Annotated in this window: 50 protein-coding genes and 1 pseudogene (1 of these 51 running past the window's edge); 24 read left to right on the forward strand and 27 right to left on the reverse strand. The window is 38.6% G+C overall.

The annotated features are described in order from the left end of the window. Nucleotides 1-60 precede the first annotated feature (60 nt). From QM524_RS20975 to QM524_RS21065, 19 genes are all read right to left on the reverse strand, one after another. Entirely contained in the window at nt 61-252 is a 192-nt protein-coding gene (locus QM524_RS20975; protein WP_166551966.1) for a cold-shock protein, read from the reverse strand. Between the two features lie 71 nt (nt 253-323). Continuing rightward, entirely contained in the window at nt 324-1,973 is a 1,650-nt protein-coding gene (locus QM524_RS20980; protein WP_283346072.1) for a glycoside hydrolase family 28 protein, read from the reverse strand. Nucleotides 1,974-2,280: 307 nt separating this feature from the next. Further along, entirely contained in the window at nt 2,281-3,801 is a 1,521-nt protein-coding gene (locus QM524_RS20985) for a SulP family inorganic anion transporter (protein WP_283346073.1), read from the reverse strand. A 507-nt stretch (nt 3,802-4,308) separates the two neighbouring features. Further along, a complete protein-coding gene (locus QM524_RS20990; RefSeq protein WP_283346074.1) occupies nt 4,309-4,737 on the reverse strand; it encodes a MarR family winged helix-turn-helix transcriptional regulator in 429 nt (142 codons plus the stop codon). A gap of 1 nt (nt 4,738) precedes the next feature. Next, nucleotides 4,739-5,218, reverse strand: coding sequence for a glutathione peroxidase (locus QM524_RS20995; RefSeq protein ID WP_283346075.1), 480 nt, complete (start codon nt 5,216-5,218; stop codon nt 4,739-4,741). 162 nt (nt 5,219-5,380) lie between these two features. Continuing rightward, complete coding sequence (locus tag QM524_RS21000) at nt 5,381-5,680, reverse strand: AtuA-related protein (protein WP_283346076.1); 300 nt, start codon at nt 5,678-5,680, stop codon at nt 5,381-5,383. Continuing rightward, nucleotides 5,677-7,023, reverse strand: coding sequence for an acyclic terpene utilization AtuA family protein (locus QM524_RS21005; RefSeq protein WP_283346077.1), 1,347 nt, complete (start codon nt 7,021-7,023; stop codon nt 5,677-5,679). Before QM524_RS21005 ends, QM524_RS21000 begins: the two co-directional genes overlap by 4 nt. 3 nt (nt 7,024-7,026) lie before the next feature. Continuing rightward, complete coding sequence (locus tag QM524_RS21010) at nt 7,027-8,322, reverse strand: CitMHS family transporter (RefSeq protein WP_283346078.1); 1,296 nt, start codon at nt 8,320-8,322, stop codon at nt 7,027-7,029. 17 nt (nt 8,323-8,339) lie between these two features. Beyond that, nucleotides 8,340-9,368, reverse strand: coding sequence for an alpha/beta hydrolase (locus QM524_RS21015; RefSeq protein WP_283346079.1), 1,029 nt, complete (start codon nt 9,366-9,368; stop codon nt 8,340-8,342). Between the two features lie 593 nt (nt 9,369-9,961). Beyond that, complete coding sequence (locus QM524_RS21020) at nt 9,962-11,299, reverse strand: DUF3237 family protein (protein ID WP_283346080.1); 1,338 nt, start codon at nt 11,297-11,299, stop codon at nt 9,962-9,964. 16 nt (nt 11,300-11,315) lie between these two features. Then, nucleotides 11,316-12,083: a 3-hydroxyacyl-CoA dehydrogenase gene (locus tag QM524_RS21025; RefSeq protein WP_283346081.1), complete on the reverse strand. Its 768-nt coding sequence runs from the start codon at nt 12,081-12,083 to the stop codon at nt 11,316-11,318. A 256-nt stretch (nt 12,084-12,339) separates the two neighbouring features. Then, on the reverse strand, nt 12,340-14,139 hold the full coding sequence (locus QM524_RS21030) for a feruloyl-CoA synthase (protein WP_283346082.1): 1,800 nt from the start codon (nt 14,137-14,139) through the stop codon (nt 12,340-12,342). 95 nt (nt 14,140-14,234) lie between these two features. After that, nucleotides 14,235-15,020: a crotonase/enoyl-CoA hydratase family protein gene (locus tag QM524_RS21035; protein WP_283346083.1), complete on the reverse strand. Its 786-nt coding sequence runs from the start codon at nt 15,018-15,020 to the stop codon at nt 14,235-14,237. A 191-nt stretch (nt 15,021-15,211) separates the two neighbouring features. Next, complete coding sequence (locus QM524_RS21040; protein ID WP_283346084.1) at nt 15,212-16,504, reverse strand: MFS transporter; 1,293 nt, start codon at nt 16,502-16,504, stop codon at nt 15,212-15,214. Between the two features lie 87 nt (nt 16,505-16,591). Then, a complete protein-coding gene (locus QM524_RS21045) occupies nt 16,592-17,464 on the reverse strand; it encodes an amidohydrolase family protein (RefSeq protein ID WP_205690921.1) in 873 nt (290 codons plus the stop codon). A gap of 16 nt (nt 17,465-17,480) precedes the next feature. Continuing rightward, nucleotides 17,481-18,602 carry an alpha/beta hydrolase family protein gene (locus QM524_RS21050; protein WP_283346085.1) on the reverse strand — a complete coding sequence of 374 codons (1,122 nt, stop codon included), beginning with the start codon at nt 18,600-18,602 and terminating at the stop codon, nt 17,481-17,483. A gap of 48 nt (nt 18,603-18,650) precedes the next feature. Next, nucleotides 18,651-19,757, reverse strand: coding sequence for a 5-methyltetrahydropteroyltriglutamate--homocysteine S-methyltransferase (locus QM524_RS21055; RefSeq protein WP_283346086.1), 1,107 nt, complete (start codon nt 19,755-19,757; stop codon nt 18,651-18,653). 164 nt (nt 19,758-19,921) lie between these two features. Next, entirely contained in the window at nt 19,922-20,830 is a 909-nt protein-coding gene (locus QM524_RS21060) for a helix-turn-helix domain-containing protein (protein WP_283346087.1), read from the reverse strand. A gap of 83 nt (nt 20,831-20,913) precedes the next feature. Next, entirely contained in the window at nt 20,914-21,804 is an 891-nt protein-coding gene (locus tag QM524_RS21065) for a helix-turn-helix domain-containing protein (protein ID WP_283346088.1), read from the reverse strand. 216 nt (nt 21,805-22,020) lie between these two features. Here QM524_RS21065 and QM524_RS21070 point away from each other — a divergent pair, with 216 nt between their 5' ends. The 7 genes from QM524_RS21070 to pcaB all read left to right on the forward strand — a co-directional run bounded on the left by QM524_RS21070 (nt 22,021) and on the right by pcaB (nt 29,687). Further along, nucleotides 22,021-23,199, forward strand: coding sequence for a 4-hydroxybenzoate 3-monooxygenase (locus QM524_RS21070; protein ID WP_283346089.1), 1,179 nt, complete (start codon nt 22,021-22,023; stop codon nt 23,197-23,199). Nucleotides 23,200-23,218: 19 nt separating this feature from the next. Continuing rightward, a complete protein-coding gene (pcaDC, locus tag QM524_RS21075) occupies nt 23,219-24,391 on the forward strand; it encodes a bifunctional 3-oxoadipate enol-lactonase/4-carboxymuconolactone decarboxylase PcaDC (RefSeq protein ID WP_283346090.1) in 1,173 nt (390 codons plus the stop codon). Nucleotides 24,392-24,415: 24 nt separating this feature from the next. Beyond that, complete coding sequence (gene pcaH, locus QM524_RS21080) at nt 24,416-25,114, forward strand: protocatechuate 3,4-dioxygenase subunit beta (RefSeq protein WP_283346091.1); 699 nt, start codon at nt 24,416-24,418, stop codon at nt 25,112-25,114. Beyond that, the gene (pcaG, locus tag QM524_RS21085; protein ID WP_283346092.1) at nt 25,111-25,674 is read left to right on the forward strand and encodes a protocatechuate 3,4-dioxygenase subunit alpha; all 564 of its coding nucleotides are present in this window, start codon (nt 25,111-25,113) and stop codon (nt 25,672-25,674) included. The genes pcaH and pcaG overlap by 4 nt, the downstream gene beginning before the upstream one ends. Nucleotides 25,675-25,793: 119 nt before the next feature. Then, complete coding sequence (locus QM524_RS21090) at nt 25,794-27,140, forward strand: 3-oxoacid CoA-transferase (protein ID WP_283346093.1); 1,347 nt, start codon at nt 25,794-25,796, stop codon at nt 27,138-27,140. After that, nucleotides 27,137-28,351, forward strand: coding sequence for a 3-oxoadipyl-CoA thiolase (gene pcaF, locus QM524_RS21095; RefSeq protein WP_283346094.1), 1,215 nt, complete (start codon nt 27,137-27,139; stop codon nt 28,349-28,351). Before QM524_RS21090 ends, pcaF begins: the two co-directional genes overlap by 4 nt. 16 nt (nt 28,352-28,367) lie before the next feature. Then, nucleotides 28,368-29,687 (forward strand): 3-carboxy-cis,cis-muconate cycloisomerase, encoded by a 1,320-nt coding sequence (gene pcaB / locus QM524_RS21100; protein WP_283346095.1) that lies wholly within the window; start codon nt 28,368-28,370, stop codon nt 29,685-29,687. A gap of 66 nt (nt 29,688-29,753) precedes the next feature. On the opposite strand, the gene QM524_RS21105 is transcribed toward pcaB, so the two are convergent. From QM524_RS21105 to QM524_RS21115, 3 genes are all read right to left on the reverse strand, one after another. After that, the gene (locus QM524_RS21105; protein ID WP_283346096.1) at nt 29,754-30,260 is read right to left on the reverse strand and encodes an SgcJ/EcaC family oxidoreductase; all 507 of its coding nucleotides are present in this window, start codon (nt 30,258-30,260) and stop codon (nt 29,754-29,756) included. A gap of 81 nt (nt 30,261-30,341) precedes the next feature. Beyond that, complete coding sequence (locus QM524_RS21110) at nt 30,342-31,166, reverse strand: helix-turn-helix domain-containing protein (RefSeq protein ID WP_283346097.1); 825 nt, start codon at nt 31,164-31,166, stop codon at nt 30,342-30,344. 51 nt (nt 31,167-31,217) lie between these two features. After that, nucleotides 31,218-32,096: a helix-turn-helix domain-containing protein gene (locus QM524_RS21115; RefSeq protein ID WP_283346098.1), complete on the reverse strand. Its 879-nt coding sequence runs from the start codon at nt 32,094-32,096 to the stop codon at nt 31,218-31,220. A gap of 107 nt (nt 32,097-32,203) precedes the next feature. Here QM524_RS21115 and QM524_RS21120 point away from each other — a divergent pair, with 107 nt between their 5' ends. From QM524_RS21120 to QM524_RS21170, 11 genes are all read left to right on the forward strand, one after another. Next, nucleotides 32,204-33,157 (forward strand): VOC family protein, encoded by a 954-nt coding sequence (locus QM524_RS21120; protein WP_283346099.1) that lies wholly within the window; start codon nt 32,204-32,206, stop codon nt 33,155-33,157. A 74-nt stretch (nt 33,158-33,231) separates the two neighbouring features. Next, entirely contained in the window at nt 33,232-33,951 is a 720-nt protein-coding gene (locus QM524_RS21125; RefSeq protein ID WP_283346100.1) for a PIG-L deacetylase family protein, read from the forward strand. A 3-nt stretch (nt 33,952-33,954) separates the two neighbouring features. After that, nucleotides 33,955-34,572, forward strand: a complete 618-nt coding sequence (locus QM524_RS21130; protein WP_283346101.1) for a 4-carboxy-4-hydroxy-2-oxoadipate aldolase/oxaloacetate decarboxylase — start codon at nt 33,955-33,957, stop codon at nt 34,570-34,572. Between the two features lie 148 nt (nt 34,573-34,720). Further along, nucleotides 34,721-35,494 (forward strand): DUF1932 domain-containing protein, encoded by a 774-nt coding sequence (locus QM524_RS21135; protein WP_283346102.1) that lies wholly within the window; start codon nt 34,721-34,723, stop codon nt 35,492-35,494. Continuing rightward, nucleotides 35,485-36,561: a 4-oxalomesaconate tautomerase gene (locus QM524_RS21140; protein WP_283346103.1), complete on the forward strand. Its 1,077-nt coding sequence runs from the start codon at nt 35,485-35,487 to the stop codon at nt 36,559-36,561. Before QM524_RS21135 ends, QM524_RS21140 begins: the two co-directional genes overlap by 10 nt. A gap of 187 nt (nt 36,562-36,748) precedes the next feature. Next, nucleotides 36,749-38,374 carry a sulfatase family protein gene (locus QM524_RS21145; protein WP_283346104.1) on the forward strand — a complete coding sequence of 542 codons (1,626 nt, stop codon included), beginning with the start codon at nt 36,749-36,751 and terminating at the stop codon, nt 38,372-38,374. 262 nt (nt 38,375-38,636) lie between these two features. Then, the gene (locus QM524_RS21150) at nt 38,637-39,308 is read left to right on the forward strand and encodes an RNA polymerase sigma-70 factor (RefSeq protein ID WP_283346105.1); all 672 of its coding nucleotides are present in this window, start codon (nt 38,637-38,639) and stop codon (nt 39,306-39,308) included. A 31-nt stretch (nt 39,309-39,339) separates the two neighbouring features. Next, on the forward strand, nt 39,340-40,335 hold the full coding sequence (locus tag QM524_RS21155) for a FecR family protein (RefSeq protein WP_283346106.1): 996 nt from the start codon (nt 39,340-39,342) through the stop codon (nt 40,333-40,335). 31 nt (nt 40,336-40,366) lie between these two features. Continuing rightward, the gene (locus QM524_RS21160) at nt 40,367-43,897 is read left to right on the forward strand and encodes a SusC/RagA family TonB-linked outer membrane protein (protein ID WP_283346107.1); all 3,531 of its coding nucleotides are present in this window, start codon (nt 40,367-40,369) and stop codon (nt 43,895-43,897) included. 30 nt (nt 43,898-43,927) lie between these two features. After that, entirely contained in the window at nt 43,928-45,553 is a 1,626-nt protein-coding gene (locus QM524_RS21165; protein WP_283346108.1) for a RagB/SusD family nutrient uptake outer membrane protein, read from the forward strand. A 129-nt stretch (nt 45,554-45,682) separates the two neighbouring features. Beyond that, nucleotides 45,683-47,602 carry a heparinase II/III domain-containing protein gene (locus QM524_RS21170; RefSeq protein WP_283346109.1) on the forward strand — a complete coding sequence of 640 codons (1,920 nt, stop codon included), beginning with the start codon at nt 45,683-45,685 and terminating at the stop codon, nt 47,600-47,602. Between the two features lie 81 nt (nt 47,603-47,683). Here the strand turns inward: QM524_RS21170 and QM524_RS21175 are convergent, their stop codons facing one another. Continuing rightward, nucleotides 47,684-47,806 carry a hypothetical protein gene (locus QM524_RS21175; RefSeq protein ID WP_283346110.1) on the reverse strand — a complete coding sequence of 41 codons (123 nt, stop codon included), beginning with the start codon at nt 47,804-47,806 and terminating at the stop codon, nt 47,684-47,686. 75 nt (nt 47,807-47,881) lie between these two features. Between QM524_RS21175 and QM524_RS21180 the strand changes: the two genes are divergently transcribed. Next, complete coding sequence (locus QM524_RS21180; protein WP_283346111.1) at nt 47,882-49,045, forward strand: glycoside hydrolase family 88 protein; 1,164 nt, start codon at nt 47,882-47,884, stop codon at nt 49,043-49,045. Nucleotides 49,046-49,228: 183 nt separating this feature from the next. Here the strand turns inward: QM524_RS21180 and QM524_RS21185 are convergent, their stop codons facing one another. Beyond that, nucleotides 49,229-50,638, reverse strand: coding sequence for a TlpA family protein disulfide reductase (locus QM524_RS21185; RefSeq protein ID WP_283346112.1), 1,410 nt, complete (start codon nt 50,636-50,638; stop codon nt 49,229-49,231). Nucleotides 50,639-50,769: 131 nt separating this feature from the next. Further along, nucleotides 50,770-51,669, reverse strand: coding sequence for an NAD(P)/FAD-dependent oxidoreductase (locus QM524_RS21190; protein WP_283346113.1), 900 nt, complete (start codon nt 51,667-51,669; stop codon nt 50,770-50,772). Between the two features lie 279 nt (nt 51,670-51,948). Between QM524_RS21190 and QM524_RS21195 the strand changes: the two genes are divergently transcribed. Further along, nucleotides 51,949-52,431 carry a Fur family transcriptional regulator gene (locus tag QM524_RS21195; protein WP_283346114.1) on the forward strand — a complete coding sequence of 161 codons (483 nt, stop codon included), beginning with the start codon at nt 51,949-51,951 and terminating at the stop codon, nt 52,429-52,431. Nucleotides 52,432-52,550: 119 nt separating this feature from the next. Here the strand turns inward: QM524_RS21195 and QM524_RS21200 are convergent. Together QM524_RS21200 and QM524_RS21205 are read right to left on the reverse strand one after the other, a co-directional pair. Next, nucleotides 52,551-53,363 (reverse strand): annotated as a pseudogene (locus tag QM524_RS21200) (FG-GAP repeat domain-containing protein); the annotation flags it as partial. Between the two features lie 381 nt (nt 53,364-53,744). After that, nucleotides 53,745-54,200 carry a YHS domain-containing (seleno)protein gene (locus QM524_RS21205; protein ID WP_166577563.1) on the reverse strand — a complete coding sequence of 152 codons (456 nt, stop codon included), beginning with the start codon at nt 54,198-54,200 and terminating at the stop codon, nt 53,745-53,747. 421 nt (nt 54,201-54,621) lie between these two features. Here QM524_RS21205 and QM524_RS21210 point away from each other — a divergent pair, with 421 nt between their 5' ends. The 4 genes from QM524_RS21210 to QM524_RS21225 all read left to right on the forward strand — a co-directional run. After that, nucleotides 54,622-55,185 (forward strand): Crp/Fnr family transcriptional regulator, encoded by a 564-nt coding sequence (locus QM524_RS21210; protein WP_283346115.1) that lies wholly within the window; start codon nt 54,622-54,624, stop codon nt 55,183-55,185. A gap of 307 nt (nt 55,186-55,492) precedes the next feature. Then, a complete protein-coding gene (locus QM524_RS21215) occupies nt 55,493-55,894 on the forward strand; it encodes a hypothetical protein (RefSeq protein WP_283346116.1) in 402 nt (133 codons plus the stop codon). A gap of 13 nt (nt 55,895-55,907) precedes the next feature. After that, nucleotides 55,908-56,942, forward strand: coding sequence for an efflux RND transporter periplasmic adaptor subunit (locus tag QM524_RS21220; protein WP_283346117.1), 1,035 nt, complete (start codon nt 55,908-55,910; stop codon nt 56,940-56,942). Between the two features lie 7 nt (nt 56,943-56,949). Next, nucleotides 56,950-57,671 carry the 5' end (the start) of an efflux RND transporter permease subunit gene (locus QM524_RS21225; protein ID WP_283346118.1) on the forward strand. It continues 2,365 nt past the right edge of the window, so only the first 722 of its 3,087 coding nucleotides appear in the window; the start codon lies at nt 56,950-56,952; the stop codon falls past the right edge of the window.

Below are 57,671 nucleotides of genomic sequence, written 5' to 3' on the forward strand. Positions count from 1 at the left end.
AAAAAAAAAGCACACCTCGAAAGGCGTGCTTAAAAGAAATGATCAGTTATATCTTATATATTAAGCCAACTTTACATTAACGGCATTTAATCCTCTTTTACCTTGAGCTACGTCAAAAACAACTTTGTCATCTTGACGAACTGAATCTACTAATCCTGAAATGTGGACAAAGATATCCTCTCCACCATTTTCTGGAGAAATGAAGCCAAAACCTTTTGACTCATTGAAAAATTTTACTGTTCCTGTTTGCATTTGTTTTAATTTTTGACAAATAACGGAACAATTGTTGAGTATTCCTAATGTCTTGGATAAAAATTGCCGAATTAAGGCATTATCGAAAGAACAGACTCTACAGCACCGTCTTTCCATTCTACTTTTTGGTTAGCTTGCTCCAATTTTGTTTTTGAAACAGCAATGTTTTTGGTACGCTCACCACTAATTGTAAAGAATCTTTTGGCACCTTTGTTTACCTCAATATTCTCGAAAGTTACTTTCTGACTATTTTCTATTGAAATAACTGGTTCAGTTTTTTCAGAAAGTAATGCTACGTTTTTACAAGTGATTCCACTAGCATCTATCAGTATAGCTCCCTCTTCTGCTTGCAAAGTCGCGTTTTCGATAGCAATATTTTGAATAGGCATTTCTGGTAATCCACGCACAAAGATGCCCTTTTTAGCTCCATGACAAACAATATTCTCAAATTTCATATTTCTGAAAATAGGAGTTCCTTCATTGACAATCGGACGTTCATCTCTTGGAGAATCTGTGGCGAACTTTACAAAATAGTACATATCAAAGAAAATAGCTTCCTGAGCAATATCTTTCATATAAATATTTTTAGCATAAATATTTTCAACAACTCCCCCACGACCGCGAACAGACTTGAAACGTAGCCCTTTGTCGGTACCCATAAACGTACAGTCATACACAAAGAGGTTGCGAGCGCCACCACTCATTTCGCTTCCGATTACAAAACCTCCGTGACCATTATATACAACGTTGTTACGGATAATCCCATTTTCGGTAGGCATACCACGTTTACGACCTTCTTCATCTTTTCCTGATTTAATACAAATCGCGTCATCACCTACGTCCAACGTACAACCTTCAATTAGGAAGTTTTTACAAGATTCGATATCCATTCCATCTCCGTTTTGAGCATATTCAGGATTTTTGACTACGACATTTCTAATCGTCAAATTTTCAGTCATCAAGGGGTGTAAGCACCAAGCTGGCGAGTTTTGAAAAGTAACACCATCTATTAAAACCTTTTTACATTGTGTCAAAACCAACAAATTAGGACGAAGAAAATCTTTCATATCGGCAAAATCGGCAGGTTTTTTACCATCTGTGAGTAGCATACTTTTGCCTTCAACACTAGCCTTCAAAAATTGTTCGCTTGGATACCAGGCCTTGCCGTCGGCTCTAACAACACCCCCCGAAGCTACTTTCTCTTTCCATTGCCCTTCTGTCAATTGAGCTTTATTAACGGCACGCCACACATCTCCGTTTCCGTCGATAATGCCTTTGCCTGTGATAGCAATATTTTCAACGCCTGTTGCCGAAATTGGAGATTGGTTACGAGCAGCTTTTTTACCTTCATAAGAACCCTCTACGAGCGCATATTGGCTTTTATCACCTGTAAAAAGTACGATAGCTGATTTTTGAACATGTAAGTTAACATTGCTTTTCAACTCAATAGGTCCTGTTAGCCAGATGCCCTTGGGAACCAATACAACGCCACCACCTTTTTTGCTTATCGTATTTATAGCGTTATTGATGGTCTCGGTATTGAGTGTAACACCGTCTGGTTTAGCACCTAATTTCTGAATATTGAGGGTATCTTTTTTGAAACTTGGTTGAGTAATTTTCGGCAAATTATCCCAACTATAAGATGGAGTTTTTTGCGCTAAACTGGTAAGAGGAGTAGCTACAACTAAGGCTGCAGCCCAACGAAGAAAATGAGTTTTCATAAACCGTCTAAATGATTAAATGTCATAGTTCAATCTTGGTTTTATACAGAATATCTATCCAAGAAAGTCCCTAAATGAAAAGGGTTTAAAGGCAATTGAGCTAAAATCATTGCTTTTCACTTCGAAATTGGACTTCAATATTGAACTTAACAAATAAAAAACTGTCTTTTTTAGTGCAATCGTTACCGGCAACGTTGCCAGTTTTATCGATTTTCAAAGAAGGCTTTTCAATTAAATACAGAAGTCCAAGAAGAGGAAGATTCTTTCTTCTTGGACCTCTGCGACTGTTTACGTTGGTAATTTATACTTATTCCATAACGGGATAGGTAGGGTCATCAATGATATTCACATCAATTACTTGATTGGCATTTTGAAGTAGCTTTCTACAGTCAGTACTTAAATGACGTAAACGAACCGTTTTGTTTAATTTTAAATATTTTTCTGTCAATTTATTAACGGCTTCTATGGCACTCATATCGGCAATACGGCTTTCTTTAAAGTCTATGATCACCTCTTGCGGGTCATTTTGAATATCAAACTTTTCCATAAATGCTGTAGTTGAACCGAAGAATAGTGGTCCGTAAATTTCATAATATTTAACTCCATTTTCATCCATAAACTTTCGTGCACGGATGCGTTTGGCGCTTTCCCAAGCAAAGACTAATGCTGAAATAATCACGCCTATAAGTACTGCTAATGCCAAATTGTGAAGCCAAATAGTAATCAATGCGACTAAAACTCCTACAACAATATCCGCTTTAGGCATTTTGTTGATAATTTTCAAACTCATCCATTCAAACGTACCCATCGCCACCATCATCATTACACCTGTTAAGGCTGCCATAGGCAATGCTTCAATGATTGGAGAGGCAAAAAGAATTATTGACAGAATCGTAAAAGCCGCCACGATACCCGAAAGTCTGGCACGTGCGCCAGCTGAAATATTTACTAACGTTTGAGCAATCATCGGACAGCCCCCCATGCCAAAAAAAAAGCCGTTGAGGATATTAGCGGCGCCTTGAGCTAGAGACTCTCGATTTCCGTCTCCCCTAGTTTCAGTGATTTCATCGACCACGTTGAGCGTAAGAAGTCCCTCTGTTAGACCTACGCCACCCATTACCAAACCATAAGGGAATATAATTTGTAATGTCTCAAAAGTAAGTGGCACTTGTGGAATATGAAAAGGTGGTAAACCACCACTTACCGATGCAATATCTTTTACGGTTTTAGTATCTATTTTAAAGAAAAATACAATAAAGCCAACAACTATTATTGCGACTAGCGAAGATGGAACAGCTTTGGTAATTCGAGGAAAGCCCATCACAATGATTATAGTAAGAGCTACTAATCCTAACATTGTATAGAGATTTGAACCTGACAACCATACCAAATGTCCATCAACCACAGTTTTGAATTGTTCCAACTGAGCCATAAAAATAATGACAGCCAAGCCATTCACAAATCCATACATAACGGGTTGTGGAACCAGTCTAATAAATTTCCCCAAACGAAATACACCTACTAATAATTGAAAAATTCCGCCAAGGATAATAGCAGCGAAAACATAATCGAGTCCATGAGAATTCATCAGAGCGATGAGTACAACCACAGTTGCCCCTGCTCCTCCTGAAATAAGGCCTGGCCTACCTCCAAAAATAGAAGTTACAAGACCCATAATGAAGGCACCATATAAACCAACCAAAGGTGGAAGCTTTGCCAAGATAGCAAAAGAAAGAGATTCTGGAATCATGGTCATCGCAACCGTCAATCCTGCCAGAATTTCTGTTTTATAGTCTACCTTTTGTTTAAAATTGAATAACTGAATCATTGCTAGAGAATAGTCTATCATCAGCCAAAGGGCGATGATGTTTTAATGAGTGTACTAGAAAAATGTACCTTAATAACGAAACAAATCAAGGAAGGAAAATTGGGTCAAGAAATGACTCAAGGTGGAGTAAGAAGGTTATCGTATGTAATCATTTTATCAATCATAATGTAAAAGTACAAACAAGCTCATTAAATCAGTCAGTGCTATTTGAATAATACAATTTATTCATGAGAAAATTTTTGAGAATCTATCTCGTCGAAGGGATTCAGATTTTTGTCCTCGTTGGAGATACCCCGACAAATGCTTAGACACATTTTGGAATGAGAATCGAGGAAATTTTAACCCTCCATTTCGGGTACAGTTTTCAAATATTATTTTCAGAAGAAATATCCTTCAAATATAGGTGTATTCTTCTATACCGATTTTCAAAATACCATTTAAGTAAAATAAATAACTTAATGGTACAAAAATAGCCGATTCTTGAGAGAATCGGCTGTAGGTATTTTGTTAATCCTGTATGAGCTTATATAATAAGGTATGTAGTTGAATGGCTTCATCTCTGGTTAAAGATATTTGTTGCATTAACCTAGAAGGTACTTGTTCAGCTTGTGTCTTGAGTTTTTCACCTGTTTCAGTCAAGGAGATACAGATACTACGCTCGTCTTGTTTAGATCGTGTTCTGGTCAACAAGCCTAATTCTTCCATCCGCTTCAGTAAAGGAGTTAATGTATTAGACTGCAAAAATAATTTTTGAGCAATGTCTGAAAGACTCAAATTATTTTTTTCCCATAGAACCAACATAACCAAGTATTGAGGGTAAGTAAGATTCAATTCTTGGAGAATTGGTTGATAGCACTGTGTTGTAAGTCGAGAAGCTGTATATAATGGAAAGCAAAGCTGTCTTTCGAGCTTCAATACTTCTGATTCTTCTGACATATTACAAAGCCTTACGAATATCGTCCTCAATCGCTTCAGGTTTGGTAACTGGGGCATAACGCTTAATTACCTTACCATTTTTATCAACTAAGAATTTAGTAAAGTTCCATTTAATACTGCTCCCTAGCAATCCTCCTTTTTTACTTTTTAGATATTTAAAAACAGGATGGGTACCGTCTCCGTTTACATCGCATTTTGCCATTAACTGAAAAGTAACACCATGATTCATTTGGCAAACTTGCTCGATGGTATCATTAGTTTCTGGCTCTTGTCCCGCAAATTGATTACATGGGAATCCCAAAACTACCAAACCTTGGTCTTTGTATTTTTGATGTAAATGTTCTAATCCTTCAAATTGTGGCGTAAGTCCACACTTAGTTGCGGTATTGACTATTAGTACAGCCTTACCTGCAAACTCCGACATTGAGACTTCTTTGCCAGCAGGTGTCTTAGCTGACAAGTCATAAAATTTCTGCTCCATTATTTTGATTTTTTACAATTATATCGTGTACGATGTAAATGTAAGATAGATTTTTTCATTTTACAAAAAAAACCATCAAATCTTACTAGAATAGTAGATTTGATGGTTTTAAGAAAGGATTCGGATTTAAGTGGAGTATTTAGAAAACTACTGTATATGTAATTAGACTTCCATTTCAAGAAGTGCATAGCTCAACGTTTTACCATGGGTATCTATCGCCAAAGAGGTGGTAACTCCACCCAATAATGCTTGTTGACAAACAAATAGTAATGCTGAAATATTGGGTAATTCATATCGAATAATCTCTCCTTCTACGATACCTTGTAAATGTTCTTGTACTTTCTGAGCTGTAATTTGACTGCAAAGTAGCTCATAATCAGACTCTTTGAAAGGAATCAGTGATAGCGTAAGAGTATTTCCTTTGTCACCTGCTCTGCTGTGGGCTATTTCGTAAAGTTTCATGCGCTTAAAATGTCTACGTCTGCTTTTAATAAATTTCTGTCAATCAGAATAGAAACGATGCCTATTACTTCATTCACATTTTTTCGAACACCCCCACCTGCCGCAGGACCATTGGTATAAAGCGCTTCAACTTCTTCTCCAATCAATGAGGCTTCGTCGGCGGTTGAGGCTTTTCCTGATACTCTCAATCTTACTTCGGGTAAATAGGACTCCTCTACTTTCATTTTAGTACTAAACTCTTCTCGAAAAATAGCATTTAAGCCAATGTAATCTATTCTAAATGCTTCGAATTGAGGCTTTAATCTTTGGGATAAAATCTCCCCCGCCAATTTGGCACGTCCAACTGCGTTGAATCCAGCATAAGAAATTTCACCTTCGCCAAGATAAAATGCTTTATAGCCAACACTTGCTTTGTAAGTTGATGGTCTAGTTTTTCCCGTACCGCCTGTTACCCAAACTTGGTTTTCGCCAATTTCTTCTAATTTGACTGTTGTAAAATCAGCAATTACATCGGGAGTATAATATTCATGCGGGTTGATGACCTCGTACAAAAGCTGTTCTTTGGCAGTTTGCAGCGTAATTTTACCTCCAGTGCCCTTTACTTTACTAATAATAGCAGAACCATCGGCATAAATATCGGCAAAAGGGTGTCCCAAAGTTGCCAGTCCTTCTATTGGTTTCATGATGGGTTCAGCAAAATACCCTCCAGTAATATGTCCCGCACATTCGAGCAGGTGTCCAATCACTGTACCTTTTCCCAACAAATCAAAATCATCTATTTGCCAGTCAAATTCATGAATCATGGGTGCTAAAAACAATGAAGGATCAGACACCCTTCCTGTGACAATAATTTGCGCATCAGCGGTTAAAGCCTCCAAAATTCCTTCAACACCCATATAGGCATTGATAGAAATTACTTCATAACCATTCAGCTCTTGTCCATTTTCCAAAACGGTAAAATTATTTGAGCTATTTTTTACCCATTGTGTTGCATCATCACCCGTCACGGCTGCAACCTTGATGGATAAATTCAATTCTTTGGCTATCTCAATGACTTTGTGGGCGGCAGCTAGTGGATTTGCCGCTCCCATATTAGTAATGAGTTTTATTTGATTTTTGACTAATAATGGCAATAATGATTTGATTCGCTTCTCTAAAAGCGGGTCGTAACCTTTAGAAGCGTCTTGTAATTTTCTTTTTTGAGCTAAGGCTATCGTTCTTTCGGCTAGACATTCTAGCACAAGATAATCCAATTCGCCTTGATCAGCTAATACAAGCGCTGGCTCAATCCGATCACCAGAAAAACCTGCTCCGCATCCTATTCTTATTTTATCTTTTTTCATTTGCTAAATATGTATCGAACCTGTCAATAAAGCCATAATCGTCATCACGAGGGTAGTACCCCAAGCCCATTTGAAGGTAAACTTTTGATGTTCTCCCAAATCTACTTCTGTTAAACCAATCAATAAAAAAGTAGATGCTGTCAAAGGACTAATCGGAAAACCAACCGTCATTTGTCCAAGCAAAGCAGCGCGCCCTATTTCTAATGAATCTAAGTGAAATTGTGTTGCAGTTTGACTCAAAATAGGCACTACACCAAAGTAATAGGCATCTGGCGTGAAGAGAATACTTGCAGGCAAACTTGTAATCGATGTAAGTAAAGGCAAAAGATTGGCATGATGCTGAGGAATCAAAGATACCAATTCGTTGGCCATAGCGTCAATCATTTTGGTACCTGTAAGAATCCCTGAAAAGATTCCCGCCACAAATATCATACTCGATACCAGAAAAATATTCATACCGTGACCACGCAATACTTTTTGTTGGTCGTTCAGTCTAGGATAGTTGATTAACAGCGCCAACATACTTGCCAGTAGAAACAACACAGGCGCAGGAATGAGCCCTTTGATGAGTATCACAATTAAACTAATCGTCAAGATAGCATTGAGGATAATGAGTTTGGGACGACGTAAATTTCTCTCATGTTCAGAAAGATTTTCTTGATGATTATAGGCAAAATCTACTACTCCCAATCGTTTTCTTTCCTTCATTCCTAGAAAATATGCCACAAATAAAACCCATGCTAGCCCTGCTAATATTGCAGGAATATTAGGGTTGAAAATATGTACTGCATCCGATTTGAGTGTAGAAATAGCTCGTGCCGAAGTGCCAGACCAAGGTACAAGATGCATCGGCCCCACACTCAACGCAACAATACAAGGCAATATTAAGCGATTGATTTTTAGCTGTTTGTAAATGGGTAAAAAAGCCGAAAGCACAATCATAAAAGTGGCGGTACCATCGCCATCTAGATGCACAATCATGGTCAATATGGCTGTTCCGAGAATAACTTTGAGCGGATCGCCTTTTACATACTTGATGATAAAAGCAACTACTGGGTCAAAAAGTCCAGCATCGAGCATCGTGGCAAAATACAGTACCGCAAAGGTTAACAATATGCCTGTTGGTGCTACTTGCTTCATGCCTGCAAGCATCATTTCTCCTAATTCCTTTGGAGAAAATCCTGCAATAATCCCTGCCAAAAGCGGTACGATTACCAAAGCAGTAATCACAGAAAGACGTTTGGTAATGATTAAAAATAAAAAAATAGCAATGGTCGAAAATCCTAATAGTGCGAGCATTTTATCGAGCGTATATGTTATTCAAAAACCAGATAATCATTAAAAAATGGAAGCAAATCATTCAAAACTCTGCCATCATTTGTCCAAATTTTGTTCACATGGTTTCCAATATACTCTTCTGCAAAATGCTCAATACCAAGGTTTTCCAATTTTTGACTAAATGCGCCGCACTGAATCGGAAAGCGCTGTGCATCGTTTCTTCCCCAATCCAATTTGATAGCTTTGAGTTTACGAAGATTATCCGCGTATTTATCTGCCATCAATACAGGAAAATTAGCATTCCATTTGTCTACCACTGCCTGATTTACTTGCAGACTGTCGCCTTGATAGGTAAAAGGCATATCACAATAAAAAGGTGGGTTAGCTGGATTTGGAGACCATGCTCGTCCTACGGCAACCAATACTTTTGGATAGTAGGATTTTCTTAATTCTTCGACTGTTTTTATTTTAGAAAGTTCCTTAAATGAGTCGCTATTAGCACCAAATTCTTTGACCATCATCAACAACCCTGGACTCATGGCGTATACCGAACTAAATACTTCTGGGTACAACATTCCGATTTTGATAGCGCCATAACCTCCCATCGAATGTCCGCCAATACCTCTGCTATTGCGGTTGGCAATGGTTCTGTATTTGCGGTCGATGTTGGTAACCAATTCTTTAGCTTCAAATTCTGACCAGTTTCCTGTCAGGGCTGAATTACTATAAAAACTGCCCTCAAAAAGGGTATATTGACTGGCAATAACCAAAATAAAAGGGCGGATTTTGGCTTGAGCTATACTCTTATCCAAAATCGCTTTCATGCCTGTTGTGATACTATCATTGCCCATGAAGCCATGTAAATAGTACACCACAGGAAATCTTTTTTGGGTGCTTTCGTAATTAGGAGGAAGATATACCGAGATTTTACGGTTAGGGTTTTCTCCACCTGTATTTTGTAAAGTTTTAGCATTAATCACAAAGCTTTCAACTTTTCCCTGAGCGCTTTGTGCATTTACATTGCTGAAAAACAGACAAGTAATGAAGAGTAAAAGAATTCTTTTCATAAATTAAAATGTGCTTTTTGGATAGATATATTTTAAAAAAGGGCTGAGCTAAGTATCAATGCTGAATTGTGAGTGGTGAATTATGAATATAAAATACTAATAATCAAAAAACTACATTCAAAACTCGTAACTCAGCACTCATACTTAGAGCATGTTTAAATTTTGAAGCTGTTTAAACTTTTCAAAAAACATATTTTATTGATTCTTCATCTTACTTTTTAACTAGGAGTTCTCGTCTTAAAACAAAAAGTAACCGCGGCGGCGGCCGCAAAAAATTCAAGAATTTATAATCGGAGTGGCGTTCCACCTCGCTTCGCTCAAACAGTATAAATTCATTGCTGACGCAAGCAATTTTAAGAAAGTTTAAACAGCTTCTTTATGAGTCACTAAAAATATTTTTTTCATTTATTTTTATGAAATCCTATTGTTTGAGCCGCAGGCGAGTTTAGGATTTCTTGACTTTCTTTTGTTACTTTTCTTGTGTCAAGACAAGAAAAGTAAGCAGTGGCGAATGGAAATTTTATTCTTTTTATAAATGCCAAATAAAATCAATTATACTCTAAACATGTACTTTGTGCCTATTTACTTTAATTCTATTTCACCGCCCAAATCTGAATCAAAACATGGTCGGGTTTACGAATACCTTTACATAAAAATAAACTATTATTTACCCATTCATATCTTCCTTTGGGTGCTTCTAGTGTCGGAATCGTTCTAAAATAATATTGTGAAGGATCTACATTCTCGCCTTTGGCAATTTTGGCTGCGATTTCAGGAGAGGCCACTCTCAATCCATTGTTTTTCACATAAATAATAACCCCATCATCTGTTTTGATTTGGTAATTAGCATCTAATTCTGCCACGCCATCGCTTCTTACGATTTGCCAATCAGCACCACCCGACAATACTTGTCCTTTGATACTTGGTCCTTCGAAGGTACCTCCTACAATTGGGATAATGCGTCGTAATCCATGTGGGGTCTGACCTACCGTGAGAGCTTCGCTTAGTAAAACTTTTATTTCACAGAAAAAAGCTAAGCCTGGCGCTGGCGGTTCGGGAGTGGTCAAACCGTGCAACTGTAGCCAATCTCCAAAGCGTTCTATCCATGTGTCAGTAGGAATATTTTTCTTACTCATACCGAATCCATGACCTCCTTTTTCGTAAATATGTAACTCAGCGGGTTGTTTGGCTTGCGTCCATTTGCTATAAATAGAAGAACTATGCAAAGTAAAACCTAGCTGGTCATCCGAAGCGGCCGCCACAAAAATTGGCGTCGGTTGAGTTGGAACTTTATTGCCTAAAATAGCTTTTTCGTAGGCATAAATAGGGGCAACAAAATTGGGTCTTTCAGCATCGTTGGCTGTATAAACTACCGACATAGTTAATGTTCCTCCTGCTGAGAATCCCATCATGCCAACTTTGCTTGGATTGATATGAAATTTCTCTGCATTCTGACGAATATACTGAATTGCCTTACGTCCATCTTGTGTTGCTAAAGGAATTACAGCCGCATTTTCTTGGTCGAGCGCCTTCATATTACTCATTTTACCCATCAACTCAGTGATAGGATTTTCTGTAAAAGAGCGTGCTACTCGGTATTTCAAGACGAATGCCGCAATACCTCTTTCATTCAACCATTTGGCTACGTCAACCCCTTCATTATCTATCGACAAAGTATGAAAAGCTCCCCCTGGCGCAACTACGATAGCTGTACCATTTGCTTTGCTTGGATTTGGTAAATAGGCTGTAATCGTTGGATCAACAATATTATAGGCAGTTCGACCACCCCAATTAGCATTGGTTAACTCTGACTCCTGCCAAGTCCAGCTTTCTGAACCTGGGGCTTTGCCTTCGTACAATCGGATAACTTCTTGTGCATGAGCTGTATATCCGAGCATTAGACCTAAGATACAGGTAACTATTTTTTTCATAGTAAAAGGTTTTGTATTATTTCATTCCCATTCTAATAGCACCATCCAAGCGGATTACCTCGCCATTGAGCATGGTGTTTTCAATGATTTGTTGTACCAATTTCGCAAATTCTTCAGGTTTTCCTAGTCTTGGAGGAAAAGGAATTTGCTGAGCCAAAGATGCTTGTGCTTCGCTAGACAAATTTGCGAGTAGAGGTGTTTCAAAAATTCCTGGAGCAATCGTCATCACTCGTATACCCATGCGAGCGAATTCACGAGCGATAGGTAGCGTCATCGCTACCACTCCACCTTTAGATGCTGAATAGGCCGCCTGTCCGACTTGCCCATCAAAGGCTGCGACCGAAGCGGTATTGATTACGATTCCTCTTTCGCCTTGTCCGTTGGGCGTATTGTGCTGCATGACATTTGCCCCCAAACGAAGTACATTGAATACCCCAACCAAATTGACTTGTATGACTTTCTGGAAAAAACCTAAATCGTGTGGACCATCTTTACCCACAACTCTTTTGGCGGGTCCAATTCCCGCACAATTGATGACGCCGTTGATTTTTCCAAAATGAGAAAGGGCTTGTTCAATCGCTTGTGACACCTGCGTTTCATCCACAATATCAGCTTTACAAAAAAGCGCAGAATCGCCTAAACTTACTTGTGCAAGTTGCCCAGCTTGTTCATTTATGTCTAATAAAATAACTTTTCCGCCTTGTGAAACAATGTTTTGTGCCGTGGCCAAGCCCAACCCAGAGGCGCCACCAGAAATGAGAAATATGTTTGATTCTATATTCATCTTAAAAAAGAAAAACCCTCAATACGTCAATACAAGGGGATTTTTAGGGAAATAAATTTGAGCAAAATGCTCGTATGAATGGTTTTTTGGATAATAATTTTATTGAAATAAACTTCTACTGACGATTGAGGGATATTGGTTGTAGCTTTCGGCTTTCAGGTATCAGCTTTCGGCAGGGGGGCTTTAGGTAAAAGCATGTCTGTCATTTTAACACTCTTTGCCTTGTGCCTGTTGCCTGTGCCCTAATACTCAAAACCTAACTATGAAATAACTGATGTACCAAATCTTGCCGATTTGTCAAAACTGCACGTTGGTTAAGCGAACCTTTGTCGGTTATCTCGCCTTTGTCAATCGATGGAGGCTCGTGGGCAATAATCACTTTGCCGATACTAGTCGAACTACCTGTGGCGTGAGCGTTAAATTCTTTCAACCAAGTATCTATAAATGTTTTTACTGACAAATGTTCATATAATTCTGATGCGCAAATAGTCGTTGTGTGTCCAGTCAACTTGTAACAGGCATCGGTATTGAGAAAAAGTATTAGACCAATATAGTCTTGGTCGAGCCCTGCAATAACCACATCTTGAATAATGGGTGATCCAGAGGAAATGATTTTGGTTTTCATCACGCCCACGTTGACCCATGTACCCGTTGAAAGTTTAAAATCTTCGGCAATTCTGCCGTCAAAAATCAATCCTTTATCAGGATTATTTTCGTCCAAAAACTTTACAGCATCACCTGTTTTATAAAAACCATCTTCATCAAAAGCTTGTACCGTTGCCTCTGGATTTCGCCAGTATCCTTTTGTCACATTGGCACCTCTATATCTAGCCTCAGACTTATCTCCCAAAGGCACTAATTTTACCTCTAGCCCTGCTACTGGCACGCCTAACAAGCCCGAAAAAGCACCTCCCCAATTCGCAAAAAGAGCCGAAGGACCTGATTCTGTACAACCTAAACCTGTTATAATAGGCACTTTTACACCGATAGTCCGAATAGCGAGTTCTTCCAACTTATTCCAAATAGGCTGTGCCAAACTAGCGCCAGCATAAAATATAATTTGAAGATTTTTGAAAAAAGTATTTCTTAATGATTCTTCCTTTTCCAAATATTGAATCAACATTTCAAAACCCTTTGGAACATTAAAATAGGCCGTAGGAGATATTTCTCGAAGATTTTTTACCGTTTCTTCAATGCCTTTACTACTAGGTTTTCCGTCGTCTATGTAGAGTGTACCGCCATTATGAAGCGCCAAACCAAAATTGTGATTACCGCCAAAAGTATGGTTCCAAGGAAGCCAATCAATAAAAACAGGAGCTTGCTCCTGCATAAAAGGAAAACTCTGTGTAATCTGTTGGAGATTAGCACACCACATTTGTTGGGTATTGATAACACCTTTGGGTAAACCCGTTGAGCCAGAGGTAAATAGTATTTTAGCAACGGTATCACCTGTCACTTTTTGGTGAGCATGCGATACTGCATCAGTAATAGTTGAGTACCGCCAAGAGGATATATTAGGAAATTTTTCACCCTGTGATACCAATATCTCAATCTCAGGAAAGGTATTTTCAATATATCGAATTGCTCTTTCAAAAACTTGTTCAGACTGTACAAAAACCAGTTTTGGTGTCATTTTTTCTAAACAATGACGAAGTTTAGAAAAGTCTTCCGACACCAAGGAATACGCAGGCGAAATTGGTGAATATGGAATACCGATATGTACTGAAGCTAACGCCAAAAGCGCATGTTCAAGGCTATTTTCGGAGAGAATAACCACTGTATCATTTTTCTCAAAACCCATATTCAACAAATGCTGTGCTATTGAACACATTTGCTGATAGGTGTCTGCATAGCTTAGTTCTTGCCAAATTCCCTCTTGGTTACGCTGGGCAATAAAAGTTTTTTCAGGTTGTTGAAGCGACCACTCCCAGAGCCTATCCGTAATAGTTTTGGGAAAAGGTTTTAATTCGCTATTTAACCGAAATAAAATACTCCCATCAGGATTGTGGGTCTTGATGGTTTGGGTGGGGCCAAAAGCTACATTCTTGAACTCCATAACTTGAAAGAGATAAAAATTTTATTCGAAAATGCACCATCCAATATAGCCACTGAACTTTAGTGCATCGCCTATTTTATAATTAGGTCTTTTACTTATTCTCCCACTTTTTTGGCTCGTCCTTCCAAAAAGTCTTTTAATCTCTGTTTGGCTTCAGGAGCACTTTGAGCAATGGCAGCCATCATACTTTCCAACAAAAGCCCTTCTGTTTGACCGCTATCTACTATTCTTGGAAGCACGTGGGTAAGAGCATAATTGGTCATTCCTGCGTTGGACGCTATTTTTTGAGCCAATTCTTTCCCTTTTTCCAAGCCTTGCCCTTCCTCAACTAGGTACTGTGCTAGTCCTATTCGCTCGCCTTCTTCGGCTTGATACACACGCCCTGTCAGCATCATATCAGTCATACGTGCCATACCGATTAATTTTGGTAATCGAACGGCAGCGCCACCACCCACAAATATTCCTCTTTGACCTTCGGGTAGGGCATAAAAAGTGCTTTTCTCAGCCACCCGAATATGACAAGCTGCTGCCAACTCTAAGCCACCACCAACTACAGCACCGTGCAAGACTGCCACTACAGGAACAGCACCATACTGTACCTTTTCAAGTACACGATGCCACATTCTTGAATGAAAAATACCTTGTACCGCATCCCGCTCCTTTAGTTCGGACAAGTCCAAACCAGCAGAAAAATGCTTGCCAATTCCATAAATAATGGCACAACGAATATGAGAAGGAATATTTTCGAAAACCGTTTCAATGCCCAAAATGAGTTCATCATTAAACGCATTGCGTTTATCTGGACGATTAAGCCCTATCCATAAAATATCACCTTCCTCTCGTATCTGTAAGGTTTCAGGGACTGATTTTGTTACCTTCATCAATTATAAGAATCTCTTGTTGTTGCTGTGATAGTTAAGATTTTTGGCTCAAGAATTACCTTATTTGATATACTTTTTAAGGGTTAGGTAATCGTTCAAAATAGTATTTAATCAGAGTTGCGTCTTAAGATGTTGTGAATTATAAATTTCCATTCGCAATTCACAATTCATCATTCAGCACTGATACTGCTTCAACTAACCTTATCAGTAGACAGATACCAAGTCATAAGTCCTGCAAGAGCAGTTGGAATCGCAAAAATCAGAAAATTGGTACTCATAGATAATCCTAATCCAATTAAAACACCACCAACGGCTGGGCCAATAATACCTCCTAGTCGACCAATACCAATTGACCAACCAACGCCTGTAGTTCGGAATTCGGTTGGGTATATACGTGCCGAAACGGCATACAAACCTACAAAGCCTCCTTGTATACCAAACCCAAGTAGTCCGAATACCAAAAGTATCCAATCTGTTCCAACAAAGACCTTGAAAATGGCCATCAAAATCGCTGTTAGCAACAATATGGTTCCTATCGTTTTTTTCAATCCATATTTACTTGAAAAATATCCTTGCGTAATGATTCCTACAAATGCCCCTAGGTTAAAAACAGTTCCAGCATAAATGGCAAGTTCAATAGATAGTCCTGCGGTAGATGCCAATTTCGGTATCCAACTGGTCAAGAAATAGAGTGTGGCAAAGGATAAAAACAAAGCTATCCATAATTGAAAAGTTGAAATTCTAAATTCTTGACTCAATAATAATTTAATTGGTACTTTCTGATGAACCTGTGGTTTTTCGGGTAATGTTGAGATGGGTTCTCTTCCCATTTTCACGAGTAAATCATTAGCTTTTTCCAAAGACCCAAGGGGCTGAGACTTCAAATAGAATTCTAAAGATTCTGCCAGAAAGAAGTAAACTACTGGTACAGAAGCTAATGTACAACATCCCGCCAATTGAAAAATCGAATGCCAACCATAAGTAGGAATAATTTTGGCCGCTACAATTCCTGATAAAACGGCACCAATCGGATATCCTGAAAGGGCAAAACTTACCCAAAAATCTTTGGTATTAGCGGGGGCATATTCAGAAGTCAATGCAGCGGTGCTTGCCAGCATACAACCAATACCTAAACCATTGATAAAACGAAAAAATATTAATTGATTAACAGATTCTGCAAAAGAGGTGATAAAAATCGTCAACCCCATCAATAAAGCACTGATAATCATCATTTTTTTACGTCCAAATTTATCCGCATAAGGTGCAATCATCAAAGCACCAACCGACATTCCCACCAACCCTGAACTGAATACCAACCCCAAAGCTTCGGCTCCGATACTCCAGGCCTTGGTAATGGCTGGTGCAGCATACGAAATCACCATCACATCCATACCATCAAGCATATTCATCAGAAAACAAACCAATATGCTGCTGTACTGCAAAGAAGTCATCTTCACAGGTTGATTCATCGTTACGTGGGACATAAATTATTGATTTAGTTAAGAATTGCGAATGAGTGAATTGTGAATTATTCCACTTTAAAAAATTCACAATTCACTCATTCGCAATTCTCAATTCTTTTGGAGCTTAAGCATCTTAATGGCATTTTCTTTCAGAATCAAAGGTTTTACTTGTTCCTTAAAACCTGCTTCGTCAAAGTCTTTAATCCATCTTTCCGGCGTAATCAGCGGGAAGTCCGTTCCGAATAACATCCTGTCTTTCAGCAAAGTATTGGCATATTGAACCAGTTGTGGCGGGAAATACTTGGGCGACCAACCACTTAAATCAATATACACATTGGGTTTGTGCATCGCTACAGACAAGGCTTCATCTTGCCAAGGCCAGCTCGGATGCGCAATAATTATCGGACAATCTGGAAAATCAATGGCTACATCATCTAAATGAATCGGATTTGAGTACTCTAACCGAAGTCCGCCACCACCACGAACACCACTCCCAAATCCAGAATGTCCTGAGTGAAAAAGCATGGGCAGTTGATACTCAGCAATGACTTCATAGAGATGATATGCCATTTTATCTTGCGGATAAAATCCCTGTACTGTCGGATGAAACTTAAAGCCTTTCACCCCATAATTTTCAATCAAATCTCTAGCTTCCCTTGCTCCCATACGCCCTTTGTGAGGGTCGATACTCGCAAAGGCAATCATGACATCATCGTTTTTTAGGGCACCTTCGGCGACTTCGATATTGGGAATTCGACGCTTGCCAACATTAAATTCAGAATCTACCGTAAACATCACAAAAGCCATATTTCTTTCACGATAATAATCCGCCGTTTCTTGAATCGTGGGGCGTTTATCGGATTTGAAATATTTAGCAAAAGCTTCATCAAACTCACTCCGATAATCATCGTGAGGTTGACAACACGATACTTCGGCATGCGTATGCACATCAATAGCAACAACTTTCTGAATATCAATCATATCTTTCTACAAGTGTTTATTTCATCCAAATATCTCCAGCAGGTTTTTGCCCCGATTTTACCCAGTTTCTTAGTTCATCAAACGCATTACCCGTTTGTTGAGCTGTAAATACACAATGCCCTTGTCCAGTGGTATATCGCACTTTGAAAAACTGGTCTTTCTGTTGATGATGCACCATATTTTCAAAATTTACCACTCCATAAGTCGGAGGAATCAATTGATCATAAACGGTATGCAGCAAGAAAACGGGTTTGTTGATATTACCAGTTCTATCATATTTTTCGAAAATAATATTCGGATTTACAGTTGCCTCCAAACGTTCAGCTTTGTGATTGACCAAGTCATTATCAGGAAATCCACTGTACACGGTGTTCATATTATCAAAAGGATTTCCACCTGATTTTTGGGCTAAATCTCTGAGCACATTTTCGTTAAAGAATAGTGAAAAAGGCAAGTCGTCCAATTTCAAATCAAAACGCTTGGCAAAAGCCATTGCCAAGACAGAGTCTTTACTCATCATTGCTTTTCGGATTGCCATGGCTTTGGCAACCATCGCGCGACCACCCTCACTTGGATTAGGCTTTTTGTTTAAATCAAAAATTTCTTTGAGTGATGGTACAATGCCAGGGAACAGCCCGTTGAAGGTCGCATACATGTCAAATTCTTTGCGACACTGTAAATAGGGTCTACTTGACAAAGGACAAAGCGGTAAACCTCCGTGATAGTTTTCGCCAAAATTTTCGATAGTAGCTACTGTAATACCACCGCCCATCGAATGCCCAACCATAAAAGTAGAGTCGGGTTTTCCGTATTGCTTAACAAAATACTGTCGTAAACTCTCGGTATCATCTACTCCTTGCGGAAGTGCAAAACCTTGGTATTGGTAATCAGACGCAGCCACAGCAAAGCCTCTTGACAAAAATGGGCTCATACGACTAATAAATTCAGGATTCTGGCTTTGAAGCGGTTTTGTACCCATAAATTCATACCCGTGTGCATACATCACTAATTTGCCTTTCCAGTTAGGAGGAAAAAGAATGCGGTATCTAGCGCCATTAAGTTGTCCAGAATCAATCTTTGCGACTTGCGCCACCAAACTGTGTGCGAGCAATAGCAAAAGAAATATTTTTTTAAACATAACCGTTTAGGATTCTTCTATTCAGAAATTGTTGAATTACGCTACGTTTTAGGCTTCTCCCCAAACTTTGATGGCAGTATTTACGACCAATTCAATCTTACGCCATTGGTCATCGTGGGTTAGGTCATTGCCGTGGTGTGTTGAAGAAAAACCGCATTGTGGACTCACACAAAGGTTTTCGAGTGGCATATATTGCGCTGCTTCGTCAATGCGTTTACACAAATCATCGATATTTTCTAGCTCTTTTACTTTTGAAGAAATAATACCCAAAACCACATGCTTGTTTTTAGGTACAAATCTTAAAGGAGCAAAATCGCCGCTTCTTTCATCATCGTATTCCAAGAAGTAGGCGTCCACATTGATTTCGTTGAAGAGAATTTCTGCTACAGGTTCGTAGCCACCTTCAGCAAACCAAGTGCTTCGGTAATTTCCACGGCAAAGGTGAATACCAACGGTCAAATCACTTGGACGATTGTCAATCACTGAGTTGATAAGAGCTGCGTAAGTGCGTGGCAACTCATTTGGGTCTTCGCCTCTTTCGGCTGCAGCAGCGCGCATTTTGGGGTCGCACAGATACGCCAAATTGGTATCGTCTAATTGTAAATAACGTAATCCCGCAGCGTACAAATGATCTATTTCTTGTTTGTAAGCTTGTGATAAATCATGAAAAAACTCATCCATATCTGGGTAAGCCTGAATGTCAATCGATTTGCGACCACCACGAAAGTGAATCATGGTTGGCGATGGAATGCTTACTTTGGGAGTTTGGGTAACGATAGATTTTAGATAATTAAAATCTGCGACTTGAATATCTTTTTGGTGTTGGAGTTTTCCTGTAACACTTAAAACAGGAGGTTTGAAGCCATCTTCCGCCACTTTAGCATTTGGATTGGCGTCCATACCTCCTGTTACTGTCACCCCCGCAAGCTCTTTCAAAAAGTCTAAATGGAAATAATCTCTGCGAAATTCGCCATCAGTAATAGCTTTCATACCTGTCGATTCAAGCTTTTTGACGGTTTCCAGAATAGCAGCATCTTCGATAGCCCGTAATTCTTCAGCTGGAAGATTGCCTAATTTCCACTTATGACGATTTGTTTTTACAGATGCAGTGCGAAGCAAACTTCCCACATGGTCAGCTCTAAAAGGAGGTTTCATAGTTAATGAGTATTAAAATTGGATTGAAGGGGTATTTTAGTATTTTTTCAAATGACGTTACCGCCTTTTGATTATTTAAAGTATTGTACTCAAGGGTGATACAAAATTGTAGCGTTTGAAAGAGAATAAATAGGCTATTTCAAAGTAATATTATGCAAAAACAATCAATTAGAATTATTTCTATATTGTTTTGGAGTTAAAAGTGTTTTTGCTTTAAAAAAACGACTAAAGTCGCTTGGGTCAACTTTTCCCAAACGAAAGGCAATTTCTCCGATACTCAAATCTGTTTGACTCAGTAAGACTTTTGCTTCCAAAATTCTCATTTCCTCTAGTAATTCATGTGCTGATTTTCCTGTAGTTATTTTAACAGATTTGTGTAAATGGTTGGGGGATACAGATAAATATTCGGCAAATTCCTGAACCGATTTTTTCTTATAAATCAAACTTGACAAAGCATCTTTGTAGCGTTGAGTCAGGTGAGTAGCAGCATTTTGAAGAGATTTTGGCTGACTTTTTTCTTGTAATTTTAATTCAGTCAGAAGGGTGGTTAAATACAAAGGTAAAAGTTCAAATCGCTCGGGTTGATTCTTTTTATATTCTTGTAAAATCAACTCAAATAGCTCAATAACTTGCTTATTTTCAATTAATTCAAACACAGGATTTCCTGTAAATTGAAAGAAGGGAAGTTCTTTAAAAACAGGAAGATTAAATCGTTTTTGTTGAAATATTTCGGGTAGAAAATGAAGATAATACCCTTCGGCATCCTCGCTGACAAACTCTATCGAAGTGATCTGGTCGGCAGGTAAGGCAAACAATGTATTCGGTCCTATTTCGTATTGCGTCAGCCCTTTACTTCGTAGCACTTTTCCTTTCGTCAAAAAAATCATAAAATATACCAATCGACGATGTGGCTGTAGAGGCAATTGCAGGTGAGTCTTATAATGTTCAACTCGCTCAATGTGGAATTGATTATAGACTTTAGATACTACAGGCTTCCATGTCCCAAACAAATATTCATCAAATTGGGAGGGATTTAATACTGGAATCTTAGCAATAGCCTGTTTTTGCGCCATTTTACAATGTTTATAAGTAAAATTTTTAGGTAAAATCAATCATTACAAATTACTTTCTCAAAGTAAAACCATATTAATGAGAATCAGAAATAGAGATTTCTACTTTTCTCCTTAAAGTCTTTCGGAGATATTCCTACCACTTTTTTAAAGAGCCTTGAAAAATAGGCTGGATCATCAAAATTGACCTGATATGCCACTTCTGCAATACTCAAATTGGTGTACAAAAGATATTTTTTAGCTTCTTCTACAAAAAAATCATGCACACACTGAATAGCAGATTTGTCTGTCACACTACGACAAACCCGATTGAGATGTACAATCGTAATTTTCTGTTCTTCAGCATATTGCGTAATACTTTTTTGAGGACTGTAGGATTCTTTAATACTTTTGACAAAGTTTCGATAAATCGATAAACTACGTTGGTTACTCACAAATTTTTGTTCATTTTGAGCGCTAGCCAATCGGAAAATTTCGATACAAATCATGCCTAAAGTAGTTTGTATCGAAAAGTTTTTTTCTAGATAGGTACTGTTTTCTTCTTCTCTAATTCTCTCTATTAGCTTTTTGATTTTCTGAAAGTTATCAGATGTTTTTTCTAATAAAAAACAAGTCATTTCTTGAAAAGACAAGCTAATCGAAGGGGCAGTTTGCAATAACCTATCCCAATAAGACGAAGATACTGTAAGCACTATCCCCGATAAACCAGCCACAAACTCGAAACCATGCAAGGTGTTTGGCGGAATGATAACCAAGGTCATTCCCTGCGTTTGCCAAGTATGATGCGCACTCATAATTTTAGCCTCGCCGTCCTCCAGACAAAATATTTGCCATAAATCGGTATGGATATGCGATTCTATTTGCCAGTTATGTAGTTGACTCCGAGCCTCCAAAGGTTCGCAATGCACAAAGTCAGGCAACCAACGTCGTTGCGCATCGCCATAAAGGCCCGAATAATTAATAATCCTATTTTTCATTCAACAAGTGCTTTAGTCATTCCTAGAGATATAACCTTTTCAAGGTAAATTATTTATATTTTTAGTTCACAAGGTAATAGCAATGTTTATTTTGTCCAAATAATACCGCATTTCGTCCAAAAATTAACCTCTAAATCTCCTCTATCTTTGCTTCATCAACGAAATTCTAGTCAGTCTTTGATTCATATTTAACGAAAAATCTATCATAAACTCACGATGAAGCACTCAACCAAAGTCGGTATCATTGGAGCAGGCCCTGCTGGACTTACGCTTGCCTTATTACTACAAAGAAAAGGAATCGATTGTACCATTCTTGAAAACCGCAGCCGCCAATATGTAGAATCACGTGTTCGAGCAGGTTTGTTGGAACAAAATACGGTTGATTTAATTCGTGAACTAGGTGCTTCAGAACGTCTTGATAAAGAGGGACTTGAGCATCATGGAGTTTATTTGAGCTTCAATGGTGTTCGTCAACGTGTTCCTTTTAAAGAATTAACAGGAGGAAGATGCATCACGATTTATGGGCAACAAGAGGTAGTCAAAGATTTGATTCAAGCCAATTTAGATAGAGGAATTGAAATTGTTTTTGAGGCTCATGCTAAGCATATCGAAGGTATCGAAACCGACAATCCAAGTATTTTTTACCAACATAATGGCGAAGAACATGAGTTGACTTGCGACTTTGTAGCGGGTTGTGATGGCTATCATGGTATTGGTCGTCAGCATTTGCCCAAAGAGACTTACAACGAATTTAGAATCGAATATCCTTTTAGTTGGCTAGGTATTTTGGCCAATGTTGCACCATCGTCAGACGAACTTATTTATGCTTATCATGAAAGAGGTTTTGCATTGCATAGCCTTCGTTCTGAGACAGTTAGCCGCTTATATATTCAAGTAGATAACGATGATACCGTAGATAATTGGTCAGATGAAAAAATCTGGGAAGAGCTATCTATCCGCTTGGGCACAGAGGGCTGGAACTTACAAAGTGGCCCCATTTTCGAAAAAAGTATTACGCCCATGCGTAGCTTCATGATTGATAACATGCAACACGGACGCTTGTTTTTGGCGGGCGATGCCGCTCATATCGTACCACCTACAGGCGGGAAAGGCTTGAATTTGGCCGTTGCTGATATTCGTTTTCTTGCTTCTGCTTTAACTAATTGGTACGAAAATCAAGATGATAGCCTTCTTCAAAGCTATTCGCAGGACTGTTTGAGAAGAATTTGGCGTGCACAGGATTTTTCGAACTTTATGACTTATCTATTTCATAAGCAAGCGCCCCACGGTTCGTTTGAAAATTTACTCCAAAAATCAAAATTTGATTATATCGGTATCTCCAAGGCCCAAGCAACTACCATTGCCGAAAACTATGTAGGTCTGAAAGAAATTTGAAATAACCTCCTATATCTTAATGGCTAACTTTATTAATATCAATGGTTTAAATATTCATTACAAATGGATTAACCATCAGAAAGAAACCACTTTTGTTTTTATCAATTCTCTCGGTACCGACTTCAGAATCTGGGATAAAGTCGTTGAGGGCTTGGTCGATGTCGCCAATGTACTGTGTTATGACAAACGTGGGCATGGACTATCGCAAACGGCAGCTATTACGCATGGTATGCAAAGTTATTACGAAGACCTAGTTGGTTTGCTTGATGCGCTAAAAATACAACAATGTATTCCAGTTGGTTTATCTGTAGGCGGTCGAGTAGCAATGCTTTTTGCAGAACGCCACCCTGAACGAGTGCAAAAGTTGATTCTTTGTGATACAGCTCATAAAATAGGAACTTCCACCAGCTGGAATCAGCGAATCGAACAGGTAAATACCGTGGGACTGGCAGGTATTTCGGATGCCGTAATGGAAAAATGGTTTCCCGAAAGCTTTCGCAATACACAAGTATCCGAGCTTATTGGGTATCGAACAATGCTTGAGAGATGTTGCCCAAAAGGCTATATCCAATGTTGTGAGGCCATTCGAGATGCAGATTTAACAGAAAATGTTCAAAAAATCCAAGCAGAAACCTTGTGTGTGGTTGGCTCCGAAGACCTTTCGACTACTCCAGAATTAGTAAAATCATTAGTCGATTTGATGCCTCACGCCTCACTTGAAGAAATGGAAGGATCGGGACATATTCCTTGTGTAGACGCTCCTGAAAAATTGCTTTCACTCATCTATGCTTTTGCTTTTGCACCAAGTACCGAATCACTTTATGAGCTTGGAATAAAAACCCGTCGAGCCGTTTTGGGCAATGCTCATGTAGACAGAGCAGAAGCTAATAAAAGTAGTTTTGATGCTGATTTTCAGTCATATATAACCCAAAGTGCTTGGGGATTGGTTTGGTCAAGACCTGAACTTAGCAAACGAGAGCGTAGTATGATTACTATTGCCATTTTAGCCTCATTAGGTCACGAAGAAGAACTGGCTATGCATATCAGAGCAACTCAAAATACAGGAGCAAGCGTGTCAGATGTCAAAGAAGTACTCCTGCATTTAGGAATTTATGCAGGTGTTCCTTGCTCGAATAGTGCCTATAAGGTAGCTAAGAAAGTTTACCAAGAACTTGAACAAAAAGGATTTTAGTCAAAACCTTCAATCATTTAACACATGAATCAGCATCCAAGAGATTGGGAAGTACATCCTCCCTATTTATATCCCGATTATAAATCAACCGTTTTTAGAGCACCCTCAAAGCCTTTAATTCCGATGAAGCATACGCTTTCGGAGTCGACAGGTCCTGTTTATGGGCAAGAAAGTATTGGGAAATATGACAATGACCTTACCAAAAACGGCATTCGGAACGGTGAGCCGCTCGGAGAACGTATCGTAGTTTCGGGAAGAATCTTAGACATCGATGGTCGACCTATCAAAAATACTTTAGTAGAAATTTGGCAAGCCAACGCCGCCGGTCGATATATTCATAAAGTGGATCAGCACAATGCTCCCCTCGACCCAAATTTTTTTGGTGGCGGGCGCTGTGTGACCGATGAGAACGGTCGTTATACTTTTATGACTATCAAACCTGGGGCATATCCTTGGGGCAATCACCCAAATGCGTGGCGACCTAACCATATTCATTTTTCTTTGTTTGGGTCAAATATTACGAATCGTTTGGTCACTCAAATGTATTTCCCCGGCGACCCGTTGTTGCAATATGACCCTATTTATCAGGGAGTTCCAGAAAAAGCTAGACATCTTTTGGTATCACAATTTGACTTATCTCTTACCCAGCCAGATTTTGCCTTGGGATATAATTTTGACATCGTATTAAGAGGACAAAACGCTACTCCATTCGAAAATCAATGATACAGACTCCTTCTCAGACAGTAGGTCCATATTTTGCGTATGGACTCAGTCCAGAACAATATTTATACAATCACACCAGTGTTGCCACTGGCAATTTGCGTACCCCAAACACAAAGGGGGAACCCATTACTATCAAAGGAAAAGTTCTTGACGGACAAGGTCAAGCAATACCTGATGCTATGATTGAAATTTGGCAGGCAGATGCCAAAGGTCAATATAACCCTACAGATTCAGATTTTAAAGGTTTCGGACGATTTGGAACGGGAACTGATCCAGAAGCGCAGTTTATTTTTCAGACTATCAAACCCGCTTCGGTTGACGGACAAGCGCCTCATATTACCGTAGTGGTTTTCATGCGTGGTCTGTTGACTCACGCTTACACAAGGCTATATTTTTCGGATGAAATAGCTGAAAATCAAAAGGATATTATTCTAAATACTGTTCCTGAAGAAAGAAGAGATACACTCATTGCTCAACGACAAGAAACTCCAGAAGGTATTGTCTATCAATGGGATATCTTCATGCAAGGCGAACAGGAAACAGTATTTTTTGACGTATAAAAAAATTCTCATGAAGTAAGTATTTGTTGTAAATCGACCCGAACAGACAAAGATTTTGATATAGAGGTTTGTTTCAGGTCGAAATACTTCATGGTTACTTTCTAAATCACTTAAAAATCATGAAACAAGTACCACAAATTACGGTAGAAGAAGCCGCAGCATTGGTCAAAGATGGCGATGTTTTGTTGGGTGGGGGCTTTGGTATGACAGGCAATCCTGTTCATTTGCTTCATGCGCTTGCTAAAACTCAAACCAAAAATCTCACATTCATCGGTAATAACGTTGGCGAACCCAACCTTGGAGGGGGCAAACTATTGCTAAATGGTCAAATCAGTAAAATGATTGGTTCATTTTTTACCAGTAATCCCGATGCCGTAAAAGCTGCACAATCAGGTGAGGTAGAGTATGAACTTCTGCCACAAGGTACTTTAGCTGAAGCCATTCGTGCTGGGGGCGCTGGAATAGGCGGTTTTTATACCCCAACTTCAGTAGGCACACTCATTGCCAAAGGAAGAGATACCAAAATGATTAATGGTCAAGAACAAGTTTTCATCGAAGGTATTCGTGGAAATGTAGCCTTCATCAGAGCTTGGAAAGCCGATACTGCGGGAAATTTAACCTACAGAATGACAGAGCAAAACTTCAATCGTGCGATGGCGACTGCAGCCGATTTGGTGATTGCTGAGGTGGAAGAAATCGTTCCTGTAGGTGAAATAGACCCCAATTTTATTCATACACCAGGATGTTTTGTTGATTATTTGGTCGAAGCTAAGGTTACGCCAGAAGATTTGGGCTCATCGGCATCCGTCAATAGAGGTAAGAAAGTGAGCGAATCACGTATGCAAATGGCTAAGCGAGCTTTTGCCGAACTGAAAAATGGCGATGTTGTCAACCTAGGGATTGGTATTCCGACCCTTGTCGCGGATTTAATCAAACCTGAAGATGGTATTATTCTTCATACCGAAAATGGAATGCTAGGGGTCGGCCCAGCACCTGAAGATGGCGGTGGAGCAATGGATTATCCTGTCAACGCTGGAAAAATTCCTGTTACGGCTCTCAAAGGAAGTAGCTATTTTGATAGTGCAGATTCCTTTGCCATGATTCGTGGTGGACATGTTGATGTGGCTATTATGGGTGGTTTGGAAGTAGATGAAAAAGGCAATCTAGCCAACTGGGCAGTGCCAGGGAAGCCGCTTTTGGGAGTAGGTGGTGCAATGGACTTGGCTTCAGGAGCCAAAAAATTGATTGTCACACTCACTCATGCCGACCCAGACGGAACTTCAAAAGTCGTTCCAACTTGTACCCTTCCACTTACAGCCGAAGGCGTGGTCGATTTGGTTATTACCGATTTAGCGGTTTTTGCTTATCCAGAAGGAAAACTTACGCTTATTGAGCTTATGCCGAATGTTACTATCGAAGAAGTAAGAGCTAAAACTGCAGCACAATTTATCGAAAAACTCTCATGAAAACAGCCTATATTATTGACGCCGTACGCACTCCCATCGGAAGTTTTGGCGGAAGTCTTTCAAGTGTTCGTGCCGACGATCTGGCAGCGCTAGTCATCAAAGAGCTAGTAGCTCGTAATCCACAAATACCCGTCGAAAGCATTGGCGATGTGATTTTGGGTTGTCACAACCAAGCAGGAGAAGACAACCGAAATGTCGCTCGTATGGCGTTGCTTCTGGCAGGATTACCCTATACCATCGCTGGCGAAACAGTCAATAGACTTTGTGCTTCGGGGATGTCGGCGGTCATTAATGCCAGTCGTGCGATTCAAACAGGCGATGCTGAAATTATGATTGCGGGGGGCATGGAACACATGACTCGTGGTCCTTGGGTCATTTCCAAAACTTCAAAACCTTTTGGCAATGACGCCCAAATGTTTGATTCTAGCTTTGGTTGGCGGTTTGTTAATCCACTGATGTACAAAATGTATGGCACTGATGCCATGGGCGTTACCGCCGAAAATCTAGTCGAGCTATATGGTATCAGTCGTGAAGACCAAGATTTATTTGCTTTTCGCTCACAACAAAAAGCAACACAAGCACAGTCAAATGGTCGATTGGCGGAAGAGATTATTGCGGTAAGTATTAGTCCTAAAAAGGAGGAATTTGTTTCATTTGAAAAAGATGAGTTTGTCAAACCACAAACTTCTTTGGAAAAACTGGCACAATTACGACCTGCCTTCAAAAAAGAAGGTGGTAGTGTAACCGCTGGTAATGCCTCTGGCTTGAACGATGGCGCAGCCGCTATGTATTTAGCCTCTGAAGAAGCTGTTGTAAAATATGGTTTAAAACCTTTGGCAAAAGTTGTATCTTCGGCAGTCGTTGGTGTTGAGCCTAGAATTATGGGTATTGGTCCAGTTCCAGCAACCCAGAAAGCCTTAGAAAGAGCAGGTTTGACCCTTGACCAAATCGATATCATTGAGCTTAACGAAGCATTCGCTGCTCAATCTTTGGCTTGTACAAGAGCCTTAGGTTTAGCCGATGACGACCCTCGAATCAATCCTAATGGTGGTGCTATTGCCTTGGGGCACCCACTTGGTATGTCAGGTACTCGATTAATTCAAACGGCTAGTCTTGAATTACATAAGCAAAACAAACGCTACGCCCTTTGTACGATGTGCGTGGGTGTTGGTCAAGGATATGCTGTAATTATTGAGAAGGTATCATTTTAGCTAAAATCAATCGCTCATGAATGATTTATTTCAAACCTTATTTTACGACAATCGGATAAGTGAACTATATACTTCTGAAAAAAGTATTCAGTATCTCCTTGATTTTGAAGCTCATTTAGCAAAAGCTCAGGCAGAATGCCAGTTTATTCCTAGTCAATTTTCAGAAATCATAGCGCATAGTTGTAAGGTTGAAAAAATAGTTATATCTCAAATAGCTATACAGGTAGGTTTGGGAGGAAATATTGCTATTCCTTTGGTAAAGCAGCTAACGGCCGTTGTAAAGGCTGAAAATGCTGATGCATCAAAATTTGTTCATTTTGGTGCTACCAGTCAAGATGTGATTGATACTGCCATGATGTTGCAGTGCAAAGAGGCTATTCATTTGATGCTTCCTTTATTGACCCAAAGTATAGAGCAATTGAAGGTTTTGGCATTAGCGCATCAAGGCACTTTTTTGATAGGTCGTTCTTTTATGCAACAAGCTCGCCCAATCAGTTTTGATTACAAAGTAGCCATTTGGATAGATAGTCTTCAAAGAGCTAAACAACGATTGGAATCTTTGAAATACTATCTTCAATTGGGTGGTGCAGTCGGAACTTTGGCGAGTATGCCACAAAAAGGATTAGCTATTGCACAGCGTATGGCATCCAATATGGGTCTCGAATATCATCCCATTTCATGGCATACCCAGCGGGATTTTGTCGTAGAAATAGCCTCAGCTTTAGGTATTCTTTCGGGGAGTTTAGGAAAAATCGCCAAAGATATTAGTCTGTTGATGCAAACTGAAATAGCCGAAGTATTTGAACCAGCAGGCAAAGGTAAAGGCGGGTCGTCGACCATGCCACACAAGCGAAATCCTGTTTCGTCTATTGCTATTTTAGCCAATGCACAGCGTGTTCCTAATTTGATTGCAACACTGTTGAGTGCTCAAGTACAAGACCACGAGCGAGCGACTGGCACATGGCATTCTGAATGGGAAACGCTGGCACAAGTGGTACAATTAACCGCTGGAAGTGTACGGCAAATGAGTATGTTGACAAATGGTTTAGAAGTCAATCCTGACAAAATGTTAGCTAATTTGGAGATAACACAAGGATTGATTTATGCCGAAAACCTCTCTTTTGCTTTGGCTGAAACTATAGGTAAAAGTGAAGCTCATGAAATGGTAGAAGAACTCTGTAAAGAAGCGACAGCACAAGGAAAACACTTGAAAAAATTAGCTTTAGAAAATGCCAAAATCAGGTCATTTCTTTCAGAAGCACATATTCAGGAGTTATTTTCTCCAGAAAATTCTATTGGTTTTGCACATGAAATGGCTGCTCATTTCATTCAATAATTCAGGTTTTTAGTTTTCTACTAGCTAGCAAATAGACTTGCTAGCTAGTAGATTTTTATCAGTCATTTATTCTTTGGGCATTCGATTGACTGGATTACTTTTCTGTGCAGCTTCTTCAATCACCAAATTTTCGGTAGCCGTCAAAAGCCATTTTTCTGCTTTTTTTACAAATACCATCATCGCAATATTTTCAGCTTCGTCATGATGATTGCCACTTGGCGTTGTATATTCTCCCATGTGCCAATACAATCGAACTATCGCTACATCCTTGGTAATGAATCTAGTATGAACAGATGTTTTGGTTAGTTTAGTATTCCTGAACATAACCTTGTGAAAGACATTATGCGCATAAATCACCTCCTTCCGATTTTTCCACCACATACCTACTACATTGACCCAATCCGAATCTTCGGTAGCATAATTGACCATATTCTCGAAGTTGTGGTTTTCCCAATCTTTAAAAAATAAATCTATTTGTCCTTCAATAATCGCTTTGTCTTGTTCTTGATTTTGTGCCAGACAAGTAAATGTTGAAAATCCCCATGTTGCCAAGATAAAAAGTAGATATTTCATAACTATAATGTTTAAGTTTTATAGTGACAAAATTATTAAGGAGCAATCGGCTAAAATAGTATCAATGCGACATGTTTAGCTCTACAACTGACCTCCCAAAGTAAAGGAAGAGGCTTTAATTTCATCTTCTATCACAGAGGGAGAACTACCACAAAATGTCTTAAAATCCCGAATTAAGTGCATTTGGTCAAAATAACCACAATCGTACGCAATAGTAGTCCACTTGATTTGAGGATTGCTTTCTTTTATACGCCAAGCTTTGGCAAAACGAGTAATGCGAGTAAAAAAACGAGGTTGCAAACCAATTCTTTGTTGGAATAACCGCTCTAACTGGCGAGTACTAACACAGGCATTTTCAGCAATATCTTCAACTTTCATCAAACCTCCTTTTTGATGAACTAATGAAAGCACCTTGTCTACAGGCAAAACTGGTCTAAGTTTCTGGGCTTTTTTGAGTAGAAACCCTTCGACCAGTTGTAAAATATCAGTTGGGTTCGATAACTCACAAAGTTGCTCATTGATAAATTGGATTTCTTTATCTAGAAAATAAACACTATCCAACGATTCGTCCATCACCATTTCATTCATCGGAATACCTAAAATTCTGTATAATCCTCCAGGTTGAAATCCGACTTTGACGGTATAACTATGAAAAGGCATCGTCAACTTAACTCGATTCACCTGTGGCCCAACCAAAATACTCGGTGATAGTTTAATCATTTTCTCCTTGTCCAGATACTCACTCACAGGGGATTCTAGCGGATAAAAGTAGAGGCATTGCTCCCCCAATGGAGGTAGCACCACCGTAGGATTTTTACCTATGGCAGGCATATCAAGTCGAAAAATCATGATATTATTCACAAATTCTCGAAGTGCTGGCTGGGGAGAAAATACTTGATAAAACATAGAATATTAGGAGATTACTGTGCCTAAAATACATAAAATTCATTGAAACACCTACCTCCTATCCACTTGTCGATATTCGGCGGGGGATAAACCAATATGTTTTTTGAAGAGTTTGGCAAAATAATTTGGGTACTCAAATTCCAATAAGTAGGCAATTTCCGAAATAGAATAAGACGTATGTAGCAAATACTTTTGGGCTTCTTGAATCAAATGTTGGTGCACCAATTCTATGGCTGATTTGCCTGCGATAGCTTTACAAATTCGATTCAAATGAACGGCAGAAATGTTTAAGTCTTCCGCAAAATCAGGAATACTTTTTTGGTGCGAAGACTTTTTGATATTTTGTAAAAACTTTCTAAAATAAGCCATTTGTAAGGAATCTCCAGAAAGGTCAGCGTCTTGTGTAGCCAATCGATGAATATGCAAGAAAAACTGGGTCAAACAAGCTTTAATCATCATCATTCTTTCTGGATTTTCACTAAATAATTCGTACTCTGCCAATGCCAACTGATAAAGCATTTTTTCGAATGTACCACTTTCATCAAATGACTGTATAATTCTTACTTTTTCGAAGGTCTGCCAAATAGGGTGTGATGTTTCAAAAATATCTTCAATGATTTTTTCCGACAAAGTCAAAATACTCCCTTCTATATCTGGATGATACACAAGTCCATGTAATGCCATAGCAGGAATCACCATCAAGCAAGGTGCATTTAGTTCGTATTCGGAAATAGCATCTGTAAAGCGAAGTGAGCCTTTTTTTACTACAAAAACTTGGAAAAGTTTTAAATGTATATGTGGTTTGATTTGCCAATCAAATTCTTTACTTCTGGTGGAGATAGGTTCTAAAAACAAATATTCAGACGAATATTTGCCATTTTCATCCCCATAGAGCCCATCAAAATTGATAATTTTCTTGAGTGAATCCATTGAATTATGTTCGAATTTTATCCTTAAAAGTACAAAAAGTCTCCTAATAAAACCTTCGCATGAGCCTAATTTTGTAATACGTTTTAAACAACACAAAACCACTCGTTATGGATGATATTACTTGGGAATTGGCACATTTGGCTCATGTCGAATTACTCACACCAAAACTCGATGAGAGTATCCGATTTTTCACGGAAATTCTTGGGATGATGCTTGTCGAAACCCATGAGGATTGCGCCTATTTGCGGGCTTATGACGATTATGAGCATTATACCCTCAAGCTTCGAGCGCATCGTCATGCAGGTATTGGGCATTTTGCTTGGCGTGCTCGCAGTCAATCGGCTCTCGAAAGACGCGTAAAAGCAATACAGCAAGCAAATCTGGGTATTCGCTGGCACGAGGGCGAATGTGGCTATGGCGATACTTTTATGTTCCGCTATCCCGATGGACATTTTGCAGAAATTTATTTTGACACCCGTAAATACCAACCTGACGAGCAACACAAATCAGCCCTCAAAAATACGGCAAGTAAATTTCCAGGGAGAGGGATGAACGTTCGTCGTATCGACCACCTCAATCTGTTAGCCAAAGATATTGTCGCCTTTAGTGATTTCCAGTTCAAGGTTTTAGGCGGTCGCATGACAGAGACTATTGTATTTGATGAACAGCCTAAAGGTGTTTGGGTTTCGGTAAATTCCAAATCTTATGACCTTGCCATTACCGAAGATCACTCAGGATTATCGGGCCGTTTTCATCATTTGACTTACGCCGTAAACAGTCGTGAAGAGGTTCTTTTGGCAGCAGATATAGCTTTGGAAAATGGTATTTTTATTGAAACGGGTCCACATAAACACGCTATTCAGCAAACATTTTTCCTGTATGTGTATGAACCAGGGGGTAATAGAATTGAAATAGCTAATCCTACGGCAAGACTCATTTTAGACCCTGATTATGAGACCGTTGTCTGGAACCGAGAGGAACGTTCGAAAGGGCAAGCTTGGGGACTCAAAACCGTCGATAGCTTTCATACAAGAGGTACACCCATGCCAGAAGACCTGTAGGAGTTTTGAATGTTGAATTTTGAGTGCTGAGTTTTTTATTAAAATAAAGTCTCTTCAAACCACCAATTATTATCATGAACAAGAAATTATTAGTCATAGGAGCTCATTCGGCGGATTTCGTTTGGCGCTCAGCAGGCACTATCGCCAAAGCCCTTGAAGAAGGGGCTGAAACTCTCGTCGTTTGTATGTCATACGGAGAAAGAGGCGAATCGGGTGAATTGTGGAAAGAAAACCCACAACGAAGTGTCGATAATGTAAAAGAAATTCGTCATGAACAGGCTCAAAAGGCGGCTGATATTCTAGGAACACCCATTCAATTCTTAGATTGGGGCGATTATCCAATGTTGATTTCAGATGAAAGAATTACCCAATTAACCCATATTATCGGTGATTTTGAGCCGACTGTTATCCTAACCCATTCAGAAAAAGACCCTTTCAATCCTGACCATCCCTTAGCATTTCAAGCTACGCAGCGTGCTCGACTGTTGTCTTGCGGAGCAGGTGTACCGAGCGCATTCAAGAATATCGACCCGCCAGCTTGGTATTCATTCGAGCCACATCAGCCAGAACTTTGTGGCTTTTTGCCAGATACCTTCGTAGATATTACTTCAGTAATGGACAAAAAAATGGCAGCAATGGACTGCATGGGGGCTCAAAAATACTTAAGAGATTATTACGCTGAGTTGGCTTCTCGACGTGGAAATCACGCAAGAAGAATTTCTGGACAAAAGAATGTTCAATTTGCCGAAGCGCATCTAAGTCAAGTACCAAGAGTCACAAACACCATTTTTTAAGTTATGGATTTAATACAAGAACTTGCCAAATTTTCGGCTGCTACATTGCATGAAGCCATGGGTAAAAAAGGGAATTTACCCTCAGCTATCAAGCCGATTGCGAAAAATATGAAAGTCTGCGGACCTGCGTTCACCGTTCAAACTATGCCTCGCGACAATATGCTTTTGCATCGTGCCTATGCCTATGCAAAAGCTGGCGATGTGCTAATTGCCAATTGTTCAGGATTTTATGAAGCTGGTTATTGGGGTGATCTCATGAGTTTAGGAGCTAAGACTAAAGGAATCAATGGTTTAGTAATTGATGCCTGTGTACGCGATGCCAACGATATTGAAGAGATGGGTTTTCCAGTGTTTAGTCGGGGACTGTGTATTCATGGAACTTCCAATTATGGTGATGGCACGCTCAATGAGCCTATTATGATAGGCAATATTCTTATCAACTCAGGAGATATTGTCGTTGGAGATAGAGATGGCGTTGTGATTATTCCTCAAGAAAAAATTGAAGAAACTATCGAAAAAGCTATTGCCAGAGAAGCCAAGGAGGAAAGAGTGCGTGAACAACTTCGACAAGGCAAAACATCTTTGCAGATTTATGGTTGGGATGAGAAGTTTGGATATTAGATGCCATCGTTGGAGTTGTTTCCAACGAGATACGTGTCAGCAACTAGCCAAGCTGGATGAATATAAGATAGATGATTTGTGGCTTGCGCAAGTTTGTTGGAAATAATTCCAACAAAGGCATATTTTGAAGTTTTAAATTAAGAATATCATGAAAATAGCCATATTAGGTTTAGGCGAGGCTGGCTCTCGCTTTGCCAATGATTTAGCAAAAAAAGGACATCAAATTTGGGGATACGACCCGAATCCAACATATAAATTACATCCAAATGTTCAATTAGTTTCGAGTAATCCAGAAGCGGTGAGCTATGCGGATGTGATATTTAGTGTTAATTTATCATCTGCGTCTTTAGAAATTGCTCAAGAAATAGCGACTGTTGCAAAACCACATCAGTTTTTTTGTGAAATGAATACTTCTGGTCCACAGAAAAAAATGGCTATTGCCCAAATTTTAGCATCAACCAAAATCAAAGTCATCGATTTGGCTATTATGGCGCCAGTTCCACCTAAAGGCATTTTAACGCCTTTTTTAGCGGCGGGAGAATATGCTTCAGATTTTTTAGATTTTGTAAAACCCTTGAACCTCAATATTTCTTCAGTCGAAAATAGTATCATTGGAGATGCAGCAACTCGAAAACTTTTACGCTCTATTGTTTACAAAGGCATAGCGGCAGTTATCTGCGAAGCCATGGAAGCTGGAGAAGCTTTTGGTATGGAAGACTATATCCGAGGACAAATTAGTTCGCTGATTGGTGGCAATGATGAACTTATTGACCGATTTGTGGAAGGAAGTCGCACGCACGCTTTGCGTAGAATGCACGAAATGGAGGCTGTCATTGAAATGTTGGAAGACCAAGGAGTTGAGCCAATAGTTACTCGTGGCACAAGAAACAACCTTGAAAAGCTCTTAAAATCATGCAATTAGCCATTCCTTATATGCACTTTCGAGGGGGAAGTTCAAAGGGACTTTTTTTCTTGAAAAAAGATTTACCAGAAGATGAAAACCTTCGAAATCAGTATCTTATTGCGGCTATTGAAGGAACAACTCAAGGCGATAATCGTCAAATAGATGGTTTGGGGGGTGGGTCATCGTTGAGTAGTAAAATTGCCATTGTCAGTCCTTCATCAATTCCTGAGGCAGATTTAGACTACTTTTTTGTACAAGTTCAGATAGGTAAAGGTAAGGTTTCAACGCTCCAAACTTGTGGAAATATGTTAGCGGGCGTTCTGCCTTTTGCGATTGAGAGCGGAATTTTCAAAGCAAATTCTCCGACCACAAGTGCCAGAATAAGTATGGTAAATACAGGTGGAATTTGTGAAGTGGTAGTTCAAACACCTGATTACCAAGTACAATATAATGGAAATACCAAAATTGATGGTGTGGTTGGAACTTCAGCGCCTATTATTTGTAATTATTTAGAAACGGTTGGCGCTACTTGCGGCGCACTTTTACCTACACGCAATAGCATAGATACGATTCTTGGAATTGAGGCAACTTGTATAGACAATGGAATGCCCGTAGTAATCATGCGAGCCTCAGACTTTGGGTTGAATGGCTATGAAAGTATCTCGGAACTTGAACAAAATGAGTCGTTAAAACAAAAAATTGAAACTATTCGGCTAATCGCTGGCGAAAAAATGCAACTCGGTGACGTTAGTCAACAAACCATTCCTAAAATGTGTCTAATTGCTCCTCCTATCCAAGGGGGAGTGGTACATACACGTATGTTTATACCTCATGTGGTTCACGAAGCTATTGGCGTTTTGGCAGCTGTTTCGGTAGCTACAGCTTGTATTTTACCTGAAAGCATTACCAAAAACATTGCCCATTTCACAGAAAATAGCTCTTTCTTTTCCATCGAACATCCATCAGGGGAATTCACTGTAAATCTAGAGTATTCTACTAATAATCAGGATGTTGTTATCAAGTCTTCAGGTGTGATTCGAACGGCAAGACTGATAAGCAGAGGAGAAGTTTATATTTCTATTTAGTTTCCAAAAAGAGTTTTGAGCAATCAAGACTCTTTTTGTTTAATTAGGTATTACATTTGAACCAACAAAATTCGAAATAGCGTTTACGACTTTTTAGCTCAAACATATTTCCAGTTTTGATTGCATCACTTTGAAACATTATGGTAATTTTCTAGCTTTAAGCCCAATTTCAACCATTTAACTATCTATGAAAAAAATTTCCGTCATCCTACTGCTACTGGGAGGTATCGTTGGTGTATTTATGGCACTAAAACCACACAAGCCCAAACGTCCCAACATTGTATTCATCATGTCTGATGACCATGCTTATCAAGCTATTTCGGCTTATGATAAACGTTTGACAAGCACACCCAACATCGACAGAATTGCCAAAGATGGTATGCTTTTTACCAATGCCTGCGTTACCAATTCAATTTGTGCGCCTTCACGAGCGGTAATTTTAACAGGAAAACATAGCCATATCAATGGTAAAATTGATAACTATTTTCCATTCGACACGACCAATATTACCTTTCCACAATTATTACAAGCCAATGGTTATCAGACAGCTATGTTCGGAAAGTTGCATTTTGGCAATAACCCCAAAGGCTTTGATGAGTTTCAGATATTGCCCGATCAAGGCAACTATTACAACCCTGATATTATTACTAAAAAAGAAGGTCCCAAAAAGCTTATCGGGTATGTGACCGATCTGATTACGGATATTACACTCAACTGGCTCAAAAATGAAAGAGACCCCGAAAAGCCTTTCTTTTTGGCGTATTTGCATAAAGCTCCACATCGTGAATGGATTCCTGCGGAGCGTCATTATAAAGAATTTATCCATAAAACTTTCCCTGAGCCAAGTACCCTTTTTGATAATTACGAAGGACGTGGAACAGCCGCCAAAGAAGCCGAAATGAACCTTCTCAAGCACATGAATTGGGCAGGTGACTCAAAGATTTTCCCAGAAAATATGAAAAAACTGGGTATCAAAGAATCTCATTCTTATGATATAGCATTGTACAATGGTACGGTTGGTCGTATGAATGCAGCACAAAGAAAAATTTGGGACGACACCTACCGACCTATGAATGAGGAGTTTATCAAAAGGTACCCTACCATGACCGAAAAAGAAAAAATGCAGTGGCGTTATCAGCGTTATATGCAAGACTATCTAGGCTGTATTGCATCGGTGGATGAAGGGGTAGGCAAAGTATTAGACTTTTTGAAGGAAAACGGTTTGGACGAAAACACGATTGTGGTGTACACTTCTGACCAAGGATTCTATTTGGGCGAACATGGCTGGTTTGATAAGCGCTTTATTTTTGATGAATCTTTCAAAACACCCTTAATCGTAAAATGGCCTGGTATTATTAAAGCTGGTTCTAAAAATTCTCAGATGGTTCAAAATCTGGATTTTGCGCAGACTTTTCTTGAAGCGGCGGGTATCAAACCTCCTTCAGATATGCAGGGCGAAAGTCTGATTCCTATCTTTAAAGGCCAAGGCAAAAACTTTAGAGATGCCGCCTATTACCATTATTACGAATACCCAAGTGTGCACATGGTCAAACGCCATTATGGCATCGTGACCGAACAATTTAAGCTGATTCATTTCTATTATGATGTAGATGAATGGGAATTATACGACCGTAGGAAAGATAAAAATGAGTTGAAAAATGTCTACAATGACCCTGCCTATGCCAAAATCAAAGCAGATTTACATAAAAAGCTAGCCCAATTGCGTATCAAATACAAAGATTCAGAAGAACTTGACAAAATGTATATTGCCAAATATAAAGAACTAGAAAAGAGTGGAAAAATCTTTCGATAGCGGATTTTGGATTGTTGATTTCGGGATTGAGGATTAAGTAATATGCTATACTTCCGAAATCAAAAATCCAGCATCCCCAATTAATACTTTTACACAGGTGCTGGAGACTTATTCAGCACCTTTTTTATGGTATATATCTCTTTTTGAATCCTAAAAAATTAGATTAAAAATACTTTTTCTTAAAATTTTTAAAAAATTATCATTTTACACTACGTAGTTTTTACGCCTTTTTTGTCTTTACAGTATAACAGCATCAAAATGTGTGAAAGACTTAACTATGATTCGTCAAGAACCTAAATCTATAACTACTGAAAATAATCATCCAACTTTGGGCTTTGTAGAACCACAACCAGAGACTGAGGGGAAAATTATTGATGGAGCTGAACTAGCGGCAAAGCTTGCTTTTCAGACGCATCCACAAAAAGGTTGTGAAATACTTTTTGGGATGTACTACCGAGCACTTTGCTCACACGCCATCAGGTACGTATATATCAAAGAGGTAGCCGAAGATATTGTCAGTGATGTCTTTTGTCATTTTTGGAAAACCCAGTCTTATCAATCAGTTACCACCTCATATCGTGCTTATTTGTTTAGAGCAGTACGTAATAGAGCCCTGAATTATCTGGCTAATGAGTTTAAACAAAGTGATTCGCTTGAGAAAGTCTACCATATTGAAGGTGCCGAACTACCCGAGCAAATCATGCAATATGAAGAGTTACACCAAAAAATAGAACTGATAATCAACACATTACCTAAACAGTGCCAAAAAGTATTTTTGATGAATCGCTTTGAAGGCAAAAAAGCAAAAGAAATTGCTGACGAACTAGATATTTCACATCGTACCGTCGAAACACATATTCACAAGGCAATACAAGCCCTGAAGTTTGGCCTCAAAGACCTATTTTTATGGATTAGTCTATACTTTTTATTTTAAAAAACCTGATAAACAAACACGTTGAAAAATTATGGAATCTGTAGTGAATAGACAAATACTTTTTGAGCATTTTGCAGGGAAAAGTTCACCTCTGCAAAAACAATCCATTGAAGAATGGCTCAAAAAACCCAATAACCAAGAATTGTTCTATTTATGGTTGTTGGAGTGGGAAACTCAACATCCTCAATATAACCCATCTGTAGAAAAGCGCCTTCAAGATTTTAGACAAATCATGGAACAAACCGACCAAGACGTACTTACACTTGTGGGTGATGAAACAGAACAAAAAAGCAATATATGGCTCAAAGTCAGTCGAATAGCAGCAGCATGTTTGATGATTAGTTTAGGTTCTTGGTATTTTAAAGACCATTTTCAATACCAAATTTATGAGACTACATTCGGGCAAGTTGATAAAATTCAATTAGCTGATGGCACGATGGTTACACTGAATGCCAATTCAACATTGAAAGTCCCAAGATTTGGATTTGGCACTAAAAATAGAGAAGTTGAGCTATCGGGAGAAGCGGTTTTCTCAGTAACACATACACCTGATAATCAGAAATTTATCGTAAAAACAAAACGTAATTTTGACGTTGTTGTTCTAGGTACAGAATTTAGTGTTTTCAGTAGAGATAGAGGCGCAAAAGTAATTCTGAATAAAGGAAAAGTTAGATTAGAATACCAAGAAAACCAAGTCAAAAAGGAAATTACTATGCGTCCTGGCGAATTGGTCAAGTTGGATATAAGCAACCATGTACAAAAAGATACTGCCAAAACATTTGACCCAATCATTGCTTGGCAACAAAACCGATTAATTTTTGAAGATACCAACCTGTTTGAGTTTACTCAAATTATGGAAGAAAATTATGGTGTAAAAATCAAATTACAAAACGATTCACTTGCCAAAAGAACGCTTGTAGGCTCATACAAAGCCCAAAATGCAGAAGAATTATTGAATACCGTTGTAGAATTATTAGACCTCAAATTATCCAAAACAGGAAATACTTTCGTTCTTTCGGAGAAGTAAAATATTCCATTACCTTCTAAATAAATTTTCTATGAATCTAGCTTTACCTGCAATGCTCAAAGCCAGTGTGTTACTCAGCACAATGGCTTTGGGAGGACAGCCGTGTAATGCCCAAGTATTTGCTATGGCACAAAAAAATATCTTGAGCAGAACAAAAACTGAGCAACATTTGACAAACAATACTCAAAAACTCAGAGACGTACTCGGACAATTAAAAAACCATTACCGTGTCGATATTTTGTTTGAAGGAGGAACAATCGAAAAAGTAACCGTCAATCAACAAGTAGTAGACTGGAATCAAAAAATCGAAAACAACCTCGACAAACTCCTAGAATCCACAAAATTAAAATACAAAAGGTCTAAATCTGGCGCATATTTGATTGTAGAGAAATTTCCTTCACAATCATCTGATACCAAAAACAATTCAACAAAAGAAGAATTTTTGCCCAAAGTTATTTCATCAGAACATCCTGTCGTACTCAATACCAATGCTCCAATGCTCTCACCAGCCCAGTTGCAAGTGGTGATGGAACAAAGTATATCTGGAAAAGTGACCGATGAAAAAGGCGAACCGCTAGCAGGGGTAAATATTGCGTTGAAAGGTACTACAAGAGGGGTCAATTCAGACGGAACTGGTCGTTTCAAAATCAATGTTCCCAATAGCGGTGCCGTATTAGTTTTCTCTTTTGTAGGTTTTGTGAGCAAAGAGATAGCCGTTGGTTCTCAGAGTATTATCAATGTAATATTAGAATCCGACAACAAATCACTTGATGAGGTTGTTGTCGTAGGCTACGGTACACAGAAAAAAGCAAATCTAACAGGAGCAGTATCAACCATTGATTCAAAAGTTATCGAAAACCGTCCTGTATCAAACGTGGCTAATGCCTTGCAGGGTGTTACTTCTGGCTTGATTATCACTCGTGGTACTGGGCAACCAGGCAATGAAGGTATTGGTATTCAGATTCGTGGTGCTACTTCTGCCAATGGTAATGTTGACCCCTTGGTATTGGTCGATGGGGTGACGGTCTCTAGCTTTACCTTACAAACTCTCAATCCCAACGATATTGAGAATATTAGTGTGTTGAAAGACGCCGCAGCAGCAGCCATTTATGGTGCTCAAGCAGCAGGCGGGGTTATTTTGATTACTACTAAAAAAGGAAAATCAGGTAAAACTGTTTTCGATTACTCCAACCAAATCGGGGTAGACTGGGCACTCAATGTACCCGAAAGATTGCCACTGTTGGAAGAGGCGCTTTATGCCAACTTGGCTAGAAAAAATGCCAAAACAGGTCCTGAATATACAGATGATGATTTACAAAAAATAAGAGATGGTATTCCTTATGTTGTAAATCCTTCTGATACAACAAGATATATTTTCTATAATCAAGAAGACCAAATCGGTCAGGTGGTTAGAAAATATACGCCTATGCAAACGCATAATTTCTCGGCAAGAGGCGGAAATGAAAAAACCAATTACTTGGTATCCTTAGGCTATTACGGTAAACAAGGTTTGTTCAGGGTTGGTCCCGACCGACTTGACCGTTACAACGTTCGTTTTAATTTGGGCTCTCAACTGACTAAGCATATTTCTTTAGATTCACGTATTGCCTATACCAAGCAAGACCAACAAGCTTCATCGGCAAGTACCGACGGCGAGGGATTAGTATATCAGGTATATCGTTTACGCACACGTTTCCCTATTTTCACACCAGAAGGAAGGCTCAATGGTGGTGCAGGTTCGTCGGCCAACAATGCTTATGCTTTGCTAAAAGAGGGTGGATACAACAATATGGACAGAAACTTCTTCGATGGGGTATTTACCTTGGCTGCCAAAGATGTGGTAAAAGGTTTACAACTTCGTGCTGTTTTAGGACAACAATATCGTTTTGGTGAAAGAAGAAGATTTGCTCGTCAGGTAGAACTTTGGGGAAGATTTGCTCCCGTTTTTTACCTAAATAATCCTAACTCGTATGCCGTAACCAACGAGTTTACCAATAATACCAACATTCAATTATTGGCAGATTATGACTTTAGCATCAAGAAAAACAAAATACATGTAATGGGTGGATACCAATGGGAAGATAGCCGTTTTACCTCTACCAGTACAACCTCATTGAGCCTAGTAAGTAATGACCAACCTACACTCAACCTTGGTGACGACAAAACCAAGAGCAATAGCGAGACGATCAACACCTATGCTTTTCAATCTTATTTTGGTCGCTTGAATTATAATTATGATGATAGATTTTTGTTTGAAGCTACATTTCGTGCCGACGAAAGTTCAAGATTAGCGCCAGGCAAACGCATTAAGTTTTTCCCTTCAACCTCTGTCGGATGGAATCTTCACCACGAAAAATGGTTTAGTAATAACATCGGTTTATTCTCTGAATTTAAAGTTAGAGGCTCATGGGGACAACTAGGAAATGCCTTGGGCATAGGTTTTTATGACTATCTCAATTTGCTGACCAGAGGTTCGAGCCTTGTAATGGGTAGCCCAGAATCACGTACTTCCTATTTTTATCAAAGTGTAGTACCGTCTTCAGATTTATCATGGGAAACCATCGAAACAAGCAACGGAGGTTTGGATATTGGTTTATTGAAAAACAAACTTCAAATCAGTGGTGACTATTATGTAAAATACAATCGTAATATGCTTACTCCATTGCAGTTACCAAGTACATTCGGCGTAGGAACTCCTAAAATCAATAACGGTGAATTGAAGTCTTGGGGTTGGGAACTTGAGGTGAAATTTAGAGATAAAATCGGAGAACATTTTAGTTATAATGTTGGATTTAATCTTTCGGACAACCAGAACAAACTCATGAGTTATGCAGGACGTAGAGTATTGGGAGCTGGAACGGTTTCATTATTAGAAGGTTATCCACTCAATACAATTTGGGGATATAAAACAGAAGGATATTTCCAAAGCGACGACGAAGTAAAAACTCATGCTTTTCAAGATAGTCGCACAGGTGCAGGAGATGTAAAATACATAGACCAAAATGGTGATGGAAAAATCACAGTAGGAAAAGGCACACCAGAAGACCCAGGCGATTTGGTCATGTTAGGAACCGACCAACCAAGATATGTATTCGGTTTAAATTTTGGTTTCCAATACAAATCTATTGATTTCACAGCCTTCATTCAAGGTGTTGGCGAGCGTTCATTTATGCCAAATAGCGAAGCGATTGAACCATTGGCACAAGCTTGGAAACAACCTTTGGCAGTGCACCGCGATTATTGGACTCCAGAAAATCCGAATGCAACTTTCCCAAGACCCTATCTACAAGGTGGATTCAGATACTTACCTTCCGACAAGTGGATTATGGATGGACAATATGCTCGTTTGAAAAATATACAAATTGGTTATACCGTTCCGCCAAGCCTATTAAAGAAAATTGGTCTCACACGTGCAAGAGTATTTGTGTCGGGTCAGGACGTGTATTCATTGACAAGATTGGGCGTATTTAACAATTACTTTAACCCAGAACAAAGAAACGGTTCACAAAACGATTATCCATTTTTTGGTACAATCACTGGTGGCTTGAACTTGTCATTCTAAAACCCAAAATTCTATATAACATTCTGGATTATGAAAAAGACTTTATTCAAACATATATCTTTAGCCTTATTGCTCACAATGGGCTTAGGTTCTTGCGATGTAGACCGCATTCCTGAAACACAACTGAGTGACCCTGCTTTCTGGAAAACCGAAAGAGATTTACAAAGCGCGTCCAATTTTTTGTATACTTATCTGCCTGGCTTACCCAATACAGATGACAACTGGTCGGACGATACCTACGCACGTGCCCCCAACAGTATAAGTGATGGTACACGTATTGCACCCGCAACCGATGGCACTTATAACAGTTCTTACCAGCTCATTAGAGCAGCCAATAACATTATCGAAAAAGCACCGCTAGCCTTGAATTCAGGTGTCACACAAGCAACAGTCGACCGTTATGTTGCTGAAGCACGATTCTTTAGAGCATGGGGATATTATACCCTATTCCAACGCTATGGTGGTGTTCCGTTAATTTTATCAGTTCTAAAAGAAAACTCTCCAGAGCTGTTCGCTCCAGCTAACACTCGTGAAGAAGTGATTCAGAACATCTATAAAGATTTAGATTTTGCTGTCGAAAAACTACCAACGCCAACGCAGTTAGGTACTGCAAATTATGGTAGAATTACCAAAACTGCCGCATTAGCACTCAAATCACGGGCAGCATTATTTGAAGGAACTCGTGCTAAATTTCATGGCTATGGCGATTACAAAGCACATTTAACGATTTCGTTGGCGGCTTCAAAAGCCATTATCGATAGCAAAGAGCATGATTTGTTTGCAAGCTATTACAATATCTTTCAATTGGCAGGAGAAGGTCGTCAGAATCGTGAAAATATTTTGGTTAAACAGTACGGTGTAAGTACCTCCGAAATCGTTCTTACTCATACTGCGGCTCGTAACTTAGAAAATGGCTCGGCTAGTCCAACGCGCAACCTTGTAGATTCGTACTTGATGACCGACGGATTGCCTATTGAAAAGTCGCCTTTATATAAAAAACCCACTATCTCAACAGAAGTATTTAGCAATCGTGACGAACGTTTAGGCGCTACTATCATGAAGTCTGGCGACTCATATATTGGAACAAATCCTATTTTCTCGGTATCTGTTTTGGCCTTTCAATTGACTGGATTTCTGTCAAGAAAGTACTTTAATACCGACGACTGGACTTTGCAACGCTCTAACATCGACGGAGTTGTGATTCGTTATGCAGAAGTTTTACTAAATTATGCAGAAGCTACTTATGAACTCAACGAATCTATTTCTGATGCAGATTTGGAACTGACTATCAACAAATTAAGAACCAGAGGTAAAGTCGCCAAATTATCCAATGCCTTTGCTACAGCCAATGGGCTTTCGATGAGAAACGAAATTCGTCGTGAGCGCCATGTAGAATTAGCAGTGGAAGGTTTCCGCTATTGGGATTTGATTCGTTGGAAAACGGCTGAAGTTGAATTAGTAAAACCAATCATAGGAAATTTCTTTTTCAAGAGTGAATTTGGCACAGCAACAGCGGTAAAACTCACAGCTGACAATTATATTTTAGTACAAGATGCTACTTTCCGTCGTTTTGACCCTGCCAAAGATTATTTATGGCCTATTCCTATTAATGAATTAGCGCTCAATCCTAATCTCAAGCAAAATCCTAATTGGTAAGGTATAACAGCTTTCAGTCATCGGCTATGAGCTTTCAGCCCTTTTGATTAACTTAATTTTTTAAAATAATCAAAAGCTGATAGCTCATACCTCTTGTCTAAAGGCGATTAAATTTTAACGCACACTAAGATGTCCATACCTCGAATACTTATTTTTTTATTGTGTTTTGTGGTGAGTACCAAAGCACAAATTACGCCTCGAAATATTTTTGGAAAAGACTATTCATTAGGGGCTGTCCAACAAAGTCTGATTCCGCTAAATCAGTGGCATCCCTATCCTCAAAATCCTACCGAATGGAAAGCCCAAGTACCTGATTCGGTATTACAAAAAGTTATTAAAGACGGAGAAAAAGCTCTCAATTATAAATTTGAGCCTATTTCTGCAACGATTTCACTCGACTATGTACGTTCTGGTGACCGCAATCGTCATGGAAGTATTTCTTTTGGTAAACGTAATAACCTTTTTCAATTACTTTTAGCAGAAAGTATCGAAGATAAGGGTCGATTTATGGAGGCTATCCTCAACGGTATCTGGTCAATTTGCGAAGAAAGTTATTGGGGCGTTCCTGCGCATATTGGTCATACGGGGCTTCCCGATGTGACAAACCCTGTGGTTGATTTGTTTTCTGCCGAAACGGCTTCAGTTCTTGCCATTGCTGATTATTGGGTTGGTAAAAAATTGGATAAGATTAATCCATTGATTCGTAAAAGGATTTACCACGAAACTAATGTGCGCATTTTCAATCCTATGCTCAATAATCCAGAAAGATTTGGTTGGATGAGCAAAACTAAACCTGTCAACAACTGGAATCCTTGGATTATGTCCAACTGGATTATGAGTAATTTGCTCTTGGAAAAAGATGAAAGTCGCCGTGCCAAAATGTTGTATGGCGCTATGATTGGGCTAGATTCCTATTTGAATAGCTTAGGTGAAGATGGTGGTTGCGACGAAGGGCCAAGTTACTGGTTTGCAGCAGGTGGCAGTGTTTTTGACTGCCTAGAGCTTTTACAAAATGCCACCAATAATCGAGTAAATATTTATCAAAATGTGCTTATTAAAAAAATGGCGAATTATGTGTACAAAACGCATATCAGTGGTGAATATTTCGTCAATTTTGCCGACGCCGACCCAACTCTCCGACCAGATGGTTTGATGTTGTATCGTTTCGGAAAAGCCATACAAGAACCTCAATTACAACACTTTGGAGAATGGGCTTTTGCTAAATACCCACAAGTCAAAACTGAAGGATACCAGCGCATGCGCAGAATCCAAAATCTTTTGACAGTTGGTTCAATCAAAGCAGATGACACCGAATATCAGCCAGTCAACGAGGCTTGGATTAGCGATATTCAGGTGATGACAGCAAGAGATAATACGGGCTTGTTTTTGGCAACTCACGGTGGGCACAACGACGAGAGCCACAATCATAACGACGTAGGCGATTTCATTATTTACTACAAAGGAAAACCTATGATTATTGATGCTGGTCGTGGTAATTACACCGCCAGAACGTTCTCTAAACAACGCTATGAACTTTGGTTTACACAGTCTCAGCATCATAATTTACCGATGATTAATGGAATCGGACAAAAAGATGGACGTAGTTTTGAAGCACATGATGTGGCCTTTTTGAGTAATGAAAAAGAAGTAAGTCTGACTATGAATATTGCTGGGGCTTATCCACAAGAAGCAGGTATTCAAACATGGAAAAGAGGGGTAAAACTTTTAAAACAAAAGCATCAAATTGAAATAAATGACGACTTTGTGTTGTCTCAAAACCCTCAGTCATTACAACAAGTCTTGATGACTATCTGTCAGGTAGATACAAGTAAAGCGGGACAAATTATCTTTACCAACGACGACACTCAATTGGTAGCTACCTACGACCCAAATCTCTTCAGCGTTAGCACCGATATGCCATCTACCGAAGGGATGGAATATGATAGTTTTAAAACAAAATGGGGAAAGAAACTCGTTACTAGAATTTTGCTAACACACAAAAAACCAAGTACTAAAGGAAAATATCAGTTGAAATTTGAAGGAAAGTAAGTAATTGTGCAGAATTATATTTAAGTTTTGTGTTTTAGGGATAAGGCAACAGGCACAAGGCACAGAGTGTTAAAATGTTTTTTAGTAACGATAGATATATTTTGCCGAATGCCCACCGCTGAAAGCTGATACCTGAAAGCCTAAAGTGTATCCTTCTGATTGTGAGATTATTCCAACATCTAATACACTGTCAACGAATAACATCCTTTTACATAGCACTAACTTAAAAATCTCAATCTTACGAATTCCTATAACTGAATCAATAAATCTTTGTAAACTATGAAATTTGTAAAAACGTTTATTCTTCTTGCTTGTACGCATTTGGCGATGAGTCAAATCAATGTCAAAAAAGAATTTGATTATGCTGCCAAACAATATGAAGGTATGTTGGCATCACATCCCGATTTGACGAAATTCCCTCAATCTACTAATCCCGACGGTTCGCCTCGTGATATGAAATCAGATTGGTGGTGTAGTGGTTTCTTTGGAGGCTCACTCTGGTATCTATACGAATACACCCATGACCCAAAATGGAAAGATGCTGCCGAAAAATGGACGATGGCAGTAGCCAAAGAACAATACAATACGGGTACGCACGATTTGGGTTTTATGCTATACTGTCCTTTCGGAAATGGGTATCGTCTTACCAAAAATGAGGAATATAAAAACATTATGCTTACGGGTGCAAAATCACTTTCAACACGATTTGACCCTAAAGTTGGCTTAATCAAATCTTGGAACAAATTTCAAGGAAAATATGAATACCCAGTTATCATCGACAATATGATGAACTTGGAGTTTTTATTCTGGGCATCCAAGGTTTCGGGCGATAAATCCTTTTACAACATCAGCACCATCCACGCTGACAATACGTTGAAAAACCATTTCAGAGCTGATAATAGTAGTTATCATGTAATTTGTTATGGACCAAACGGAGAAGTACAAGCCAAAAAAACACACCAAGGTGCAGCCGATGAGTCAGCGTGGGCGCGTGGACAAGCATGGGGTTTGTATGGCTACACGGTGATGTATCGTGAAACCAAAGACCCTAAATATTTAGAGCAAGCGCATAAAATTGCGGCGTTTATTCTTCATAATCCAAATTTACCAGCCGACAAAATTCCATATTGGGATTATAGCAAGCCCGGTGAAGAACGTGATGCTTCAGCAGGCGCTATTGCTTCTTCTGCCCTATTTGAGCTAGCGCAATACTCGAAAGGAAAACAAAAAGCAGAATATTTGAGCAATGCCATCAAAATGCTTGAAACACTTTCTTCTCCAGCTTTTAAAGCAAAAATTGGAGAAAACAATCACTTTATCCTGATGCATAGCACTGGTCACAAACCAGGTAATTCGGAAGTGGATGTTCCATTGGTATATGCAGATTACTACTATTTGGAAGCACTTTTGAGATACAAGCAATTGAAGGCTTCTGGTAAGTAAAAGAGGTGTTGAATTAGTACTGTACAAAGGATTTTAAACAACTGTTTATTTCAGATATCGGATGTTGGATTTCGGAAGCGTAATCTTTTATATTTTGTGAAAAATAAAAGTGCTTTACTTTATTTTTGAATTCAGAAATCCCACATCTGCAATAGTTTGAAATCCTTCGTACAGTTCTAGCTTTTAATTACTCAATGGCACATCTTTCAAAAATAGTTCTATCTGTTTTCTCGAGGGTTTATTAAGTGGTTGCATGGCTTTTGAAGTAATAAAGTGCCCTTTATGGTCAAAATACATAAATCTTGGAATTTCTAAGGTACTCTTCTCCTTTTCCCTTCTCGTAAAGAGAAAACTAGTAAACTTTGGCTTTTCGCCCAACCAATAGGTTGTCACACCATCTCCAGAAATATGGTATTTATTAACAGCCTTTTTCCAAGCCTTCTCCGATTTATCAACACTAATCGTAATAAAAACAATAGGTTTATCTTTCAAAGCTTTTGCGTGATCTTTGACAAAAGGAACCATGTAAATACATGGTGGGCACCAACTAGCCGAAAACTCCAGATAAATCATCTTGCCTTTGTGTTGCTCTAATAAGTCTCTCCAAGTAACACTTTGACCATTTTCATGCTTCAACTTTTGATTTAGCACATATTCGGGAAAGCTAAAATCAGTATCATCCAATTTCTGTTTTACATATTTTAGAAAGACTTCGTCCTGACATACTGCATAAAAAATCCCAACATAATCGTAGTAATTGGGTACATTTTCTATCTTGAATTTTCTGAGTAAATATGCCATCAGAAAATCTCGGTGTTGTCCTTTGAAATTGCTCAGCGCGGAATTAAACTGCACATAAAACCTATTGGCATCTGTGAGAGAATCTCTACAGAGAAACTGATTGTAGGAATATAAGGCTTGCCTGTACTGAGCACCTTTGATGAGTGTATCTGTACCATAAATTTCTTCTTTAAAAAGTCTCACAGAATCTATATACCATTTAGGAAACTTCTTCCAATCAGTATCTCCATCGACAAAAGGAACAAGGATAGAGGAAAGCGCTATACTCTTGATTTCTTGAATAGTACTCTTATAAAGTACTGTATCCAAAGATGATTGATATTTCCGAACTGTATCAACTTGACGACGCATTTTACTCTTAATACTATTGATAATCATGATATGCTCGCTTTTTTGCATGTCTTTGATAGAATATCCCGAAACCTGAATTTCATTACCATATTGTCTGTCCAAGACTGCAAGCACATTTCTTAAGGAATCATTAGGGTAAATACATACGACCTTATCATCTTTTACATCCAGTACTATGCTATCATTTGGAAATATGAGTATCGGTCTACCCAAAGATGTATACCTCGGATAAATCAAGGTTGGGTAATTATGATAGATGTCATATTTTTTTCCTTGCTTATCTTCTAACAAGCCCGAAAAAACAGATGATGTTAGTTCATTCAAATCATCAAAGTAATTGAAGCTATAGATAGAATTGTTTTTGGCAATAATAACTGATTTCTGTGCGTAAGCGAATGAGTAGCAACAAAAAAGAAATGAAAATAGAATGTAGTTTCGCATAGTTAAGATATATTTAGTTTTTTCTAAAATAAGGAAAAATCCAAGAAAAAGCTAGGTAAATGCCTAATATCCTGCATATACCTAGCTTATCATTATAAAGGTTTCAAACTAGTAAATCAAGAAGTCTATTTCTAGAATTCTTCTTCTATCAGTTCTTTGTTTATCATGGCTCCTGCTTTTGTCCCTGTTGCTACAGCTACCGAAACTGAGCGCATCATACTGGTACTGTCTCCTACAACATAAACACCACGAACCGAGGTTCTTTGCATTTCATCTACTTGAACATAACCCGATGGAAGCATTGTACAACCTAAATCCTCTGCAAAACTAGTGGACTGTTGGAAAGGTATTCGAGCAAACACGGCATCAACTGACAACTCCATGTCCTCACTTAACTTAATATACGTTACTTGTCCATCTACATGACAGTACTCTTCTATCGTGTTTTCAATTACACGAATACCCTTTGAAATCAGCTTATTTGTTTGCTCTTCAGAAAGTGTACTTTTCCCATCAGTCAACAAAACAATATTGGTCGACCACTGATAAATCAATTTGGCAAAATCATATCCTATTTCGCCATTTCCAACGACTGCGATTTGTTGGTTCCTAACTTCGTACCCGTGACAATATGGGCAATGCAAAATGCTTTTTCCCCAACAATCTTCAAAACCCTTGATGTCAGGAAAAATGTCTTTAATGCCTGTAGCAAGAATGATTTTCTTCGTAAAAAAAGAATCATCTGGCGTTTTGACTTCAAATCCTTCCTCTGTTTTTAATACTTTCAATACCTTATTTTCTCGAAAATCTACAGTTTGATATGCCAATACTTGTGATTTCGCTTTTTGAAAAATATCATAAGGTGTTTCGCCGTCTTGCGTGATAAAATTATGAGAATGAGGTGTGTATCTATTGCAAGGTTTACCTGTATCTAATACTAAAACCTTTCGTAAAGCACGTCCCAATGCCATTGCTGACGATAATCCTGAATAACTCCCTCCTATTATTATTACCTCGTATTGATTTAGCATTTTTCTATTTGTTTATTATTAATTCCACTATTGCAACAATGTTGCAATAAATAAAATTCATATTTTTATAAATTTTATTTAGATTAATTAAAAATAAGGGTTTATATTTGTTCAGTAATTACTCATGAACATTACAGGATAGGCTCTCAGGTGATACGCAGAGAGGTATCTCACTGAGAGTATAATTAATCGGTGAATTCAGAAATCTAGAGCTATAGATATTGCTCTAATAGCTCTAGTATTTTTTGAGACCGTTTAGACTTTGTTGACTAAAACAAGATGGATTCGACGACCAGAGAGGAATTTATAAAAGCAAAAAGGCATCTAGACACAGAAGTTGTAAGAAGAAATTTTCGGAAATCAACCGAACGATATAAGTTATTGGAAGAGTTATACAAATTCCATGACCATTTTATGGCAGAAGAATTTTATTTACATCTCATTCAAAACAATTTCCAAGTGAGTATGGCAACCGTTTATAACAACTTGGTATTTTTTGAAGAAGTTGGCCTAGTACTCAAACACCAATTTGGCAAAGGGCAAGCAGCTCGTTATGAAAGAGCCTTAGGTCGAAAACAGCATTGTCATTTGATTTGTCTTAGGTGTAATCAAATTTTTGAGTTTTGTGATCCACGTATTCATCATATTCAAACTACTGTTGAAGAGCATTTTGGAGCAACCGTTACAGGACATTCGCTTACGCTATATGGAGAGTGCAATCGAGAAGAGTGCAGGAATTCGTATCCTGTTATAGATGCATGAAAGTAACATTTGAGTTTATCTTTCTCCGTCAAATTTTCACAAAATGCTATCAACATAAATCCGCTTTCCTGCTTTTTGTAGGGGCTACAAAAAGTAGGAAAGCGCTAATAATCAATTGATCAATACTTTAAAACACTTAATTTATCTGCATTTCTAGGCATCAAAAATGCGGAAGAAGCACCCAATTTAATCGGATAAATCCCACGAATATCTCCCTCTAACAAAAGTTTTGATTGGCTATTAGGTAGGGTGGTAAAAGTCCCTTTTCCATTTCCTATTAAAATGAGGCCTCTATTGGCATCGCTCTTTCCTAGTTGGATTTTCCAAGGATAAAAGTTTCCTGCCAGAAGCAAATCTTTCTTTCCGTCTTTATTAAAATCTTGCACTATAATACCTGATATCCAAGAGTTTTGAGCAGCCATTGGAAGACTATTCGCCGTAAATTTTCCTTGATTATTGATAAATAGCGTTGTTCTTAACTCTTGTACCAGAAGCTCTTTGCTATTTTTTCGTTGTTCGTCAGACAGTATTTCTTTGAGCGTTGCCTGCGAATAATCTTTATACTTCAAGTATTTCTTTTTGATACTTGGCATCTGATACGAAAATTCATCCAAAGTCGCCAGAGGATAGCTTTTCCCTTGAATAAAATAACTAATCACAGGTTCTATAGTTCCGTTTTGGTCAAAATCCCCATAGATTAAGGTCATAGGCTCTTTTTGAGAAGCTCTGAACTGTGTATTAAGCCCCAGATTTCCTGCAAGAATATCTATATCTCCATCATTATCAATATCATCCAGCACAATTTTTTGCCACATACCTTGAGAGTTCTCAAGTCCATCTTGGGCAGTGGCATCTTGTAGTTGTCCTTTATGATTTTCGAAAACAGTGACAGCCATAAACTCACCAGCAACTATCAAATCAATCCAACCATCTTTGTTTAAATCGCGCCAAACAACCGTGTCGACAACTGTGTAAAGGCCACTTCATCACCAGCTCTGAAGTTATTCCAGAGAGTTTGTTCTTGAGGAGATGGAATTTCCTTGATACGCATGATTGAGGTTATATTAGAAAGCTGTACGAAATAATCAAAAATATCTAAGAATAACAATATAACTGAAAAATTCGGCTACTTGTTAAAGGATATAATTCTTTAAAAATACTGTATTCGCATGCAATTGAAGAGGATAAATAAAAGGCTGTCAGCTTTTTTGACTTCCATCATTTAGCAACAAAAAAGCGGAGAGGTTTTTACCTCTCCGCCTTCATAATATTAACAACATGGATATTCAGTCTTGTCAAAATAGATAGTTTTGCTATTGTTTGGCAGTTTTTGACATCAAAGCAGGCCAAAAATCATTTGCTTTCTTGATTCTACCAGAAATATCTTTTTTCCATAATTCCTTCACTTTTAGGTTATAGTTCAAATACAATTTGTCATCCACAATCGTGAAGGCCTCTGGCTCTGTTGGCGATTTGTGGTTTTCGCTCAAACCATAAGCACAGTATCCTCCAAATTGAGGTGCAAACTTTTCAGGATTTGCCTTGAAATCTTCCTTGTTTTCTTCTGAACTAAACAACCATTTTACGCCATTCCAGTCATGGGAAATTGTTTCTTGTCCTTTCACTGGCTTACTTTGTTTGAAATAAGCCACAGGATCGTATCCACGAATAGCGATTCCATCTTTCTGGAAAACGTCGGTTTCTTGCGCCAAAAGCTGTACGCTTGTTGACACCAAAAATAAAAGCAATACAAATAGGTTGGTTTTCATTGTTTTGTGATTAAAAATTTTCTTCACAAACTTCGGTGTTACCTACTTGATAAAAAGTCGGCTACATGACATAAAACTATTTTCTAGGAAAAAAGCATTTGGTAGAAGCTTGCATTCCTTATTGGAATTTGCTGTTGAATTTTGTTGCTTTGTTCATCTTTAGAAGATGTTTTGAAATTTTATTTTGCATTTGTTCAAAAAGCAAAATTTCCTTCGACACTCCTTACTTTTCTTGTCTTGACACAAGAAAAGTAACAAAAGAAAGTCAAGAAATCCTAAACTCGCCTTCGGCTCAAACAGTAGGATTTCATTAAAATAAATACAAACCTTATCATTGTAATGACTTACAAAGTTTAAAAATGCTCTAAGATCTCAATCAATACCATAGGCCTGTGCGCCGCCAAAACTTATCCTTTCTCCTATGGATTTTTTACAACATATCAGTAGCAAAATATCTCTGACAGAAGCCCAACAAGAACGGATTAATAAAGCCTTCAAGACTGAGCGTCATGCCAAAAACACTATTTTGATTATGCCAGGGGCTAACTCTCAAAAGGCAACATTTGTGGAAAAAGGATTACTGCGTAATTACTATAGCCACAATGACAAAGATATTACACACTTTTTCTTCGAAGAGGGCTTTGTTTCTATGAATATCGATAGCGTATTTTTTAATCAGCCCACTCCTTATGGTACCGAAGCGTTGGAGGATGTAACCTTAAGAACCATTCAGTACCGAGACTTTATGACTTTGTCTGAAGAAATCCCTGCATTGAAAGATTATGTTTTTTTGACTTCTATACAGATGGTAAAATTATTTTCGGATAGGCTTTACTCACTGCAATTTCATACCGCTCAAGAACGATATACGACATTGCTCAACGATCATCCATCTATTCTGATGCGAGCGCCACTGGGGCATATTGCGTCGTATTTGGGTATTACGCAACAGACGCTGAGTGTAATTCGCTCGAAGACGAAATAGAGATTTTTCTCTAAACTTAAAGATTTTAGACAGCCTTAAGTAGGAATGCTGAATTATATTTAAGTTTTGTGTTTTAGGGACAAGGCAACAGGCACAAAGTGTTCAAATGTTTTTTATTAACGATAGATATGTTTTTGCCGAATGCCAATATCTGTGGTCGTTAAAAACATTTTAACACTCTTTGCCTTGTGCCTGTTGCCTTGTGCCTAAAAAAAAATATTGATAAGGCTTCATTTTTTAATATAGATTAAAAATTTCCATTTTTCTTAGCCCCAACTTTGTCACATCAACTTTAAACGCCAAAACGATGGAGGCAGATTTTGACAATAGTATTCATTGGGTTTTCATCACCGACGAGTCGGGAATGGCAACCATTTTTCCTCAGGTAAAAACAAAACTTACCACCTCAGGAATGCATCATGTTTCAGTAGTGTACTATTCACCAAACCAAATTTTTAATTTTCGCCGAGAGCTTGATATTTTGGTTAGACATTATCCAACGGTACTATTTACCTATTTGATTTCCACGGAAGTTTTTGATAACTTTTTTCAAGAACACCCTGAATTAGAATCTATTATCAATGCCAATACCATGAGTCAGATGGAATTTATGATATGTGGCAACGAAGAGTTTTGTGAAAAATCAGCAGCGCTGTTACGCTTTTTAGATATTCAAGAAATTACCATACAAAAATCTTTATTCATTTAAACATCCCCAAACCATGAAGTACGCTAATATTTATCTAGGTGTGCTTACAACTTTGTTATTGGCAAGTTGCAAACACAATGAAACAAAAACTACAGAAAATAAAGCTCAGGCTATTGCTGTAAATGTTACAAAAGTTGAATCATCGCAAGCCAACAAAGAGGTTTCGGTTAGTGGGAACGTCGACGGTAGCACTACGGTTAGATTAGGTTTTTTGGTGGCAGGTCGTATCAATTTTATCTCAAGTCGTGAAGGACAAAACATCGGAAAAGGGCAATTAGTCGCAACTATTGAGCCAACCAACTATAAGATAGCGAAGGACTTATCAGATGTACAAGTCAACCAAGTATCTGATGAATTTAATCGTCTTAAAATTATGAGAGACAGAAATAGTATCTCTGAAAGTGATTTTTCGAAAGTAAATTTTACTTTACAACAAGCCAAATTACAGCAACAACTTCAACAAAAGAATCTTACAGATACCAAATTGTATTCGCCAATCAGTGGGGTTTTAATCAAAAAATTAGGAGAGGTTGGAGAAATCATTGGTACTGGAAATCCGCTATTGGTGATTTCAGATATTCGAAAAGTAAAAGTACTAGCGTATATACCTGAAGGTGAACTTCATTTGATCAAATTAGGACAAGTTGCTGATGTCACGGTTTCGGCTTTGGACAAAACTTTCAAGGGACGAGTAACCGAGGTAGGTTCGGCGGCTGATGCTACTTCCAGAGCTTTTACCATCAAAATAGAAGTAGATAATCCGGGTCTTTTGATTCGTCCGGGAATGATTGCCGAAGCACGTATCAAGACAAATGTATCTGCACAAAGAGTATTATTGCCATTAGAGATCATCAATCACGATTTGGATAATCAGGAGTTTGTTTATGTAGTCGACCACGCACAAAATAAGGCATTCAAACGCAAAATTAGTATCGGAAAAGTGGCAGATAATCAAGTAGAGGTAGTTTCGGGGCTGAATGTTGGAGATGTAGTGGTATCAGCAGGTCAAAACAAACTTTCGGATGGTTCTCTAATCACAATTAAATAGTTGCGTCATGAATATTATACAAGCATCACTCAAATATAAGCACGTAACCTTATCGGTATTGTTACTGCTATTTGCGATTGGGGTCAATTCTTTGATGAATATGCCTCGTCGTGAAGACCCCAAAATTACAATTCGTCAGGGCTTGGTTATTGCTTACTTTCCCGGGGCAAACTCAGCGCAGGTAGAAGACCAAGTAACCAAAAAACTTGAACAGTATTTATTTCAATATGAGGAAGTTAATAAAGCAAAAACCTATTCTACAACCAAAGATGGTATCGTAGTAGTCAATGTAGAATTAACAGAAAAAGTAAAATTACCTGATGTATTTTGGAGTAAACTTCGCCATCAATTGCTAGTATCCAAGCAATTGGACTTACCAGAAGGCGTAAGAGGTCCAATCGTCAACTCAGATTTTGGAGATACCGAGGCTATGGTTATTGCCTTAGAAAGCAATAAAGCCAGCTATGCCGAACTGAAAACGTATGCTCAAAAGTTGGAAGATTATTTAAGAACGATTCCAGCGGCGTCCAAGATTAAACGTGTTGGTGAGCAAAAAGAGCAAATAGTTGTATCGTCTAGTTCTGAAAAACTTTCACAATATGGTATTAGTTTGCAACAAATCGTAAAGGTTTTACAATCCCAAAATAGTATTAATGCTACAGGTTCTGTCAAAACCGAGCAAAGTAAAACCCCGCTATATACCAATGGTTTTTATAATACCGAAAATGA

It is taken from the genome of Flectobacillus roseus (genome assembly GCF_030056595.1).
Lineage (GTDB): Bacteria > Bacteroidota > Bacteroidia > Cytophagales > Spirosomataceae > Flectobacillus > Flectobacillus roseus.

What these genes read in the sequence shown, in the direction of transcription:
- pcaG (WP_283346092.1), top strand. Translation starts at nt 25,111, where the DNA reads ATGATACAGACTCCTTCTCAGACAGTAGGTCCATATTTTGCGTATGGA.
- QM524_RS21165 (WP_283346108.1), top strand. Translation starts at nt 43,928, where the DNA reads ATGAAAAAGACTTTATTCAAACATATATCTTTAGCCTTATTGCTCACA.
- QM524_RS21180 (WP_283346111.1), top strand. Translation starts at nt 47,882, where the DNA reads ATGAAATTTGTAAAAACGTTTATTCTTCTTGCTTGTACGCATTTGGCG.
- QM524_RS21015 (WP_283346079.1), bottom strand. Translation starts at nt 9,368, where the DNA reads ATGAAAAGAATTCTTTTACTCTTCATTACTTGTCTGTTTTTCAGCAAT.
- QM524_RS21110 (WP_283346097.1), bottom strand. Translation starts at nt 31,166, where the DNA reads ATGTTTTATCAAGTATTTTCTCCCCAGCCAGCACTTCGAGAATTTGTG.
- QM524_RS21175 (WP_283346110.1), bottom strand. Translation starts at nt 47,806, where the DNA reads ATGTTATTCGTTGACAGTGTATTAGATGTTGGAATAATCTCACAATCA.
- QM524_RS21130 (WP_283346101.1), top strand. Translation starts at nt 33,955, where the DNA reads ATGGATTTAATACAAGAACTTGCCAAATTTTCGGCTGCTACATTGCAT.
- QM524_RS21065 (WP_283346088.1), bottom strand. Translation starts at nt 21,804, where the DNA reads ATGAAAAATAGGATTATTAATTATTCGGGCCTTTATGGCGATGCGCAA.
- QM524_RS21160 (WP_283346107.1), top strand. Translation starts at nt 40,367, where the DNA reads ATGAATCTAGCTTTACCTGCAATGCTCAAAGCCAGTGTGTTACTCAGC.
- QM524_RS21060 (WP_283346087.1), bottom strand. Translation starts at nt 20,830, where the DNA reads ATGGCGCAAAAACAGGCTATTGCTAAGATTCCAGTATTAAATCCCTCC.
- QM524_RS21030 (WP_283346082.1), bottom strand. Translation starts at nt 14,139, where the DNA reads ATGGAGTTCAAGAATGTAGCTTTTGGCCCCACCCAAACCATCAAGACC.
- QM524_RS21050 (WP_283346085.1), bottom strand. Translation starts at nt 18,602, where the DNA reads ATGTTTAAAAAAATATTTCTTTTGCTATTGCTCGCACACAGTTTGGTG.
- QM524_RS21140 (WP_283346103.1), top strand. Translation starts at nt 35,485, where the DNA reads ATGCAATTAGCCATTCCTTATATGCACTTTCGAGGGGGAAGTTCAAAG.
- QM524_RS21120 (WP_283346099.1), top strand. Translation starts at nt 32,204, where the DNA reads ATGGATGATATTACTTGGGAATTGGCACATTTGGCTCATGTCGAATTA.
- QM524_RS21135 (WP_283346102.1), top strand. Translation starts at nt 34,721, where the DNA reads ATGAAAATAGCCATATTAGGTTTAGGCGAGGCTGGCTCTCGCTTTGCC.
- QM524_RS21045 (WP_205690921.1), bottom strand. Translation starts at nt 17,464, where the DNA reads ATGATTGATATTCAGAAAGTTGTTGCTATTGATGTGCATACGCATGCC.
- QM524_RS21070 (WP_283346089.1), top strand. Translation starts at nt 22,021, where the DNA reads ATGAAGCACTCAACCAAAGTCGGTATCATTGGAGCAGGCCCTGCTGGA.
- QM524_RS20975 (WP_166551966.1), bottom strand. Translation starts at nt 252, where the DNA reads ATGCAAACAGGAACAGTAAAATTTTTCAATGAGTCAAAAGGTTTTGGC.
- QM524_RS21220 (WP_283346117.1), top strand. Translation starts at nt 55,908, where the DNA reads ATGAAGTACGCTAATATTTATCTAGGTGTGCTTACAACTTTGTTATTG.
- QM524_RS20990 (WP_283346074.1), bottom strand. Translation starts at nt 4,737, where the DNA reads ATGTCAGAAGAATCAGAAGTATTGAAGCTCGAAAGACAGCTTTGCTTT.
- pcaF (WP_283346094.1), top strand. Translation starts at nt 27,137, where the DNA reads ATGAAAACAGCCTATATTATTGACGCCGTACGCACTCCCATCGGAAGT.
- QM524_RS21025 (WP_283346081.1), bottom strand. Translation starts at nt 12,083, where the DNA reads ATGAATATAGAATCAAACATATTTCTCATTTCTGGTGGCGCCTCTGGG.
- pcaDC (WP_283346090.1), top strand. Translation starts at nt 23,219, where the DNA reads ATGGCTAACTTTATTAATATCAATGGTTTAAATATTCATTACAAATGG.
- QM524_RS21040 (WP_283346084.1), bottom strand. Translation starts at nt 16,504, where the DNA reads ATGTCCCACGTAACGATGAATCAACCTGTGAAGATGACTTCTTTGCAG.
- QM524_RS21020 (WP_283346080.1), bottom strand. Translation starts at nt 11,299, where the DNA reads ATGAAAAAAATAGTTACCTGTATCTTAGGTCTAATGCTCGGATATACA.
- QM524_RS21005 (WP_283346077.1), bottom strand. Translation starts at nt 7,023, where the DNA reads ATGAAAAAAGATAAAATAAGAATAGGATGCGGAGCAGGTTTTTCTGGT.
- QM524_RS21195 (WP_283346114.1), top strand. Translation starts at nt 51,949, where the DNA reads ATGGATTCGACGACCAGAGAGGAATTTATAAAAGCAAAAAGGCATCTA.
- QM524_RS21125 (WP_283346100.1), top strand. Translation starts at nt 33,232, where the DNA reads ATGAACAAGAAATTATTAGTCATAGGAGCTCATTCGGCGGATTTCGTT.
- QM524_RS20995 (WP_283346075.1), bottom strand. Translation starts at nt 5,218, where the DNA reads ATGGAGCAGAAATTTTATGACTTGTCAGCTAAGACACCTGCTGGCAAA.
- QM524_RS21210 (WP_283346115.1), top strand. Translation starts at nt 54,622, where the DNA reads ATGGATTTTTTACAACATATCAGTAGCAAAATATCTCTGACAGAAGCC.
- QM524_RS21000 (WP_283346076.1), bottom strand. Translation starts at nt 5,680, where the DNA reads ATGAAACTTTACGAAATAGCCCACAGCAGAGCAGGTGACAAAGGAAAT.
- QM524_RS20985 (WP_283346073.1), bottom strand. Translation starts at nt 3,801, where the DNA reads ATGATTCAGTTATTCAATTTTAAACAAAAGGTAGACTATAAAACAGAA.
- QM524_RS21185 (WP_283346112.1), bottom strand. Translation starts at nt 50,638, where the DNA reads ATGCGAAACTACATTCTATTTTCATTTCTTTTTTGTTGCTACTCATTC.
- QM524_RS21010 (WP_283346078.1), bottom strand. Translation starts at nt 8,322, where the DNA reads ATGCTCGCACTATTAGGATTTTCGACCATTGCTATTTTTTTATTTTTA.
- QM524_RS21105 (WP_283346096.1), bottom strand. Translation starts at nt 30,260, where the DNA reads ATGAAATATCTACTTTTTATCTTGGCAACATGGGGATTTTCAACATTT.
- QM524_RS21170 (WP_283346109.1), top strand. Translation starts at nt 45,683, where the DNA reads ATGTCCATACCTCGAATACTTATTTTTTTATTGTGTTTTGTGGTGAGT.
- QM524_RS21115 (WP_283346098.1), bottom strand. Translation starts at nt 32,096, where the DNA reads ATGGATTCACTCAAGAAAATTATCAATTTTGATGGGCTCTATGGGGAT.
- QM524_RS21055 (WP_283346086.1), bottom strand. Translation starts at nt 19,757, where the DNA reads ATGAAACCTCCTTTTAGAGCTGACCATGTGGGAAGTTTGCTTCGCACT.
- QM524_RS21035 (WP_283346083.1), bottom strand. Translation starts at nt 15,020, where the DNA reads ATGAAGGTAACAAAATCAGTCCCTGAAACCTTACAGATACGAGAGGAA.
- QM524_RS21090 (WP_283346093.1), top strand. Translation starts at nt 25,794, where the DNA reads ATGAAACAAGTACCACAAATTACGGTAGAAGAAGCCGCAGCATTGGTC.
- QM524_RS21215 (WP_283346116.1), top strand. Translation starts at nt 55,493, where the DNA reads ATGGAGGCAGATTTTGACAATAGTATTCATTGGGTTTTCATCACCGAC.
- QM524_RS21155 (WP_283346106.1), top strand. Translation starts at nt 39,340, where the DNA reads ATGGAATCTGTAGTGAATAGACAAATACTTTTTGAGCATTTTGCAGGG.
- pcaH (WP_283346091.1), top strand. Translation starts at nt 24,416, where the DNA reads ATGAATCAGCATCCAAGAGATTGGGAAGTACATCCTCCCTATTTATAT.
- QM524_RS21145 (WP_283346104.1), top strand. Translation starts at nt 36,749, where the DNA reads ATGAAAAAAATTTCCGTCATCCTACTGCTACTGGGAGGTATCGTTGGT.
- QM524_RS21190 (WP_283346113.1), bottom strand. Translation starts at nt 51,669, where the DNA reads ATGCTAAATCAATACGAGGTAATAATAATAGGAGGGAGTTATTCAGGA.
- QM524_RS20980 (WP_283346072.1), bottom strand. Translation starts at nt 1,973, where the DNA reads ATGAAAACTCATTTTCTTCGTTGGGCTGCAGCCTTAGTTGTAGCTACT.
- QM524_RS21205 (WP_166577563.1), bottom strand. Translation starts at nt 54,200, where the DNA reads ATGAAAACCAACCTATTTGTATTGCTTTTATTTTTGGTGTCAACAAGC.
- pcaB (WP_283346095.1), top strand. Translation starts at nt 28,368, where the DNA reads ATGAATGATTTATTTCAAACCTTATTTTACGACAATCGGATAAGTGAA.